The sequence below is a fragment of the Blautia sp. ZXY-1-B12 genome (genome assembly GCF_056339915.1).
The window spans coordinates 1-55016 of record NZ_JBWJVP010000224.1 but is presented as its reverse complement, the minus strand read 5'-3'; the positions used below and the strand labels follow the sequence as shown (position 1 = coordinate 55016).

41 protein-coding genes and 6 pseudogenes are annotated in these 55016 nt (G+C 43.1%); 44 read left to right on the top strand and 3 right to left on the bottom strand.

Annotation, left to right across the window (positions count from 1 at the left end; translation table 11 throughout):
* The 27 genes and pseudogenes from AC075L_RS15005 to fabV form a co-directional block, all read left to right on the top strand.
* Window positions 1-216 (top strand): annotated as a pseudogene (locus AC075L_RS15005) (DUF4179 domain-containing protein); the annotation flags it as partial.
* Entirely contained in the window at window positions 200-826 is a 627-nt protein-coding gene (locus AC075L_RS15000) for a histidine kinase (protein WP_476387864.1), read from the top strand. The pseudogene AC075L_RS15005 and the gene AC075L_RS15000, both read left to right, overlap by 17 nt.
* A gap of 132 nt (window positions 827-958) precedes the next feature.
* Window positions 959-1423: a PrsW family glutamic-type intramembrane protease gene (locus tag AC075L_RS14995; RefSeq protein WP_476387866.1), complete on the top strand. Its 465-nt coding sequence runs from the start codon at window positions 959-961 to the stop codon at window positions 1421-1423.
* Between the two features lie 177 nt (window positions 1424-1600).
* Entirely contained in the window at window positions 1601-1921 is a 321-nt protein-coding gene (locus AC075L_RS14990) for a hypothetical protein (protein WP_020993672.1), read from the top strand.
* A 21-nt stretch (window positions 1922-1942) separates the two neighbouring features.
* Complete coding sequence (locus AC075L_RS14985; RefSeq protein WP_020993673.1) at window positions 1943-5290, top strand: hypothetical protein; 3348 nt, start codon at window positions 1943-1945, stop codon at window positions 5288-5290.
* A gap of 265 nt (window positions 5291-5555) precedes the next feature.
* A complete protein-coding gene (locus tag AC075L_RS14980; protein ID WP_020993674.1) occupies window positions 5556-5879 on the top strand; it encodes a hypothetical protein in 324 nt (107 codons plus the stop codon).
* Window positions 5880-5954: 75 nt separating this feature from the next.
* Window positions 5955-6065 carry a hypothetical protein gene (locus tag AC075L_RS14975; protein WP_243101548.1) on the top strand — a complete coding sequence of 37 codons (111 nt, stop codon included), beginning with the start codon at window positions 5955-5957 and terminating at the stop codon, window positions 6063-6065.
* Window positions 6066-6357: 292 nt separating this feature from the next.
* On the top strand, window positions 6358-7266 hold the full coding sequence (locus tag AC075L_RS14970; RefSeq protein ID WP_008707599.1) for an Abi family protein: 909 nt from the start codon (window positions 6358-6360) through the stop codon (window positions 7264-7266).
* A 590-nt stretch (window positions 7267-7856) separates the two neighbouring features.
* On the top strand, window positions 7857-8036 hold the full coding sequence (locus tag AC075L_RS14965; protein WP_226839776.1) for a hypothetical protein: 180 nt from the start codon (window positions 7857-7859) through the stop codon (window positions 8034-8036).
* Window positions 8037-8055: 19 nt separating this feature from the next.
* Window positions 8056-11646: a hypothetical protein gene (locus AC075L_RS14960; protein ID WP_020993676.1), complete on the top strand. Its 3591-nt coding sequence runs from the start codon at window positions 8056-8058 to the stop codon at window positions 11644-11646.
* Between the two features lie 319 nt (window positions 11647-11965).
* Complete coding sequence (locus AC075L_RS14955; protein ID WP_044952445.1) at window positions 11966-13891, top strand: DNA gyrase/topoisomerase IV subunit B; 1926 nt, start codon at window positions 11966-11968, stop codon at window positions 13889-13891.
* 72 nt (window positions 13892-13963) lie between these two features.
* Window positions 13964-16210: a DNA gyrase/topoisomerase IV subunit A gene (locus AC075L_RS14950; RefSeq protein WP_008707595.1), complete on the top strand. Its 2247-nt coding sequence runs from the start codon at window positions 13964-13966 to the stop codon at window positions 16208-16210.
* Window positions 16211-16361: 151 nt separating this feature from the next.
* A complete protein-coding gene (locus AC075L_RS14945) occupies window positions 16362-16826 on the top strand; it encodes a ribosome maturation factor RimP (protein WP_008707593.1) in 465 nt (154 codons plus the stop codon).
* A 24-nt stretch (window positions 16827-16850) separates the two neighbouring features.
* The gene (gene nusA / locus AC075L_RS14940; protein WP_008707590.1) at window positions 16851-18071 is read left to right on the top strand and encodes a transcription termination factor NusA; all 1221 of its coding nucleotides are present in this window, start codon (window positions 16851-16853) and stop codon (window positions 18069-18071) included.
* The gene (gene rnpM, locus AC075L_RS14935) at window positions 18055-18330 is read left to right on the top strand and encodes an RNase P modulator RnpM (RefSeq protein WP_008707588.1); all 276 of its coding nucleotides are present in this window, start codon (window positions 18055-18057) and stop codon (window positions 18328-18330) included. The genes nusA and rnpM overlap by 17 nt, the downstream gene beginning before the upstream one ends.
* Window positions 18281-18619 carry a L7Ae/L30e/S12e/Gadd45 family ribosomal protein gene (locus AC075L_RS14930; RefSeq protein WP_008707587.1) on the top strand — a complete coding sequence of 113 codons (339 nt, stop codon included), beginning with the start codon at window positions 18281-18283 and terminating at the stop codon, window positions 18617-18619. The genes rnpM and AC075L_RS14930 overlap by 50 nt, the downstream gene beginning before the upstream one ends.
* A gap of 3 nt (window positions 18620-18622) precedes the next feature.
* Window positions 18623-21447: pseudogene (gene infB, locus AC075L_RS14925) on the top strand (translation initiation factor IF-2).
* Window positions 21448-21615: 168 nt separating this feature from the next.
* Window positions 21616-22011: a 30S ribosome-binding factor RbfA gene (rbfA, locus tag AC075L_RS14920; protein ID WP_008707585.1), complete on the top strand. Its 396-nt coding sequence runs from the start codon at window positions 21616-21618 to the stop codon at window positions 22009-22011.
* 14 nt (window positions 22012-22025) lie between these two features.
* Window positions 22026-22988, top strand: coding sequence for a DHH family phosphoesterase (locus tag AC075L_RS14915; RefSeq protein ID WP_008707584.1), 963 nt, complete (start codon window positions 22026-22028; stop codon window positions 22986-22988).
* A complete protein-coding gene (gene truB, locus AC075L_RS14910; RefSeq protein ID WP_008707583.1) occupies window positions 22985-23872 on the top strand; it encodes a tRNA pseudouridine(55) synthase TruB in 888 nt (295 codons plus the stop codon). The genes AC075L_RS14915 and truB overlap by 4 nt, the downstream gene beginning before the upstream one ends.
* Before the next feature lie 5 nt (window positions 23873-23877).
* A complete protein-coding gene (locus AC075L_RS14905) occupies window positions 23878-24237 on the top strand; it encodes a hypothetical protein (protein ID WP_476387863.1) in 360 nt (119 codons plus the stop codon).
* Complete coding sequence (locus tag AC075L_RS14900) at window positions 24203-24778, top strand: riboflavin kinase (RefSeq protein WP_476387862.1); 576 nt, start codon at window positions 24203-24205, stop codon at window positions 24776-24778. The genes AC075L_RS14905 and AC075L_RS14900 overlap by 35 nt, the downstream gene beginning before the upstream one ends.
* Before the next feature lie 141 nt (window positions 24779-24919).
* Window positions 24920-25186, top strand: coding sequence for a 30S ribosomal protein S15 (rpsO, locus tag AC075L_RS14895; RefSeq protein ID WP_008707580.1), 267 nt, complete (start codon window positions 24920-24922; stop codon window positions 25184-25186).
* A 412-nt stretch (window positions 25187-25598) separates the two neighbouring features.
* Window positions 25599-27693, top strand: a pseudogene (locus tag AC075L_RS14890) (polyribonucleotide nucleotidyltransferase).
* Between the two features lie 6 nt (window positions 27694-27699).
* Window positions 27700-28188, top strand: coding sequence for an anaerobic ribonucleoside-triphosphate reductase activating protein (nrdG, locus tag AC075L_RS14885; protein WP_008707576.1), 489 nt, complete (start codon window positions 27700-27702; stop codon window positions 28186-28188).
* Window positions 28189-28452: 264 nt separating this feature from the next.
* Window positions 28453-28965, top strand: coding sequence for a dCTP deaminase/dUTPase family protein (locus AC075L_RS14880; protein ID WP_008707572.1), 513 nt, complete (start codon window positions 28453-28455; stop codon window positions 28963-28965).
* A gap of 292 nt (window positions 28966-29257) precedes the next feature.
* On the top strand, window positions 29258-30442 hold the full coding sequence (fabV, locus tag AC075L_RS14875) for an enoyl-ACP reductase FabV (RefSeq protein WP_008707571.1): 1185 nt from the start codon (window positions 29258-29260) through the stop codon (window positions 30440-30442).
* 70 nt (window positions 30443-30512) lie between these two features.
* On the opposite strand, the gene AC075L_RS14870 is transcribed toward fabV, so the two are convergent.
* Both AC075L_RS14870 and AC075L_RS14865 read right to left on the bottom strand, forming a co-directional pair.
* Window positions 30513-34736 carry a lectin like domain-containing protein gene (locus AC075L_RS14870; protein WP_020993682.1) on the bottom strand — a complete coding sequence of 1408 codons (4224 nt, stop codon included), beginning with the start codon at window positions 34734-34736 and terminating at the stop codon, window positions 30513-30515.
* Between the two features lie 263 nt (window positions 34737-34999).
* Complete coding sequence (locus AC075L_RS14865) at window positions 35000-35377, bottom strand: DUF1292 domain-containing protein (protein WP_008707569.1); 378 nt, start codon at window positions 35375-35377, stop codon at window positions 35000-35002.
* 218 nt (window positions 35378-35595) lie between these two features.
* Here AC075L_RS14865 and AC075L_RS14860 point away from each other — a divergent pair, with 218 nt between their 5' ends.
* The 3 genes from AC075L_RS14860 to AC075L_RS14850 all read left to right on the top strand — a co-directional run bounded on the left by AC075L_RS14860 (window position 35596) and on the right by AC075L_RS14850 (window position 38842).
* Window positions 35596-36351 carry an exodeoxyribonuclease III gene (locus tag AC075L_RS14860; RefSeq protein WP_022380970.1) on the top strand — a complete coding sequence of 252 codons (756 nt, stop codon included), beginning with the start codon at window positions 35596-35598 and terminating at the stop codon, window positions 36349-36351.
* Window positions 36352-36414: 63 nt separating this feature from the next.
* On the top strand, window positions 36415-38310 hold the full coding sequence (locus tag AC075L_RS14855) for a hypothetical protein (RefSeq protein WP_020993683.1): 1896 nt from the start codon (window positions 36415-36417) through the stop codon (window positions 38308-38310).
* On the top strand, window positions 38288-38842 hold the full coding sequence (locus AC075L_RS14850) for a DUF5662 family protein (RefSeq protein ID WP_008707566.1): 555 nt from the start codon (window positions 38288-38290) through the stop codon (window positions 38840-38842). Before AC075L_RS14855 ends, AC075L_RS14850 begins: the two co-directional genes overlap by 23 nt.
* Here AC075L_RS14850 and AC075L_RS14845 read toward each other — a convergent pair.
* Window positions 38806-38922: pseudogene (locus AC075L_RS14845) on the bottom strand (DUF6783 domain-containing protein); the annotation flags it as partial. The gene AC075L_RS14850 and the pseudogene AC075L_RS14845 sit on opposite strands and share 37 nt — an antisense overlap.
* On the opposite strand from AC075L_RS14845, the gene AC075L_RS14840 reads away from it, so the two are divergent.
* The 14 genes and pseudogenes from AC075L_RS14840 to AC075L_RS14775 all read left to right on the top strand — a co-directional run.
* Window positions 38881-38970 (top strand): DUF6783 domain-containing protein, encoded by a 90-nt coding sequence (locus AC075L_RS14840; protein ID WP_329288283.1) that lies wholly within the window; start codon window positions 38881-38883, stop codon window positions 38968-38970. The pseudogene AC075L_RS14845 and the gene AC075L_RS14840 sit on opposite strands and share 42 nt — an antisense overlap.
* 387 nt (window positions 38971-39357) lie before the next feature.
* Window positions 39358-40893 carry a sodium/proline symporter PutP gene (gene putP / locus AC075L_RS14835; protein ID WP_008707564.1) on the top strand — a complete coding sequence of 512 codons (1536 nt, stop codon included), beginning with the start codon at window positions 39358-39360 and terminating at the stop codon, window positions 40891-40893.
* Window positions 40894-41065: 172 nt separating this feature from the next.
* A pseudogene (glf, locus tag AC075L_RS14830) lies at window positions 41066-42180 on the top strand (UDP-galactopyranose mutase).
* 150 nt (window positions 42181-42330) lie between these two features.
* A complete protein-coding gene (locus AC075L_RS14825) occupies window positions 42331-42837 on the top strand; it encodes a DUF6553 family protein (RefSeq protein WP_476387865.1) in 507 nt (168 codons plus the stop codon).
* A 32-nt stretch (window positions 42838-42869) separates the two neighbouring features.
* Window positions 42870-45794, top strand: coding sequence for an insulinase family protein (locus tag AC075L_RS14820; protein ID WP_020993684.1), 2925 nt, complete (start codon window positions 42870-42872; stop codon window positions 45792-45794).
* A 16-nt stretch (window positions 45795-45810) separates the two neighbouring features.
* On the top strand, window positions 45811-46719 hold the full coding sequence (gene era / locus AC075L_RS14815; RefSeq protein ID WP_008707556.1) for a GTPase Era: 909 nt from the start codon (window positions 45811-45813) through the stop codon (window positions 46717-46719).
* A gap of 28 nt (window positions 46720-46747) precedes the next feature.
* Complete coding sequence (recO, locus tag AC075L_RS14810; RefSeq protein ID WP_020993685.1) at window positions 46748-47500, top strand: DNA repair protein RecO; 753 nt, start codon at window positions 46748-46750, stop codon at window positions 47498-47500.
* A gap of 152 nt (window positions 47501-47652) precedes the next feature.
* Window positions 47653-49047 (top strand): glycine--tRNA ligase, encoded by a 1395-nt coding sequence (locus AC075L_RS14805; protein ID WP_022380971.1) that lies wholly within the window; start codon window positions 47653-47655, stop codon window positions 49045-49047.
* A 386-nt stretch (window positions 49048-49433) separates the two neighbouring features.
* Entirely contained in the window at window positions 49434-50636 is a 1203-nt protein-coding gene (locus AC075L_RS14800; protein ID WP_008707553.1) for an NRAMP family divalent metal transporter, read from the top strand.
* Window positions 50637-50789: 153 nt separating this feature from the next.
* Window positions 50790-51515: a 5-oxoprolinase subunit PxpB gene (gene pxpB, locus AC075L_RS14795; RefSeq protein ID WP_020993687.1), complete on the top strand. Its 726-nt coding sequence runs from the start codon at window positions 50790-50792 to the stop codon at window positions 51513-51515.
* 1 nt (window position 51516) lies between these two features.
* Entirely contained in the window at window positions 51517-52524 is a 1008-nt protein-coding gene (locus tag AC075L_RS14790) for a 5-oxoprolinase subunit C family protein (protein ID WP_022380574.1), read from the top strand.
* Between the two features lie 42 nt (window positions 52525-52566).
* Entirely contained in the window at window positions 52567-53004 is a 438-nt protein-coding gene (accB, locus tag AC075L_RS14785; protein WP_022380575.1) for an acetyl-CoA carboxylase biotin carboxyl carrier protein, read from the top strand.
* An 18-nt stretch (window positions 53005-53022) separates the two neighbouring features.
* The gene (gene accC, locus AC075L_RS14780; protein ID WP_008707547.1) at window positions 53023-54372 is read left to right on the top strand and encodes an acetyl-CoA carboxylase biotin carboxylase subunit; all 1350 of its coding nucleotides are present in this window, start codon (window positions 53023-53025) and stop codon (window positions 54370-54372) included.
* A gap of 86 nt (window positions 54373-54458) precedes the next feature.
* Window positions 54459-55016, top strand: a pseudogene (locus AC075L_RS14775) (LamB/YcsF family protein); the annotation flags it as partial.

Here is a 55016-nt window from a genome sequence, read left to right as displayed (position 1 = left end):
TTGTTGGGACAGATCGAACCCGGTACTTCTTCAGGCTTTGAAACTGCGGCAACAATTTTGGGCGGCAGCACCGCATTGGGATATATAGTGATCGGACTGTTGGCTTTTGTTCTCGGCGCGTGCGTGACTATTCTGTGTTTTCGCATCCATCAGCTGAACAAAGAGGAGCAGACGGAGAAACAAAAGGAGGACAATGGGGATGGAGCTGATCAGTAACCTTTTTCAATTCGCTGTTACCCTGTTGGGCTTTTGTATGAGTGGTATTCGGTATCTAAAAGGTCGAAAACAGACATATTTCCTGCTGACCTGCTTTTACGGCTGCTTTGCCCTTGGCTCTCTTTACTGGACGCTGTATCTGCTTTTGTTTTCTGAAACGCCGCAGGTCTTTTATGTGTCAGAGTTCGGCTGGATAGCTAGCGTGATTTTCCTTTATCTTCTGCAATACACCCTTTCCTCTGCAGAGGAAAGAGACTTTTCGACACGGAAATCTCTGATAGCTCCTCTGATCGGCGTTCCGCTTTGTGTATTTTACTGTACTTTTGGGCATGTTCTCTCCAATCTGCTCTGGTGTGGCATGATGATCGTTGTTTCTTATCATTCTATCCGGGGTCTTGCTTATGCGCAGATACAGACGGGAACAGCGTGTAAGATGCGGTATTTCCACATTGGGGTACTGTGCTATGTGGCGGTGGAGTATGTCCTTTGGATCTCCGGCTGCCTGTGGCCGGGCTATTCCATTTCCGCTCCCTATTGCTGGCTTGATCTTCTGCTTACAGGCTGCCTGTTTGCATTGCTGCCAGCCACAGGAAAGGCGGTGCAGGTATGACATATATTGAAAACGTATTTCTTTGCATGGCCTCGCCTCTGCTGATCGCCGCTCTGTGTATGGGAAAGCGGCAGAGAAAATTCTTTCTGTTCTGCTTTGCCGGGATGGGTGTCTGTCTGACTTTCCGCATACATCAACACCTTTTTCGCTGCACTTTATAAAGCGGACACCTTTGCAGCTACCACAGAGATCGCCCCGGTGGTGGAGGAAGTGATGAAACTTCTGCCATTGCTCTTTTATCTGCTGATATTTGAGCCGAAAGCGGAGCAGATCAAAAATGCTGCCGTGATCACAGCCCTTTCCTTTGCCACATTTGAGAACGTCTGCTATCTGATCCAAAACGGAGCCGGTCATTTTTCTTTTATTTTCTTCCGGGGTATTGGGACTGGAGCCATGCATGTGATCTGTGGAGCCATTGTCGGCGGTGGCCTTGCATATGTGTGGCAGAGAACATGGCTGGAGATTGCCGGAACCTGTGGTCTGCTGGGAGCAGCAATCACCTTTCACGCAATTTATAATCTTCTGATCGCCTATGGCGGTGCAGCACAGTATATTGCTTATCTGCTGCCTGTACTGATCTGGCAGCGGGAAAACTGATCTTCCGCAGTTCGATACAATAATATAACCTGATTTTTCGCTTTTGGGAGCTGTTTCGGCAGCTCTCAAATTTTTTTGAAAAAATTTGATTTTCAGGTGAGAGTTTTTCGCTTTTTTTGGTACCTATATAAGTGAAAGGACTTTTAAGACTGTTTTTGTGGAAGGAGGTTGGAAGGCATGTACGATACAGAAAAGCGTATCGAATTGGTAAAAAAGCGAATGCATGAATACCACCGCCGCCAGGAGCGGCGCACAGTCTGTCGGCTGTCTGTTCTGTGTACCCTGTTATTCCTGTCTCTTGTGGGAGCAATGGGGATAATGCAAAACAAGCCAATAAACGTTACGGGAATGTACGGCACAATCCTGCTTCATGAGGACGCAGGCGGTTATGTGTTGGTGGCTGTCATTTCCTTTACGGTGGCAGTCGTGATTACCGCATTATGTATCAAATTCAGAAAAAAAGGACAAAAGAGTCAGGATGCAGAAAATCATGTATAAAGAAAGGAAAAGGTGAAAAGTATGAGGAAAAAATTATTAGCCGGGATGCTGGCACTTGCACTGTGTTCTACAAATATGCCCCTTCAGACCATATTTGCGGAGGAATTTACTTCCGGAAATCCAGATGTAGTGTCTGAGGAAGAAACTCCGGAGATTTTTACCAATGAAGAGCAGGAAGCTGTAGGAGAGACAGATGAGGAACTGTCTGTATTCAGTTCAGAAGAGGTTCCTGAATTTAATGATGCCCCCGATGAGGCAATGGCTGCTGCGGAAAATGAACAAGCTGGAGAAATTGATTTAGCTGATAACGATAAGGTTATGAACGGAGTTTATACTATAAGTTCGGCAGGAGATTACAAATTCACATGTAGCCGGGAAACAGGAAATAGAATTGTGGTTGATGGAAAGAAAATTTCAGCGAAAGACAGCATCAACATTTATCTTAATAAAGTAAATATCAATACATCTGCTGGTCCGGCACTGCGAATAAATCTTAATGTTGAAGCTACAGTCACTATCCATTTAACAGGCACAAATAGTCTTATAACAAAGAATAACTATTATGCCGGTTTACAGAAAGATAACAAAGCTCGGCTTATAATAAAAACCAATAATTCAGATGCTACTGCAGGAATCTTAAATGCTCGTAGTATCGATGGGGATAGCGCCGGAATTGGTGGCGGCTTTTACGGCTCCGTCTCTTGCAGTAATATTATTATTGATAGTTGTTCTGTAATTGCTAGTTCTAAGTATGGTGCTGGAATTGGTGGCAGCAAGCAACGCGCTGGCAGTGTCAGTGATATTATCATTAATAGTAGTTCTGTAACTGCTAGTTCTACGGATGGTGCCGGAATTGGTGGCGGCGGTTACGGCGCTAGCAGTGTCAGTGGTATTACCATTAATAGTAGTTCTGTAACTGCTAGTTCTACGAATGGTGCCGGAATTGGTGGCGGCGGTTACGGCGCTGACAGTGTCAGTGATATTACCATTAATAGTAGTTCTGTAACTGCTAGTTCTACGAATGGTGCCGGAATTGGTTCTGCCGGTGGCACCTGCAGCAACATTGGCATTAGTGGTGGATCCGTAAAGGCATATTCTGATCGTATGCCAGGCATTAATTGTACCCCCCATAATGGCAACTCAACAAATGTTTATTGTTGTATTATTAAAAATGAATATTTTTTACCAGTAACGATAGATAGTGAATCCTGGAAGCCAAGTTATCATATTTTTCCTGATTCTACAAAAGACGGTAATCTGTACGTCTGGTTAACTGAAAAAGAAAATAATGACGCTTATGATGTAACTGTTGGAACCGAAAAAAGGCAGTATTCTTTCGATCAGGCAAAAAACCAATTTGTACGTATCCAAACAACTCCTACCGCTGACCAATTTGATTATACGCAGCCCAATTTTACATATACTAAAGATACCCATGTTGATATTAGTAAATATATTAAATGGAAAGATGATGTCACCGGTCATGGTAAAATTACTAAAGTAACGTATTTTAAAAAAGGAGATAAAACTCCACTCGCAGACAGCCCCACAGATGCAGGTACTTATACTTTTAAGATTGATGTGAATGAAGGTGACTACTACAATTCAGTCGATAGTATATCTGCACCAGAATGGGAATTTGTCATTTCAAAAGCACAAGCACCTTCAAGCAAGCCAACCGATACCGATCCTACAATATATGTTTCATGGTTATGTAAGAAAGTCGAAGATGTTAAAGGCCTTTTTAATGATGAATGGAAATGGAGCGATTCCGATATTTCTAAAAAATTACCTGTAGGAGAAGAAGTTTCCGCTACAGCAGTTTATAATGGTACAGATGCTGACAATTATGTAAATACATCTGTTGTATTTAAAATCACCAGAAAAGCATGTACACACCCACATACCGCAGAACGTTACTACTCCTCTCCATCCTGTACTTCCAGCGGATATAGCGGAGATACCTACTGCACAGACTGTAATGAAACACTTTCCTATGGTTATACCATTTCTGCATACGGCCATGACTATGACAACGGCGTTATCACTACAGAACCAACTACAGAAACTGATGGAATCATAACTTACACCTGTAAACGATGCAAACATCAGGATACAAAAAATCTCGGAAAGCTTGGTGACGGGGAACCTTACATTGAGGGAAGTTTCCAGAAGAAAAGCTGGGATACTGTTAATGATCTGATCAAGACATCCAAAGAAAAAGATACCATCTCCATTATCATGAATGGTGCCAGGACACTTCCTGCTTCCGTTTTATCCGGGATAAAAGGAAAAGATATTTCCCTGAATCTTGATATGGAGAATGGTTTCATCTGGAAGATCAACGGTACTTCCATTACAGCAGAAACACCTGCGGATATAGATCTTTCTGTTACAAACACAGCAGAACATATCCCGGCAGCGTTATACAGCCTGATCTCCACAAACCAGAATGATTTCGGTTTCCATCTTGGAAGAAGCGGAGCTTTCGATTTCCCGGCGGTACTTTCTGTAAAGGCAGATGTTTCCTGTGCAGGACTTATGGCAAATCTGTTCTGGTATGATGTTGAGAATGGGGTTCTGCAGTGCATCCAGTCCGTAACTGTAGGCGGTGCATTTGAGCGCAGTATTCCATATGCTGAATTTATCCTTTCCAAAGGACAGGATTATTTCATAGCATTTGGTACAGAATCTCTCAATGGCAGAGTCATTCACACAGACGGAAGTATCACAGATGAAAACGGTGCATACCTGCGACCTGCTGACGCAAAGATTTCCAGCCATTCCATTGACAGAAACAAGCTTACTGTCAAACTTTCCAAAGGATGTGCAGGTGCTCAGGGTTATGACTTCGTGATCAGCAAGAAATCAAATATGCTCCAGACAGGAAAGTTCAGCAAAAAAGTTTCCTCAACTGGCAAGCCACAGGCATCTTTCAGATATCTGGCAAAGGGTACCTGGTATGTAGCGGCCCGAAGCTGGGTTCTGGATGAACAGGGCAATAAGGTCTATGGTTCCTGGACAAAGATCAAGAAGATCAAGATCACTGTTGTTACACCACAACAGCCAAAGATCAAGAATATCACTGTAAAAGGAAACACTGTGACTGTTACTTACACAAAATGCAAAAATGCCACAGGTTATGAAATCCTGCTCGGAAACAAATACAAAACCTCCGCAGGTGAGAAATATCCGGTTAAGAAATATCTGAAACGTACAGAAGGCAAAAACACCGTAACTGTAACCTTTACAAACGTAAAGAAAGGCACCTGGTATGTGACCATACGGGCATGGAACCAAACCTCCAAAGACAAATCCAGAGCTTACAGTCCATACTCCACAATGAAGAAATTCAAGACAAAGAAATAGCTTCTGTTTCTTACAAATATTTCTACTGTAAAGATTGTTCTGATTCTGTTTTCTGCAAAAGAAATAAGAAATATTGAGATATTAGGAAATCATAGGATTATAATATTTAACATCAAAAACAGGATTGAGTTTATTCTGCTCAATCCTGTTTTTGCCATATTCCCTTTTTCTTTAAAGTTTATTATATGAATCCGCAGGAATAAAAAAGCTGATTTCTATTTGCAGTAATTCACTTGCCTGCTATAACAGGGAGTCTTATTGCCTTGTGATAGACGAGCTGGATTCTGGTATTTATGAGTATTTACTGGGAGAATGCCTGGAAGTTATGCAGGATAAAGCTAAGGGACAATTGATTTTTACATCACATAACTTACGCCCATTGGAGATCCTTGAAAACGATTCTTTGCTTTATACGACTGTGAACCCCGAGAATTGCTATATAAAATCTAGTTATATTAAAAATACGCAAAATACCCGGTTATCTTATTTGCGGACGATCAAGCTTGGCGGGCAAAAAGAAAAACTCTACAATGAAACAAATATATATGAGATGGAGCTTGCTATGAGGCGGGCAAGAAGGCAGTACTGACCAATGGATTTATAAAAAAATCGCAGAAGACACCAAAGGCAGAAAAAGAACTGGCAAAGAAGTATAAAGCAGATTATGAACGGAACAAGAAATCCCAGCCTGAGTATAGTGAAAAAACTTGCACAGGGATTAGGGATGCAATTAAAGCTGGAATTTGTTCTGATGCCAACCAAAAATAAAATGTAAAGAGTATGAGAAAATAGGAACCGCAGGAATTCATATTATATAATAGGTACGTATATCAGTAACTATGAATATTTGACAGGTGTATCATCATTATTATCTGCAGAGACCTGACATTGGGATACCCCATGTCAAAATAGGCATAATCTCAAAAAAACAATGGAAAGTTGCCGATTTTTACAAAAGAAAGCTTGACAGTAACATCGGAAACTGTATAATAATATTAACAGAACCCACCACGCCTCTGATTTTTCATGCGCAACCCGGTGGGACTTTTTCATTTATGGGGTGTTTTATGTATCAATATCCAAAACAAATATTAACAATAGAACAACAAGTGCAATCTTATGTAGATGCAGGAATGGAGATTACATCTTATGAAGATGTAGAGAAGGTATTAAAGACAATTGGGTTTTATCGTTTGAGAGGCTACTCGTTTCATTTATATGATAATACTACAAAGAAGTATGTTGCGGGAACAAAGTTTAAAGATATTATAAAATTGTATCAATTTGATCAGGAATTATCTGCTTTGATTTTTTCAATGATTTCTAAGATTGAGGTTGCTTTGAGAGTGCGATTGGTGGAATCATTACTTGTGCACGGAGAACCACTTGTTTTGCAAGATTCATCAATTTTCAAAGAGAAAAAACGATATTGGCAGAATATGTCTACTGTAGCATCAGAAATTGCTCGATCTAATGATGTGTTTATAAAACATAATTTTGATAATCATGATGGAGAGGTGCCTGTATGGGCAGCTGTTGAAGTTCTTTCATTTGGTACGCTATCGAAGATAATTAAGAATTTGAAAACAGGCACTGGAAGTTCATATTCTATCTTGGCGTTAAACTACCAGTATAAATCAAAAAAAGGAAATTTGGTAAAACCATCACAGAAAATGCTTGCTTCATGGATACAGAGCGTTTCAGTATTGCGCAATATGTGTGCTCATAATTCCAGAATTTATAATCGCACAATACATACGACACCGGAAATTCTGGATGTAGATAAGGTTGTGCCATCGCCAGCACATAATGGTTTGTATCAAATCTTACTGGCGATGAAGTATCTGCGCTCATCCGATGAGGAGTGGGTGACATTTGTAGCTGCTTTCGATAAGCTGATTCAAAATAATATTGATGTAGTCAGTCTTACAGCAATGAATCTTCCGGCGGATTGGAAGGCACACTTAAGTGTATAAATGCAGCAGGAAGGCATAAAATAGTAAAGCAGACCTACCCAAGCTTTTTTGCTCAAACCGGTTAGGCCTTCGGCGGAGTGTTACGATAAGCACTTCGCCATTTTTTATGATTGGAAACAAACCGAATTTTAAGAGGGTATCATTACATTACCTCTCTATATGGTAGCATTTTTCGATATTTAACCGAATCAAGTAAGTCCCCCTGCTTCAATTGCAAAAAGCAACAAGCAGTGGGTAGGCTATTCCATTTCCGCTCCCTATTGCTGGTTTGATCTTCCGCAGTTCGATACAATAATATAACCTGTTTTTTTCTCTTTTGGGAGCTGTTTCGGCAGCTCTCAAATTTTTTTTGAAAAATTTGATTTTCGGGTGAGAGTTTTTCGCTTTTTTTGTACCTATATAAGTGAAAGACTTTTAACACTGTTTTTGGGGAAGGAGGTTGGAGGCATGTACGATACAGAAAAGAGTATCGAATTGGTAAAAAAGCGAATGCATGAATACCACTGCCGCCAGGAGCGGCGCATAGTCTGCCGTCTGTCCGTTCTGTGTGCCCTGTGCTGTTCCTGTCCCTTGTGGGGGCAATGGGGATCATGCAAAGCCGGCCAATAAACGCCACGGGAATGTACGGCACAATTCTGCTGCATGAGGGCGCAGGCGGCTATGTGTTGGTGGCTGTCATTTCCTTTACTGTGGCAGTTGTGATTACCGCATTATGTATCAAATTCAGAAAAAGAGAACAAAAGAGTCAAGACGCAGAAGATCATGTATAAAGAAAGGAGAGGTGAACGTATGAAGAAAAAGTTATTAGCCGGGATTCTGGCGCTTGCACTGTGTTCCACCAATATGCCCCCCCAGACCATATTTGCGGGGGAATTTACTTCAGGAAATCCGGATGTAGTGTCTGAGGAAGATACTCCAGAGATTTTTACCAATGAGGAGCAGGAAGCAGCAGGAGAGACAAATGAGGACTTGTTTGTATTCAGTTCGGAGGAGGCTCCTGAATTTAACGATACCCCCGATGAGGCAATGGCTGCTACGGAAAATGCACAAAATGGAGTAATTGATTTAACTGAGGATGCTAATGTTACGGACGGAGTTTATACCATAAATATAGCAGAAGATTACAAATTCACATGCAAGAAAAGTCCGGAAACGTCAAATAGAATTGTGGTTGATGGAACGAATACTTCAGAGCAAGACAACATCAACATTTATCTTGATAACGTAAATATCAAAACATCTGCTGGTTCGGCACTGCAAATAAATAATAATGTTAAAGCTACAGTTACTATCTATTTAACAGGCATAAATAACCTTACAACAACTAATCAAAGCTCTGCTGGTTTACAGAAAGATAACGAAGCTCAGCTTATAATAACCAATGCTTCAGACACTACTACAGGAATCTTAAAAGCTAGTAGTGATGGGAGTGGGTATGGTGCCGGAATTGGTAGCGGCAATTACGGATCTTGCAAGAATATTACCATTAATAGTGGTTTTGTAGATGCTAAATCTAAGTTTGGTGCTGGAATCGGTAGCGGCCATCAGGGATCTTGCGATAATATTACCATTAAAAGTGGTTCCGTAAATGCTAAATCTATGAATGGTGCCGGAATTGGTGGCGGCCATCACGGATCTTGCAATAATATTACCATTAATAGTGGTTCCGTAAATGCTAAATCTATGCATGGTGCCGGAATTGGTAGCGGCAATTACGGATCTTGCAATAATATTACTATTAAAAGTGGTTCTGTAACTGCTAGTTCCACGAGTGGTGCCGGAATTGGTGGCGGCCTTTACGGATCTTGCAATAATATTACCATTAGTGGCGGTTCTGTAAATGCACAAGTTGGTTGCACTCCTCACCAGAATTTGGATAGCTCTGGTAGCTACGACCCTAAAAGCCCTGAAGTGTATCTCTGCGTTATTCCTAATACAAAAACTAAATCAGTAGCTATAGATAATAAAGTCTGGGAACCATCTAATCATAAAGCGGTTGAATCTACGAATACAAATCTATATGCATGGCTAACCGGAGAAGATCATCTTATAACTGTTGAAAAAGAGACTAAAAGTTATATCTTTAATTCAAATTCAGGGACATTTAGTGAAGGTAAACGTGATGTTACCAGTGATATTTTTGAATTTAACGGTTCTGAGTTTACTTATGATGGAAACACACACTCTCCTAACATCACTACGAAGAACAACATTAAAGGTGTAGGAAACTTCACTGTAAAATATTTCAAGGAAGATAATTTGCAAGCCGAGATAAACGAGCCTAAAGATGTTGGTACTTATATTGTAAAGATTACTGCTGTAGAAGAGGGCGATTTTTACAATGCATATTCTGGTTATTTAACAAACGACAATTGGAAATTTGCTATTAATCTTACCCCTACAATTACTACATATAAAGATGAGTATGATGGAAATCCTCATCCAGTTATCAGTATTGAAGAAAGTACAATTCCACCAAATAGTATTATTGAATACAGTGTTGATAATGGACAAACATGGTATATTTTGAATTCTAACGATAATATTCCTACTGTAAGTACGGTAAGGGAAGCAGAAAATACTAAAATTTTTATACGGATATCCAATTTCAATTCCAATTCCAATGATGATACCTGGACTTCACAAGAATATCAAGCAATCATCAAGCGAGCAACCTCAACACCAAATTTTCCATCAATAGACACAATCTCCGTTCCATGGTCCTGTAAGAAAGTAAAAGATATTGATCCTAATTCTCTTCCTCAAAACTGGAATTGGCAGGCAAACGATGCAAATAATGATTTACAGGTTGGAAATAATTCTGCTACCGCAATTTACAATGGCAGTGATAAGGGAAATTACGAAAAAGAAACTTTCACTTACACAATCATCAGAAAGGAATGTGAACACAAAAATACCGTGGGATGCTACTACTCCTCTCCATCCTGTACTTCCAACGGTTACAGCGGAGATACCTATTGTAACGACTGCGAGAGAACCATCTATTACGGCTCCACGATTTCCGCATACGGCCATGACTATGATAACGGTGTTATCACTACAGAACCAACTGCCGAAACCGACGGAATCATAACTTACACCTGTAAACGATGCAAACATCAGGATACAAAAAACCTCGGAAAACTTGGTGACGGGGAACCTTATATTGAGGGAAGTTTCCAGAAGAAAGGCTGGGATGCTGTCAACGGTCTGATCAAGACTTCCAAAGAAAAAGATACCATTTCCATTACCCTGAATGGTGCCAAGGTACTTCCTGCCACTGTTTTATCCGAAATAAAAGGCAAAGATATTTCCCTGAATCTCGATATGGAGAATGGTTTCATCTGGAAGATCAACGGTACTTCCATTACAGCAGAAACACCTGCGGATATAGATCTTTCTGTTACAAATACAGAAGAATATATTCCGGCAGCATTATACAGCCTGATATCCACAAATCAGAATGATTTCGGTTTCCATCTCGGAAGAAACGGAGCTTTCGATTTCCCGGCTGTGCTTTCTGTAAAGGCAGATGCTTCCTGTGCAGGACTTATGGCAAATCTGTTCTGGTATGATGCTGAGAATGGGGTTCTGCAGTGCATCCAGACTGTAACTGTAGGCGGTGCATTTGAGCGCAGTATTCCATATGCTGACTTTGCCCTTTCCAAAGGACAGGATTATTTCATAGCATTTGGTACAGAATCTCTCAATGGAAGAGTTATTCACACAGACGGAAGTATCACAGATGAAAACGGCGCATACCTGCGACCTGCCAACACAAAGATTTCCAGCCATTCCATTGACAGAAACAAGCTTACTGTCAAACTTTCCAAAGGATGTGCAGGTGCTCAGGGTTATGACTTCGTGATCAGTAAGAAATCAAATATGCTCCAGACCGGGAAATTCAGCCAGACCGTTTCCTCAACCGGCAAGCCACAGGCATCTTTCAGATATCTGGCAAAAGGTACCTGGTATGTGGCAGCCCGAAGCTGGGTTCTGGATGCACAGGGCAATAAGGTCTATGGTTCCTGGACAAAGGTTAAGAAGATCAAGATCACTGTTGTCACACCGCAGCAGCCAAAGATCAGGAATATCACTGTAAAAGGAAACACTGTGACTGTTACTTACACAAAATGCAAAAATGCCACAGGTTATGAAATCCTGCTGGGAAACAAATACAAAACCTCCGCAGGTGAAAAATATCCGGTTAAGAAATATCTGAAACGTACAGAAGGCAAAAATACCGTAACTGTAACCTTTACAAACGTAAAGAAGGGTACCTGGTATGTGACCATACGGGCATGGAACCAAACATCCAAAGACAAATCCAGAGTTTACAGTCCATACTCCACAATGAAGAAATTTAAGACAAAGAAATAGCTTCTGTTTCTTACAGATATTTCTACTGTAAAGATAATGCCAAACAGCCTTGTAGGCAAATGAAACAGTTGACAGCTGAAAAAACCAATGATAAGATAAATGCACTCAAATTATAACAGAACAGGCTTACAGTCAGAAAAGGATCAGAATTTCGGTTCTGATTATTTTTTGTGTTTTATTCCGTTGACAAGGGAAAGTTCGCACTTGAAAAAGAATAAAAACTGGGTTATAATACGAACAAATGTTTGCAATGCAAAAAATCATTCCCGGATTTACAGTAAGCAATCCGGTTGATAGAAAGAAAGGAAATGTAACAGACATGGCAAAGAAAAACACCTATGATGCAGGGAGCATCTCTGTCCTGGAAGGTCTGGAGGCGGTTCGTAAGCGTCCGGGAATGTACATCGGAAGTGTTTCACGAAAAGGATTAAATCATCTCATTTATGAGATCGTAGATAACGCAGTAGATGAACATCTGGCAGGATACTGCAGTCTGATCCATGTGATTCTGGAGAAGGATGGTTCCTGTACGGTTACGGATAATGGAAGAGGGATTCCGGTAGATATGCATGAGAAAGGAGTGTCGGCAGAGAGACTGGTATTTACAACTCTTCATGCAGGCGGTAAATTTGATAATTCTGCCTATAAGACCAGCGGAGGACTTCATGGAGTAGGTTCTTCGGTTGTGAATGCCCTGTCTACATATCTGGACATTAAGATCAGTCGTGACGGATATGTGCATCATGATCACTATGAACGGGGAATTCCGACCATTGAACTTGAGGAAGGGCTGCTGCCGAAGCTGGGTAAGACCAGACAGACCGGAACAAGTATCAATTTCCTCCCTGACCCGGAGATTTTTGAAAAGACAAGATTTTCTGCAACAGAAGTAAAGAGCAGACTTCATGAGACTGCATATCTGAATCCGGAACTGACTATTCGCTTTGAGGATAAAAGAGGTGCAGAGGTCGAGGATATTACCTATCATGAGCCGGATGGTATCATTGGATTTATCAAAGATCTGAACCACAGCGCGGAAGTCCTGCATGATCCGGTTTACCTGAAAGGGGAAGCAGACGGCATTCAGGTAGAGGTGGCATTTCAGTTTACCAATGAATTTCGTGAGAATGTACTGGGCTTCTGTAATAACATTTACAATGCAGAGGGCGGTACTCATCTGACTGGATTTAAGACTACATTTACCACAGTCATGAATACTTATGCGAGAGAGATTGGCGTTCTTAAAGACAAGGATCCGAACTTCACAGGTGCAGATATCCGTAACGGAATGACAGCAGTTGTTTCCATCAAGCATCCGGAACCGCGTTTCGAGGGACAGACCAAGACAAAGCTGGATAATCAGGATGCATCACGCGCAACCGGAAAGGTTGTAGGAGAGCAGATGGTACTCTATTTTGACAGAAATCTGGAGACTCTTAAGACAATCCTTTCCTGCGCGGAGAAAGCTGCCAAAATCCGCAAGACAGAGGAGAGAGCCAAGACCAATCTTCTGACAAAGCAGAAATATTCCTTTGACTCTAACGGAAAACTGGCAAACTGTGAGAAAAAGGATCCGTCCCAGTGTGAGATCTTTATCGTAGAGGGAGATTCTGCGGGAGGTTCTGCAAAGACTGCCCGCAACCGTAATTACCAGGCAATCCTTCCTATCAGAGGTAAGATCCTGAATGTGGAGAAGGCTACTATTGACAAGGTGCTTGCCAATGCGGAAATCAAGACCATGATCAATGCATTCGGATGTGGATTCTCCGAAGGATACGGAAATGACTTTGATATTACGAAGCTTCGTTACGACAAGATTGTGATCATGGCTGATGCCGATGTGGATGGGGCGCATATTTCCACACTGCTCCTGACTTTATTCTACCGTTTTATGCCGGATCTGATCACTGAGGGACATGTGTATATTGCCATGCCGCCATTATATAAAGTCATGCCTAAGAAGGGGCAGGAGGAATACCTGTACGATGATAAGGCACTGGAGAGATACAGACGTGCCCATAAGCCGGGAAGCTTTACTCTTCAGAGATATAAAGGTCTGGGCGAGATGGATGCGGAGCAACTCTGGGAGACGACTCTGAATCCGGAAACTAGAATGATGAAGCGGGTGGAGATTGAAGATGCGAGACTTGCATCAAGCGTGACAGAGATTCTGATGGGAAGCGATGTTCCGCCGAGAAAGAAATTTATCTATGAGCATGCACAGGATGCAGAGCTGGACATCTGATTTCGCCGGAGTGTTATGTGGAAATTAAGACAGATACATGGATATGTGTCTGAGATGGAGGAAAGAAATTAAATGGAAACAAAACAGGAGAATGTGATTCCCACCGACTATGCGGAGGTCATGCAGAAATCCTATATAGATTATGCCATGAGTGTTATTATCTCCAGAGCCCTGCCGGATGTGCGTGACGGATTGAAGCCTGTACAGAGAAGAACCCTGTATGATATGTATGAACTGGGTATCCGTTATGACAGACCATACAGAAAATGTGCCCGTATCGTAGGTGATACCATGGGTAAATATCACCCCCATGGTGACAGTTCGATCTACGAAGCACTTGTGGTAATGGCTCAGGATTTTAAGAAAGGCAAAACACTGGTCGACGGACATGGAAACTTCGGTTCCATCGAGGGCGACGGTGCAGCTGCCATGCGATATACAGAAGCCAGACTGGAGAAACTGACACAGGATGTCTTCCTCGAAGATCTGGATAAGAATGTAGTAGATTTTATGCCGAACTTTGACGAGACAGAGAAGGAACCTGTGGTACTTCCTGTCAGAATCCCGAATCTGCTTGTAAACGGAGCAGACGGCATTGCAGTCGGCATGGCAACCAGTATTCCGCCTCACAATCTGGGAGAGGTTGTAGATGCGGTAAAGGCATATATGAAGAATAACGACATCAGTGTCAAAGGGCTGATGCGCTATCTCAAGGGACCGGACTTTCCGACAGGCGGTCTGGTAGTAAATAAGGATGACCTGCTCAGGATTTATGAGACAGGAACAGGGAAGCTCCGTGTCAGAGGTAAGGTGGAGACAGTGAAGCTCAAAGGCGGCAGACAGCAGCTTGTGATCACGGAGATTCCTTACACAATGATCGGTGCAAATATCGGAAAATTCCTGAATGATATTGCGTCTCTTGTGGAAAACAAGAAGGCAACAGATATCGTGGATATTTCCAACCAGTCTTCCAAAGAGGGAATCCGTATTGTTCTTGACCTGAAGCGTGACGCAGATGTAGAGAATCTTACAAATATGCTCTATAAGAAGACAAAGCTGGAAGATACTTTTGGCGTGAATATGCTGGCAGTTGCGGATGGCAGACCGGAGACTCTGAGTCTGAAGCAGGTGATCGAGCATCACGTAGATTTCGTATTCGATGTCACGACCAGAAAGTACACCACACTTCTGAATAAAGAGCAGGAGAAGAAAGAAATCCAGGAAGGTCTGATCAAGGCATGTGATGTGATCGACCTGATCATCGAGATCCTGCGAGGAAGCAAGAACAGAGAACAGGTAAAGAAATGCCTGGTTGACGGTGTGACAGAAGGAATCAGGTTCAAGGGTAAATCAAGCGAGAAAGCTGCACAGAAACTGCACTTCTCAGAGAAACAGGCAGCTGCGATCCTGGATATGCGTCTGTACAAGCTGATCGGTCTGGAAATCGAGGCACTTCAGGCAGATTATGCAGAAACAATGAAGAACATTGCCATTTATGAAGATATCCTGAATAATTATGATTCCATGGCAGAAGTGATCATGAAAGAACTGGATCAGATCAAGAAAGAATACGGTACGAAACGCCGCACAGTGATCGAGAATGCAGAAGAAGTTGTCTATGAGGAAAAGAAGATGGAAGAAATGGAAGTCACATTCCTTATGGATCGCTTCGGATATATGCGGACCATTGATAAGTCTGCATATGAGAGAAATAAAGAAGCTGCCAATGCAGAGAACAAATATGTGTTTAACTGTATGAATACAGATAAGATCTGTATCTTTACAGATAATGGAAAGATGCACAGTATCAAGGTGGCAGATATTCCGCTGGTTCGTTTCAGGGATAAGGGGACACCGGCAGATAATCTGAGCAATTATGACAGTGCACAGGAACGTATGCTCTATGTAGCACCACTGGCATCTGTAAAAGAAAATACACTTCTGTTTGTCACTGCTGCATCCATGTGCAAGCTGGTGAGTGGTGCAGAGTTTGATGTGGCGAAGAGAACGATCGTGTCTACGAAACTTGCTGAAGAGGATTCTCTGATTTTTGTGGGTTCTGCGGATGAAATGGAACAGGTGGTATTCCAGAGTGAAGGCGGATATTTCTTAAGATTTCAGAAACAGGATATTTCTGCTATGAAGAAAACATCTATCGGGGTGCGTGGAATGAAACTGGCAGAAGGAGATAAGCTGGATCATGCATATCTTCTGGAAAGCCGCCAGGAATATACCATTACTTATCATGATAAACCCTATGTTCTCAACAGGATAAAACTGTCCAAACGGGACAGTAAAGGAACAAAACCACGTATATAAAACCAACAAATCCGCTAAAATCAAGGTTTTTGCAGGAAAAGCCTTGCAATTGCCGGAAATTGGTGTTACAATACATCTAAATTAGAACTTGTTGACAAAGGAGTGGGCGTGAGCCCACTCTTATTTGTTGCATGGAAAGGCAGGTGGGAAAATGAGCAGACGGGAAGAGTATGAAAAGCGCGCAGAGGAACTTCTGGCACCGATCGTAGAACTTAACGGCTTTGAACTGGTTGATGTAGAATATGTAAAGGAAGCAGGAAACTGGTATCTGAGAGGATACATTGACAAACCAGGCGGAATTACAGTAAATGACTGTGAGACAGTCAGCAGAGCTTTCAGTGACAAACTGGATGAGAATGATTTTATTGAAGACAGTTATATCATGGAGATCAGTTCACCGGGACTGGACAGACCGCTGAAGAAAGACAAAGACTTTGAGAGAAACATGGGAAAACTGGTGGAAATCCGTACCTATCGGCCAATCGAGAAGCAAAAAGAGTTCTGCGGGATTTTGACCGCATATGATAGTAACAGTGTGACAATCGATGAGGATGGAACCGAGCGTGTTTTTGATAAGAAAGACACAGCCCTGATACGCCTCGCAATAGAGTTTTAGTTAATTCGGGAGGATAAGAAAAAAATGAGCAGAGAGTTAAGGGAGGCACTGGATATCCTTGAAAAGGAAAAGAGTATCAGCAAAGATACTCTGCTTGAGGCAATTGAGCAGTCTCTGATCCAGGCCTGCAAGAACCATTTTGGAAAAGCTGACAATGTACATGTAACTATTGATCCGGAAACCTGCGATTTTTCAGTGTATGCAGACAGAAGTATCGTAGAATACGTAGAGGATCCTGCAATGGAGATTTCTCTGGCAGATGCTTTGAAGATCACATCAAGAGCTGAGATCGGAGGCATGATACAGGTTCCGATTCAGTCTAAGGAATTCGGACGTATTGCGACACAGAATGCAAAGAACGTTATCCTGCAGAAAATCCGTGAGGAAGAACGTAAAGTGCTGTATGATGAATACTATGGAAAAGAAAAAGAAGTAGTAACCGGTATTGTACAGCGTGTGATGGGCAAGAATGTAAGCATCAATCTTGGTAAGGCAGATGCAGTATTAAGTGAGAATGAACAGGTGAAAGGGGAAACCTTCCAGCCGACAGAGAGAATAAAGGTGTATATTCTTGAAGTCAAGGATACCCCGAAGGGACCTCGTATTCTGGTATCCAGAACTCATCCGGGACTTGTGAAACGTCTCTTTGAGTCAGAAGTTGCAGAAGTAAAAGACGGAACTGTTGAGATCAAGAGCATCGCACGTGAGGCCGGTTCCCGTACAAAGATCGCTGTATGGAGCAACGATCCGGATGTAGATGCAGTTGGTGCATGCGTAGGTATGAACGGCGCACGTGTCAATGCAGTAGTTGAGGAACTTCGCGGTGAGAAGATCGATATCATCAACTGGGATGAGAATCCTGCAATCCTGATCGAGAATGCATTGAGCCCTGCAAAGGTTATCGCAGTTATGGCAGATCCTGATGAGAAGACAGCTCTGGTAGTTGTTCCTGATTATCAGCTGTCCCTTGCAATCGGTAAAGAAGGTCAGAATGCACGTCTTGCTGCAAGACTTACAGGATTTAAGATTGACATCAAGAGTGAGACTCAGGCAAAAGAAGCCGGTGATTTCTATGATTATGATGATGACGAGACTGCAGAAGATGCAGCTGAGGCATCAGCAGAGGAAACTTCAGCAGAAGATTCCCTGACAGAAGAAACCGAAGCAGAAGAAGTTTCAGAGGAAGTTCCTGTAGAAGAAGAGCCACAGGCTCAGGAAGCAGGAGAGAATGAAGACGAAGAATAAGATTCCCATGCGCCAGTGTACCGGCTGCAGGGAAATGAAAAGCAAGAAAGAGATGCTCAGAGTTCTTAAGACTACAGAAGATGAAATCGTGCTTGATACTACTGGTAAGAAAAACGGCAGAGGCGCATATCTGTGTCTTTCCAGAGAATGTCTGGATAAAGCGATTAAAAATCATGGACTTGAGCGTTCACTGAAAACTGCGGTTCCGGATGAGGTATACGAACGACTTAAGAAGGAGCTGGAAGATATTGAAAAATAACAGAGTACTGTCGCTGATAGGGCTGGCTACCAAAGCAGGCAAGACCGTAAGCGGAGAATTTTCCACAGAGAAATCTGTAAAGACCGGAAAAGGACTGCTTGTGATCGTTGCTGAGGATGCCTCCGAGAATACAAAGAAGAAATTCAGGAATATGTGCAGTTTTTATGAAGTTCCGATTTTCTTCTTCTCAGATAAAGAGAGCTTAGGCAGAGCAATGGGAAAGGAGTACCGCGCCTGTCTGGCTGTCCAGGATGAGAACTTTGCGAAAGCAATCATGAAGGAGGTATAGCGATTGTCAAAATTAAGAGTACATGAGCTGGTCAGAGAGCTTGGACGACAGAACAGAGAAGTGATCGAGTTTCTGAAATCAAAAGGCGTTGATGTGAGAAGCCATATGAGTATGGTGGATGAGCCTGCGGTTTCGGAAGTAAAGAATAGATTCAGAAAAGACAATAATAACAGGGGAAAGGAGCATATTGCGAAATTGGAGACTCCCAAGACAGAAGAAAAGGTTGTAACAGCAAAATCAGAAGGAGATAAAACTGAAACACCTAAAAAGAAAAAAAATATTATCCGCGTTTTTCATGCACAGAATGCAAGTGACGGAGGAAAAACAAGAAAGAAACCTGTGAAAGCTGAAGGCGAGAGAACAGGTTCACCAAGAAATGCAGAAGGAAGAAATTCCGACAGTTCAAGAACAGACGGTGACAGACCAAGAAGAAATAATAATGACCGCCCAGGTACAGGCAACAGAAGACCGGACGGACAGAACCGTCAGGGAAGACCTCAGGGTGAAGGAAGATCCCAGGGAGGACGTTTTGGCCAGGGAAGAAACCAGGGCGAAGGAAACCGTCAGGGAAGACCTCAGGGCGAGGGAAGATCCCAGGGAGATAACCGCCAGGGAGGACGTTTCGGACAGGGAAGATCCCAGGGCGATGGTCAGGGCCGTCCGGGCGGAAGATTCCAGGGCGATGGAAATCGTCAGGGAGGACGTTTCGGACAGGGAAGACCACAGGGAGATGGAAACCGTCAGGGAGGAAGACCGCAGGGCAATGGCCAGGGTCGTCCGGACGGAAACAGAAGTGAAGGACGTGACGGACGCTTCGGCGGCAGTCAGGGACGTCAGGGACAGCGCCAGAATACAAGAAAGAATGACGATATGGCATTTGCACCGGAACTGACAAAGACTTCCAAAGACAGCAAGAGAGAAAGAGACAGAGAGAACAAAAACAAGAAAAAAGATTTTGATAAGACACAGAGTGGCGGACGCAGACCAAACCAGGGTGGATTCAATAAGAATTCCAGAATCCCGAAGCTCTGCAGAAACCGGCTCCGCAGCCAAAACAGGAAGAGAAGAAACCTGAGGTTAAGGAAATCACACTTCCGGAGAAGATGACGATCCGCGAACTGGCAGAAGCTATGAAAATGCAGCCGTCAGTAATTGTGAAGAAGCTCTTTATGCAGGGTATGATGGTTACCGTAAACCATGAGATCGATTTTGAGAAAGCTCAGGAGATTGCTCTGGAATATGATATCATCGCAGAACCGGAAGAGAAGGTAGACGTTATCGAAGAACTCCTCAAAGAGGATGAAGAAGACGAAAAAGATATGGTTTCAAGACCACCTGTAGTCTGTGTTATGGGGCACGTTGACCATGGTAAAACATCTCTTCTGGATGCAATCCGTAAGACAAATGTAACACGTGGAGAAGCCGGCGGTATCACACAGCATATCGGTGCTTCTGTAGTAGAGGTTGGCGGACAGAAGATCACATTCCTGGATACACCTGGACATGAAGCTTTCACAGCTATGCGTATGCGTGGTGCAAACTCCACAGATATTGCAGTTCTGGTTGTAGCAGCTGATGATGGTGTGATGCCTCAGACAGTAGAGGCTATCAGCCATGCGAAGGCGGCAGGCGTTGAGATCATAGTTGCAATCAACAAGATTGATAAGCCAAGTGCTAATATTGAGCGTGTAAAACAGGAACTTTCTGAATATGAACTGATTCCGGAAGACTGGGGCGGAAGTACGATTTTTGTTCCTGTATCCGCACATACAGGAGAGGGAATCGATACTCTTCTTGAGATGATCCTTCTTACAGCCGAGGTATGTGAATTAAAGGCAAATCCGAACCGTTCCGCAAGAGGTCTTGTAATCGAGGCTCAGCTTGATAAAGGTAAAGGTCCGGTTGCCACGATCCTTGTCCAGAAAGGTACTCTTCATGTGGGAGACTTTATTGCAGCAGGAGCATGCAATGGTAAGGTTCGTGCCATGATGGATGATAAGGGACGCAGGATTAAAGAAGCAGGTCCTTCTACTCCTGTAGAAATCCTGGGACTTGGTGATGTGCCGAATGCAGGTGAAATTCTTCTTGCATTTGACAGTGATAAGGAAGCCAAGAACTTTGCAGGTGCATTTGTATCTGAGAACAAGAACCGTCTTCTTGAGGAGACTAAGGGCAAATTATCTCTGGATAATCTCTTTGATCAGATTCAGGCAAGCGATCTGAAGGAACTTCCGCTCATTGTCAAAGCAGATGTACAGGGATCTGTGGAAGCTGTAAAACAGAGTCTGACCAAACTTTCCAACGAAGAAGTGGTTGTAAAGGTGATCCATGGCGGTGTTGGTGCGATCAATGAGTCTGACGTAAGTCTTGCGGCTACATCAAATGCGATCATTATCGGCTTTAATGTCCGTCCGGATGCAACCGCAAAACAGCTTGCTGAGCAGGAAGGTGTAGATCTTCGTCTGTATAGAGTTATTTATCAGGCAATCGAAGATGTAGAAGCTGCCATGAAGGGTATGCTTGATCCTATATTTGAGGAGAAAGTTATCGGTCATGCGGAAGTGCGTCAGCTGTTCAAGGCATCCGGTATTGGTACGATTGCAGGAAGCTATATTCTGGATGGTATCTTCCAGAGAAACTGCAAGGTTCGTATTTCCAGAGAAGGCGAGCAGATATTTGAAGGTGAGCTTGCATCCCTGAAGAGATTCAAAGACGATGTTAAGGAAGTTAAGGCAGGATACGAATGTGGCCTTGTATTTGACGGATTTAACGATGTGAAAGAGGAAGATAAAGTAGAAGCTTATATCATGGTAGAAGTACCGAGATAGTAATGGTTTATAAAGGTAGGGTGCGCGATTCATAGTGTCAGGTACAGTGTGGTGCGCACCTTGACTTGATTGTGGTAATTCAGAAAATAATGTGATCAGGATAGTCGATGATCCGGATTGCTCACAGTATTTGACAGAATTGCCGGATATATAGGAGTAAAACTTAAAATGAGAAAAAACAGTATTAAGAATACCCGGATCAATGGGGAAGTCCAGAAGGAACTCAGCACCATTATCCGCAACGAGATCAAGGACCCGCGTATTCATCCGATGACTTCTGTCATGGCTGTAGAAGTGGCTCCTGACCTGAAAACCTGCAGAGCATATATCAGTGTGCTGGGTGAAAAAGAAGCAAAGGAAGCGACGATCAAAGGTCTGAACAGTGCAGAAGGCTACATCAGACGCCAGCTGGCGCGTAATTTAAACCTGAGAAATACACCGGAGATCCGTTTTATTCTGGACGAATCTATTGAGTATGGTGTAAATATGTCAAAGCTTATTGATGATGTTACCAAGAAAGACAGCAACTCCCACAGACAGGATGAGGAGCAGGATGAGAATTAAAAGAGGATGAGAACATGGAAAATATTGCGGAAATACTGGAAGGTGTGAAAACAATGGGAATCGGCGGACATATCCGTCCGGATGGTGACTGCGTTGGTTCCTGTATGGCGTTATATTTATATGTAAAAACCTATTATCCGGAAATTCAGGCAGATGTGTACCTGGATAATCCCAAACCTGTTTTCGGACATATTGACTGTATGGATGAGATTAAAACAGAGCTGGATGGTGACAAAGAGTATGACCTTTTTGTTACCTGTGATGTAAGTGCAAGAGACAGACTTGCCATTGCAGGTCCATACTTTGACACTGCAAAAAGAACAGCATGTATTGATCATCATATCAGTAACTCCGGATTTGCACAGGTGAATCATATCAGGGGAGAGGTAAGCTCTGCCTGTGAGGTTCTCTATGGGCTTTTTGATCCTGAGAAAGTGGTCCGTACCATTGCAGTGCCAATCTATACGGGAATGGTTCATGACACAGGGGTATTTCAGTACTCTTCAACTTCACCGGAGACCATGCGTATTGCCGGGGAACTGATGAAGACAGGATTCAATTTCAGTAAGATCATTGACGAATCTTTCTATCAGAAAACTTATGTGCAGAATCAGGTAATGGGGCGTGTTCTTGCAGAGAGTATCCTGCTTCTGGATGGAAAATGTATTATCGGATATCTTAAAAAAAGAGACATGGAGTTCTATGGTGTGGATGGCAAGGATCTGGACGGTATCGTCAGTCAGCTTCGCCTTACAGCGGGAGTGGAAGTTGCCATGTTTATCTATGAAGTGGAAACTCAGTCTTTCAAAGTTTCCCTGCGTTCCAACGGAAATGTGGATGTAAGCAAGATTGCAGTATATTTTGGCGGCGGCGGTCATATGAGAGCAGCCGGATGTGATCTTCAGGGTTCTGTGTATGATGTGATCAACAATGTGACAGAACAGATCTGCAAACAGTTTCAGGAGCAGGAAGTCTGATGGATGGAGTAATTGTAATCCGTAAGGAAAAAGGATTCACTTCCCATGATGTGGTGGCAAAGCTTCGGGGAATCCTTCATATGAAGAAAATCGGACATACCGGAACTCTTGATCCGGATGCAGAAGGAGTGCTCCCGGTGGCTCTGGGAAAAGCAACCCGTCTGGTGGATATGATCACAGATAAAGAGAAAACTTATGAGGCAGTGATGCGTCTGGGTGTTGTTACGGATACCCAGGATATGAGCGGAACTGTTCTCTCACAGACTACAGAGCTTTCCGTTACAGAAGAAGAGCTTTGCACAGTGGTCAGTTCTTTTGTGGGAGACTATATGCAGGTGCCGCCAATGTATTCAGCACTGAAGGTCAATGGAAAGAAACTCTATGAACTTGCCAGAGAGGGCAAGACTGTGGAGCGTAAACCAAGACCTGTACATTTTTATGAGATAGAAATTCTGGATATCAGTTTTCCGCTGGTGCGTTTTCGTGTGACCTGCAGCAAGGGAACCTATATCCGTACTCTGTGCCATGATATAGGGGAAAAACTGGGCTGTGGAGCTGCCATGGAAAGTCTTTTGCGGACAAAGGTGGGCAGATTTACACTGGATGATGCCATTACCCTGGCGCAGACAGAAGAGGCAGTGCAGGAAGGAACTATAGAGAGTAAAATCCTCGGTATTGAGGAGATTCTTGCAGAGTATCCAAGGGTATGCTGTACAAAAGAAGGGGACAGACTTCTGGCTAATGGAAATCCTCTTGTACAGGCACTGGTCGATGCACAGGAGAAAAACGGATGGATCCGTATGTGCAGCAGTGAAGGCAGTTTTGCCGGAGTTTACCAGTGGGACGAGAAAAGAAACAGGTATTTCCCTGTAAAAATGTTTTAGGAGACATGATGGAATATTTAAGGATTGAGAATGATTTTCCCAGAATTTCACACAGCGCGGTAACACTTGGGAAGTTTGACGGCATACACCGCGGACATCAGAAACTGGTTGAGAAAATTATTGAGCAGAAACAGGAAGGTGCACAGGCGGTTGTACTTGCGCTTGGAACTGCCTCAAGAACAATCCTCACAAAGGAAGAGAGATGTCGTATATTGGAAGAAATGGGAGTGGATATACTGTTGGAATGTCCGCTCACAGAGAAAATACGGCACATGAAAGCAGAGAATTTTATAAAAGAAATACTGATAGGAAGATCTGCAGGTTTCCTATGTGGCAGTTGGAGAGGATTTCCGTTTTGGCTATGAGCGGAAAGGAACTCCTGCCATGCTCAAAGAGTTCGGAAAGAAATATGGATTTCATACGGAAGTCCTGCCAAAAAAAATGGACGGACGCCGTAAGATTAGTAGTACCTTTGTCAGGGAAGAACTGAACAGAGGAAATATGGAAAAATTCCGTTTCCTTATGGGAACAGATTTCTCAGTAGAAGGAATCGTTGAACATGGACGTGGAATGGGACATAAATATCTGCTTCCGACCACCAACCTGATCCCTCCGGTAGAGAAACTGATGCCTCCAAACGGGGTTTATATCACAGTATCCCATTTCAGAGACAGAAGTTATCAGGGGATTACCAATGTAGGTCATAAGCCTACTGTTGGCGGCGAGAAGTTTATTGGTGTGGAAACATATCTGTTTGACTGCAATGAAGATCTGTATGGGGAATACTGCAAGGTAGATTTCAAAAAATTCCTCAGACCTGAACAGAAGTTTTCTTCGCTGGAGGCACTGAAGGCACAGCTGGAGAGGGATGCTGTGAAGGGACAGGAATATTTTGAAACTTTGTAAAAAAGAGGTTTACACGCCAGAATCAATGTGCTATACTAACCAAGGTGAATTTAGCCCATGTTCAGGGACCGGACGCTCCGACCATCTCTTAATGTGTGGCGGTCAATCAATAATAATTATAGAATACAGGAGGAAATCACAATGATTTCAAAAGAAAAGAAAGCAGCGATCATGAAAGAATATGCAAGAACTGAAGGCGATACAGGATCACCGGAAGTACAGGTAGCAGTTCTTACAGCAAGAATCCAGGAACTTACAGAGCATTTACAGAGCAACCATAAAGATCATCACTCCAGACGTGGTCTTCTGAAAATGGTAGGTCAGAGACGTGGACTGTTAGCTTACCTGAAGAAAACAGACATCGAAAGATACCGTGCACTGATTGAAAAATTAGGCTTAAGAAAATAATAGCCTTTTAGTATGCGGAAGGGGGCGGATTTCCATCCGCCTCCCTTTTTATGTATATGGCAGTTCTGTAAAATATGGTGTTTTTCAGGATTGCGGTGGCTTGTTGTTTCGACTGCATCTGCATATTCAGAAGCTGCGAAACATGACAGGAGTTATTTCCGAGACTACTGAAAAGATTATTTTGTATATGAAAGTAACAAAACAGGCAGATATATTTGCCTGAAAAGTAGTTTTTTCAGTTGTTTCGGACTCCTGTTTTAATGTGACAATTTCATAAAAAGTCTGAACGTTGATGGACAAGATTGTCAGCAGACGGAACAGACAAATTTGAAAAGAATAAAGTAGTTACCGGACATGCAGTGAACGGTAACAGAAAATGACAACAGAATTATGAAAAAAGGAGAATGAACATATGTACAAAAGTTATTCCATGGAATTAGCCGGAAGAACCTTGACAGTAGATATCAACCGCGTTGCAAAACAGGCAAACGGTGCAGCATTAATGCACTATGGTGATACTACAGTTTTATCTACAGCAACAGCATCCAAAGAGCCAAGAGAAGGAATTGATTTCTTCCCGTTAAGCGTTGAATATGAAGAGAAAATGTATGCAGTAGGCAAAATCCCAGGAGGATTTAACAAGAGAGAGGGAAAAGCAAGCGAGCATGCAATCCTTACTTCCCCGCGTGATCGACAGACCAATGCGTCCTCTGTTTCCGAAGGACTACAGAAACGACGTAACACTGGTAAACATGGTTATGTCTGTTGATCCTGAGTGTAATCCGGAGATTCCGGCTATGCTTGGTTCCTCTATTGCAACCTGCATTTCCGATATTCCGTTTGATGGTCCGTGTGCTACCACACAGGTTGGTCTGATCAATGGTGAATATATCATCAACCCTACCATGGCACAGAAAGATGTATCTGACCTTCAGCTTACAGTAGCTTCCACAAGAGAGAAAGTAATCATGATCGAAGCCGGCGCAAAAGAAGTTCCGGAAGACAAGATGATCGAAGCTATCTATAAAGCTCATGAAGTAAACCAGGAGATCATTAAATTTATCGATAAGATCGTAGAAGAATGCGGAAAACCGAAACACAGCTACGAATCATGTGCAGTTCCGGAAGAACTTTTCGCAGCGATCAAAGAGGTCGTACCTCCGGCAGAAATGGAAGTTGCCGTATTCTCTGACGATAAACAGACAAGAGAAGAAAATATCCGTCAGGTAACAGAGAAACTGAAAGAAGCTTTTGCCGACAAGGAAGAGTGGCTTGCAGTTCTGGGTGAGGCTGTATATCAGTATCAGAAGAAGACTGTCCGCAAGATGATCTTAAAAGACCACAAACGTCCTGATGGTCGTGCCATTACTCAGATTCGTCCTCTGGCAGCAGAGACAGATATTATCCCGAGAGTACATGGTTCTGCTATGTTCACACGTGGACAGACACAGATCTGTACCATCACAACTCTGGCTCCTCTTGCAGAAGCACAGAAGCTTGACGGACTTGACGAATTTGAAACTTCAAAGAGATATATGCATCACTACAATTTCCCGTCCTATTCTGTAGGTGAGACAAAACCATCCAGAGGACCGGGACGTCGTGAGATCGGACATGGTGCACTTGCTGAGAGAGCATTAGTTCCTGTACTTCCAAGCGAAGAGGAATTCCCATATGCGATCCGTACTGTATCTGAGACATTTGAATCCAATGGTTCTACTTCTCAGGCAAGTATCTGTGCATCCACAATGTCTCTGATGGCAGCCGGTGTACCGATCAAAAAACCGGTAGCAGGTATTTCCTGTGGTCTGGTAACAGGCGATACAGATGATGATTACATCGTTCTGACAGATATCCAGGGACTTGAAGACTTCTTCGGAGATATGGACTTCAAGGTAGCCGGAACTCATGACGGTATCACAGCAATCCAGATGGATATCAAGATCCATGGACTGACAAGACCGATCGTAGAAGAAGCAATCAGACGTACAAAAGAAGCTAGAGAATATATCCTGACAGAAGTTATGGAGAAATGCATCGCAGCTCCCCGTACAACTGTAGGCGAATATGCTCCGAAGATCATCCAGATCCAGATCAATCCTCAGAAGATCGGTGATGTTGTAGGTCAGAGAGGAAAGACTATCAATACGATCATCGAGCGTACAGGTGTTAAGATCGATATCACAGACGAAGGTGCGGTATCTATTTGTGGAGTTGATCAGAAGAGCATGGATGAGGCAGCTAACATGGTTAAGATCATTGCAACTGATTTTGAAGCAGGACAGATCTTTACAGGTAAAGTTGTCAGCATCAAAGAGTTTGGTGCATTCGTTGAATTTGCACCGGGTAAAGAGGGAATGGTACACATTTCCAAGATCTGTAAAGAAAGAATCAATCGTGTTGAGGATGTTCTCACACTTGGTGATAAAGTTAAGGTTATCTGCCTTGGCAAAGACAAGATGGGAAGAATCAGTTTCAGCATGAAGGATGTACCGGAAGAAGCGTAAAAAATTATGAGATATCACAATATTACCAAGGACGATATGCTTAATGGCGACGGACTTCGTGTAGTGCTCTGGGTGGCAGGATGCAATCACTGCTGTCCGGAGTGCCAGAATCCTGTCACCTGGGATCCAAATGGCGGACTGCCTTTCGGTGAGGCAGAACGCAAGGAGATTTTTGCGGAACTGGATAAGGATTATGTGAGCGGAATTACCTTTTCAGGTGGAGATCCACTGCACCCGGCAAATATCACTGAGGTAACAGCCTTTGCGAAGGAGATCAGAAAGAGATATCCTGGTAAAACAATCTGGCTTTATACAGGTTTCCTCTGGGAGGAGATCTGCAAAGAAGAGATTGTGCGTTATCTGGATGTCTGCGTAGACGGTGAATTTGAGGTGGACAAGAAAGAACTTTCCCTGAAATGGAAAGGTTCCAGCAATCAGAGAGTGATCGATGTTCCCAAAACTCTTCATGAAGGAAAAGTCGTATTGCATAAATAAGAAATATACAGGCAGTTCAAGTATGCGTCAGGTGTACCTGAACTGCTTTTTTACTGAATCAGTCAGTGATGATCACAAAATATTGTTACTGTTCACTCCGTTCACAGTAACGTAGCCAAAATTCATTCCAGATTGCCTGCGGCAATGGAATTTTGGCTCGTATGTCTCGGGATAGTGGTGTGTGAACAGTAACCAAATATTCAGCTATGAGTGTACTGCGAAGCAGGTGTGTTAGCTTTGCATGACCAGACAGGAGGAAAACAGATGAAACGAATCGCGAAATTTCATAAAGTAAGCAAAGAACGCTTCACAGCAGACTGGATCGATACCTTCGCACAGTCTCAGGAAGAAGCAGAGAAAGTATACGAGGCTATCCGTCTGCCGAAGAGAGCGACAGCAGGAAGTGCCGGCTATGACTTTTTCGCACCGGCAGAATTTACTCTGAAACCAGGCGAAACAGTAAAGATCCCGACAGGAATCCGGGTGGAAATGCAGCCGGAATGGGTGCTGAAATGTTATCCGAGAAGCGGACTGGGATTTAAATACCGTCTTCAGCTTAACAACACAGTTGGTATTATTGACAGTGATTATTTCTATTCAGATAACGAAGGCCACATTTTTTCAAAGATCACAAATGATTCCAATGAAAACAAAACTCTTACAATCCCGGCAGATACAGGATTCATGCAGGGAATCTTTGTAGAGTACGGAATCACGGTAGATGATGATGCTACAGAAATCCGCAATGGTGGATTTGGAAGTACTACTGCGAAATAGTGGGTAAAAGTAATGTAATGTTCTGGCGGATGCATATTTCACAAAGTTTATAGATGAAATCAGAGCCAGAATGTAAAAAAAGTAGAACATAGGGAAGAATCTGAGATTTTTACTTTACGTTCTGCTTTTTCTTTGCTATAATATTTTGAGATTCAAAATATTTGCAATACATACAATTCAAGCGTATATACTGCGGAGCAGTTATTCGATTATGAACAAGTAACGAAGCGGATGATTTTATCCGCTTGACTAAAAAATATCAGGCAAAGAAATAAATTTAGGGAGAAAAGTTATGATCATCGAGCCAAAAGTAAGAGAATATATCTGTACAACCGCACATCCGCAGGGATGTGCAGAGAGTGTGCGCAACCAGGCAGATTACGCCTGTAAACAGGGAATGGTAAACGGAACAAAAAAAGCACTGATCATCGGATGTTCTACAGGCTACGGCCTCGCATCCCGTATCTGTGCACTGGAAAACTGTGGTGCTGATACTCTTGGAATCATGTTTGAACGTCAGGCAAATGGCAGAAGGACAGCTACACCCGGATGGTATAATACAGCAGAGTTTCACAGACTGGCTTCCGGGAAAGGTGTTTATGCAAAGACCATTAACGGAGATGCTTTTTCAAAGGAAATCAAGGAGAAGGCGATTGAACTGATCAAACAGGATCTTGGAAAAGTGGACCTGGTAGTCTACAGCCTGGCAGCACCGAGACGTACAGATGCAGAAGGAAAGACCTGGTCTTCCTGTCTGAAAACTACAGATGAGCCATTTACAGAGAAGAGTCTGGATCTGAGAAATAATGAGATCACAGAGAAAACAGTAGAACCTGCTACAGAGGAAGAAGTTTTAAGTACTGTAAAGGTTATGGGCGGTGAAGACTGGGCAGACTGGATTGATGCGCTGAAAGCAGCAGATGTACTGACTGAGAATGCAGTAACCGTAGCATATTCCTACATCGGACCGGAACTGACTTATCCAATCTACTATCATGGAACCATTGGAACTGCCAAACAGCACTTACAGAAAACAATGTCAGAGATTAATCAGGCACATCCGGATGTCCGCGCAGTAATTTCTGTAAACAAAGGTCTGGTAACTCAGGCAAGTGCAGCTATTCCGGTTGTACCGCTGTATTTTGCTATTCTTTATAAAGTTATGAAAAGGGCCGGAAATCATGAAAACTGTATTCAGCAGATTGCAAGGCTTTTTACACAGAAACTCTATACCCCGGAAGGTTTCCGGACAGATGAAAACGGATTTATCCGTATGGATGATTACGAACTGCTCCCTGAGATTCAGGAAGAAGTAAAGAAATGCTGGAAAGCAGTCACTACAGATACAGTAAATCAGTATTGCGACATTGACGGCTACTGGGAAGATTTCTATCATATGTTCGGATTCCATTACAGTGATATTGACTATACACAGGACGTAGATGCGAATGTGGAGATCAACGGGATTGTAATGTAAAATGACTATAAAAAATCCTCTCCCGGAAATATTTATGAATGTTCATAGATATTCCGGGAGAGGATTTTTTTCAGGAAAAAAGAAGAAAGCTCTCAAGCGAAGCGTAAGTGGAGAATGTCCAGCATAATCCCTGTTCCCCCTGATTTTTCACAGGGGATACACGACCACTCTGACGCAGGTCATAGGCGGCAGGAAGTACAGGGGCAGAGGCTGAAGATGCGTTTCCGGTGCTTACAGAAGAGACCATATCTGAACTTCCGTCTTCATAAGCCGGATTGAGGAGAAATCCTCGTTCTTTCAGTTCCTCAGCGGAGTAGCTTTCACAGGAAATATCTTTACCGTCTGAACCGGCAGCAGGGACATTTTCTGTGATTTTACCATTGGTAAATGCTTTGATGCACACATTTGTGTTTGGCAGATAGGTGTTAAAATCCGTCCATATATCCCCATGATGGCTGATATAACTTTCTCCGTCAGAAGCAGTGGCTCTGGAACTGGTGCCGTTCAGAGGAGCCTCGAAATACGTTTTTGCACCTGTGCTGCTCCATAACTTTATGACTACAGCAAAACGTGTGCCTGCTTTTAAAGTCACAGGTCTGGAAAAATCTACCGTATGATATCCGGCATACCGGCAGTTTCCCCGGGCAGCAGGAGAAGGAAGCTTTTGAAAGGAGTTTTGATTCTTAAAGGAAGAAACAATATAAACTTCATAGTTATAATCATTATCATAGGTATAGAAGGAGACAGAACCAAGCTGCTCTTTCCTGGCTAATTTCTGTCCGTTTTCAGGGAATACATTGGCACAGTACAGTTCATCATTATAACCGAAAGCAGTGGTGGCACCTAAAGGATCATACTGATAAATGCGGTTACAGGTGTTATCAGAGGAAATCTTTCCGAATGCCATGGAGAACTCCTGCATACCCAGAAAGCCGTCGTAATAGGAAATATAAAAATATCCATTGTCCCCGAAATCTTTTCCCCAGCTGTTTTTACAAAGAAAGGCACCGTTGCCGGCCGGCCGGACCGGAAAGTTTTCTTTTGCGTAATCATCATCCCATCCTACAATAGCAATAGCATGTTGTGTGGATATGACAGGTGCAGAACCGGCAGGAGCCCTTCCTGCATCGTAATCGTCGGGAAGGCAGAAGGAAATCTGATCATTGGAGTAGTATTCGTCAACGGAGAGATAGGATGCAGATACTGCACCGTAATTCATAATTGCCTGTTTGATTGCCTGATTATCTAATGCATTCTTTCGCTGGGGAATAAACATAATCTCATTTACTCTAAGCGCAGGTGTGAATGAGTCATAGGATGCTGATGAGATATTTTCGTAAGGAGCCTGCCATTCGTATACAGGACCGGATCCGCGTGTAAGATAGGCGGCAGCCATGGAAAAACTGCCACCGTCATTATAGTTACGGTCAAAACCTGTGGAGGAAGAACTGTTGCTTAACTGGTAACCCATGTGGAATTCCGAAAAATCGTGAGCATTGAGATTATCGGAGTACGGATTTAGAGCCAGTGCTCTGGAATATGGTCCATAGTAATATTTCTTACCGATAAGGACGTATGCCCGAACTTTATATAATGGATTTACGGAGCCGAATGGCACTGGTTCATAATATGCATAGTATTCCTCTGAATCAGGACCGTTTGGTGTATCTGAAATTTTACAGTATTTACTGTTCTGATCGTCTGCACGATAAATAAAGTAGCCGGTGACATAAGTCTGGTGTTTCCATTTTACTGTGACGCCGCCATCCTGCTCAGTGACAGAAGTCAGGCTGACCTTTGGAATTGCAGTCTGGCAGACGTATCCGGTGGAGCTGTAATCACCCAGAGAAATTTTGCTGCCAAGCTTACGGTATGGGCGGACTGCATAATCATAGACTGTTTTGGGAACAGCAGTTTCGTCTGTGTAATACAACCCGGAAAATTCAATATCTCCCAGTTTTGTCCATTTGGAGATACCTTTCCTGCGGCGGTAGATGCGATAGCCATCGGCACCCGGAACTTCGTCCCACATAAGATTTATGACAACATCTTTTTGGGGCTTTTTAACCGCAGGGCGTTTGAGTTTTGCTGTACCGGTCAGGCCTTTGGTGTTATATTTACTGTAGATTTTCTTACCGTTCCGGAAAGTGTAGGACTGCACTGTATACAGGTAGGATTTCTTGATCAGTCCGGTACTGTCTGTATAGGAGGTACGGGAAGAGGAAACTGTTGCGATTGCTTTCCATGAAGCCTCTGATTTATTCTTTTCTCTGCGGAGAATCCGGTATCCACTGACATTCTTTGCTTTTTTCCAGGTGATGGTAACCTCATGAGTGGATTTGATTTTTTTTAATGACGGTTTTTCAGGAGTGACAGGAGTTCCTGATTCAATGTTTATGGTCATCCGGCAGGTTCCGAGAATCTGCCATGTATTGGTATCCATAATGGAAAAAGATGCTTCCGTCATGGTTACGGCAGGACTTAAAAGAGTAAAGAAGTCATCTCCGGGTGTGTACAGAAGTTCATCGCCTGCGAGGATTGCTGCCGGTGTATCCAGCTGTTGATGGAAATTTCCCAGTTGGTCGAACGAAATTTTTCCTGCCTGATCAGCATTGACGGTGCATGTATGCTGCGGAAAGAACAGGTTATCCTTCAAAGCAGTGCAGCCTGTGGTATCAACGCTGACCAGAGAATTAAAGCGGCAGTCAAGGCTGGAAAGTGACGTAAGTCCGGTTATATTTAATGAGGAAAGGCTGTTGTTACACAGCTGAACAGATTCCAGGCTTTTGTTGGAGGTAAGGTTCAGAGAACGGATACCTGTTCCAATACAGATCAGTTCGGTAAGTTCCGGATTTCTGCTGAGATCCAGTTCGGTGATTTGAGGAAGATCCGTACATCTCAGACTTTTCAGTCCTGTAAAATAGGCCAGATCTGAAGAAAATAACGGAAAATCTTCGTCAAAGGAAAGGGAAGAAACTTCCTTCAGATATTCGCGGGAAAGCATATGATCGTCTGTCAGTGGATAGTTCTGCTGCATTTGCTGAAACAATGCAGGTGATCGGAAATCATTTTCAAGCAGATATCCAATGTAAATGATCTGTGTGCCATATTGTTCTGTGCCGGCACTGGTAAATCTGCGGCGGATTTTTACAGGGTTTAATTTATTAATAGCAGTCAGCCGGTAAGAGGTGTCGATCATGCCATTTTCCATTATGGTGATATCTTCAGGTGAAGCGAACTGAGACAGATCATAAAATTCCATAGGAGTGCGGATCACGTTATCATTACAGATCAGTTCCTCGGGAAAGCAGCCGCGAAGATCAGGCTCCAACAGCTTATTGTCGGAACAGTTCAGTTTCTTCAGTGATAAAAAACCGGAGAGGTTCAGTTTAGTGAGAAGATTATTCTGGCAGTAAAGGGTATTCAGTGATCTGGTGTCCGGCAGTTTCAGAGTCTGTATACTGTTGGAAGAACAGTCCAGATATTTCAAACCGGAAAGACGGCTTAAGTTCAGGGTATCCAGGAGATTGCCGGAACAGATAAGCTTTTCCAGTGATGGCATAGATGCAGGTTTAAGAGCGCGCAGATTACAGTTGCTGCAATCCAGTTCTTTCAGTCTGGAAAAACGGGAGAAATCAAAATCATCAAGAACAACAGAAGAGATGTTTAATTTCTCCACAGAAAAACTTTTGGGAAGACTGATGGAACTGTTGCTCCCACAGTTGTTAAAGGAGATGTCAAGATCTTTCAGTTTTTTGCATGAGGAGAGATCCAGACTGAGCAGATTGTTGTGCGAGCAGTTCAGAGATTTCAGAACTGTGTTGGCTGATACATCGAGAAACAGCAGTTCATTGTCAGAACAGTCCAGGGTTTTCAGATTATAAAAATATTCGATGCCTTCCAGGGAATCGACTGACATGGAAGGAATACTGATTTCTGTGCACATGGAGATTTCCTCGTCAGAGAGAAGCCCGTTGCGATCTGTATCAATGTTTTCGGAAATCCATTTTTGGAAAACAGGGTCTGCAAATCCACTGTCAGCAGTGATCGGAATGGAATTTCCGGAAGCAGATATATCTGCAGTGTCTTTGGCGTATGTTGCTTCATCAGGAGTGATTTCGTCAGAAAATGCCGGATCGTCGGGCAGTTCAACCGGAAATACCGGATCATCGACCGATTCATCCGAAAATACCGGATCATCGGGTGCTTCATCCGAAAATGCCCATGGTGTCTGAATATTGGTAAGGGTTAGAAGTGAGCATAGAATAAAAACCGGAAATTTTTTCTTTTTCATTATGTAAGCCCTCCTTGTTTTGAATATTTGGGTGTATATGGATTTTCTGATACAGTGATCCGGGACAGAATAGATTCTGGCCACAAATATAATCTTTATATCCAGTATACAGTTGGAACAAGGAGATGTCTATTAACTATTGGTTAGAAGTTATCCTGAGAGGTGTTTTGGTGTTACTGTGAACGGAGTGAACAGTAACATTTTGGTAAAATAATTATAGCAATTCCATAAAATACCGGAATTGCTATAATTGTTCTTTGATCTTAATCAATTTTTTCCATTGAATCTTTTGCATTCTGAAGCACTGTGTCAAAAGCAACTGCGGCTTTTGCATATTCTTCGTCGCTTTCGATGTTGGAAAGCATCGGATCACCGCTCTCAGTACGGGCAAATGCGTAGAGGTAAACCTCGCCGCTTTCATTCTGACCGTTCTCATCAAGTGGGAGAAGTGCGATATATTCCTTCGCATCTACCGGGAAAACGGTGAGGATCGCACATTCTACCTCTGTATCGTCTTCCATGGTAAGGGTGATTGTCTTGTGGTTTTCAACAGGATCGCATCCGCCGGCTGAACTGCATCCACCACCGCAGGAAGCGCAGTCACTCGGGTTACATCCGCCAGCTGTAAATTCGTCACTCATTTTATATTCCTCATTCTTTCTTATTTATCAGGGACTATGTTTATCTGATGTCAGTTCATTGTAGCAGAAACCGGAAAAAAATGCAATGAGCAGAAACCGGAGAAAAAGAGGTTTTTTACAGTCATGAAACGTGCTATAATAGACCAGAAGTGTTCAGGGGAGAATCGTTAGCAAATGCTGAACAGGGCTAATAAGAAAACAAAGGGGATCAGTTGATTATGAAATTAATCTCATGGAATGTAAATGGTATACGTGCATGCATTGGCAAAGGGTTTGAAGAGAGCTTTGCAGCACTTGATGCGGATATTTTCTGCCTGCAGGAAACGAAATGCCAGCAGGGGCAGGTGAAGCTGGAACTTCCGGGATATTATCAGTACTGGAATTATGCCAACAGACGGGGATATTCCGGAACTGCTGTTTTTACAAAGAAAGAGCCACTGTCTGTGGTGTATGGAATTGGAATTGAGGAACATGACAAAGAAGGGCGTGTGATCACCCTGGAATATGAAAAATTTTATCTGGTGACTGTATATACACCAAATTCCCAGAGTGAACTGCGCAGACTGGAATACCGTATGCACTGGGAAGAGGATTTTCTGGCATACTTGTTGAAATTGCAGGAAAGTAAGCCTGTGATCTGCTGCGGGGATTTCAATGTGGCACATCAGGAGATCGACCTGAAGAATCCTAAGACCAACCGGAAAAATGCCGGATTTACAGATGAAGAGAGAGCATGCTTTGGTAAGGTGCTGGAGAGTGGATTTATCGATACATTCCGTTATTTTTATCCGGATGTAGAGGGCAGATATTCCTGGTGGTCTTACAGATTTAAAGCAAGAGAGAAGAATGCAGGGTGGAGAATTGACTATTTTATCACGTCTCCACAGTTGAAGGATAAGCTTAAAGGCGCAGAAATCCATTCTGAAATTATGGGCTCCGATCATTGTCCGGTAGAACTTCAGATTACATTATAGCGTTGTATAGTGTTTCTGAAAAGTGTAATGAGCAACAAGAAAAAATATGAAGGAGAGAAAGAGATGGCTGAGAGCAGAAAGATGAAAACAGAAAAGGGGCTGGCTCTTGTGCCTGGTGCAAATCCGTTGGCAGATGGCTGTAATTTTGCAGTTGAGGTACCGGAAGACAGCAGAGCATCTCTGATTCTCTACAAAAAGAGATCAGCAAAACCTTATGTGGAGATTCCTTTTACAGAAGAAAACAGAACCGGAAATGTATATGCAATGTATATTCCGGATTTTAATCTGAAAGAGTACGAGTACAATTTTCTGATAAATGGAAAGGTGTATACTGATCCCTATGCGTACAGGATTCTGGGACGGGAACGCTTTGGTGCAGAGGTGGGTACGAATCCGCACAAAGTCAGGGGAGGATTTCTTAAAAAAGAAGTTTTTGACTGGGAGAACGACAAAAATCCGGCTATTCCATATCACGAAATGATCCTTTATAAACTGCATGTGCGCGGATATACAAAAGCGAATCGGACGATAACCGGTACAAAGGGAACTTTTCAGGCACTGGAGGAAATGATCCCGTACTGGAAAGAGCTTGGTATCAATACAATTGAACTGATGCCTGCATATGAATTTATGGAAAGCGGTACCTGTAAGAATTCTGAATCTGAGAAAATGGTATCTGAGAAGCATACACAGGGACGTGTTAATTTCTGGGGATATATGTATGGCTATTATTTTGCACCCAAGAGATCTTACTGTGCAACAGATGATCCGGAGAAAGAGTTTAAAACATTCATTAAAAAACTGCATCAGGCCGGAATTGCCTGTATCATGGAAATGTATTTTCCACGAGAATGTAATCCTGTGACAGCACTCAGGGCATTGCAGTTCTGGAAGCTTTACTATCGTGTAGACGGATTTCATGTATTGGGTGAGGGAGTTTCTGCCAAATTGCTGATGCATGACGGGGTTTTAAGTGATACCCGGCTGATGTTTCACGATTTTGATGAGAGCCAGATCCGGAAAAAGAAGAAACCGGAAGACAAATGTATTGCACAGTATAATCCGGGATTTTTGCAGGATATGCGCCGTTTTCTGAAAAGTGACGAGGATATGGTCTCAGTGGCTGCTTACCATATCAGAAGGAATCCAAATATCTATGCAGTCATTAATTATATGGCCTGTCAGGATGGCTTTACCATGAATGATATGGTGACCTATAATTACAGACATAATGAAGCAAATCAGGAGAATAATCACGATGGCAGCAGTTATAATTATTCCTGGAACTGTGGCGTGGAAGGGCCAAGCAGAAGGCTGCAGATCAGACAGATGAGAGAACGTCAGATCAGAAATGCTTTTCTTATGGTGCTGCTCAGTCAGGGTGTTCCTATGATCTATGGCGGGGATGAGTTTGGAAATTCACAGAACGGAAATAATAATGCCTATTGTCAGGATAATCAGGTTGGATGGATTGACTGGAAAGCACTGAAGAAAAATGAATCCCTGTTTCAGTTTGTAAAGAATGCCATTGCTTTCCGGAAAGAACATCCGATTCTTCATGTTCCGGGAGAAATGTACGGAGTGGATTATCAGACCAGGGGACTGCCGGATGTTTCACTTCATGGAGAACGCGCATGGTATATGAATTCTGAGAACACATCCAGACTGCTTGGAATTATGTATTGTGGCGCCTATGCGCACCGGGCAGACGGCAGCGAGGATGCTTCCATATACGTTGCATATAACTTTCACTGGGAAGATCGTATTTTTGCGCTTCCTAATCTGGCAGGATACAGAAAATGGAAGAAAGTGATTGATACCAGTGCTGTGAAAGAGAATGGTTTCCTGGAGCAGGAACAGGAAACTTATAGTAAAAAGCTGAAGGTCACACCGCGTACGATCGTGGTGCTGATGGCTGTAGAGGAGGAGAAGAAAGATGCATCCGTGGCTGCACTTTAAAACAATAACCAAACATAAGCTGTTGGTTATGCATTACTGTTTCCGGGCTGGTATGTATAAACAGGGACTGCTTCATGACCTGTCCAAATATGCACCTGTGGAATTTCTGGTTGGATGTAAATACTATCAGGGAGACAGAAGTCCCAACAATGCAGAAAGAGAAGATACAGGAATATCAAAATCCTGGCTTCATCATAAAGGGCGCAACAAACATCATTTTGAGTACTGGGTAGATTATGCACCGGGAGATGAGCATATCATCAATGGTGTGCCCATGCCCCGTAAATATATTGCGGAAATGGTGATGGACAGGATCAGTGCTTCCAGAAATTATCTGGGGGATAAGTATGATCAGCATCAGCCACTGGACTATTATCTGAAAGGTAAGGAAAAGCTGTGGTTTATCCATCCGAAGACAAAGAGAGATCTCGAGGGACTGCTGCGGATACTTAATGATCATGGGGAAGAGGTACTGATTTCCTATATTAAGAATGTTTATCTGAAAAAAGATAAAGCCCTGGAGCGTGTCTGAAAAATCATTCTCGCAATCTGCACGCCCCACTTTGCGGTATATTTTGTCCGAATTCGGTTGTCGTAGCCCACTACGACGCCCTCATCCGAACAAAATCTCCCACAAATTGTGACGCACATCTTGCGTAAAGCATTTTTCAGACACGCTCTGGCAGGCAGAAAACATACAGCAAAAAGAGAATGTAAACAGGCTGGCAGACAGAAACAGATAAATTTCTGATTGACAGAGTACCTGTTTGGGTGTAAAAATATAAAACAGTTACTGTGAAGGTCTTTGCCGGACGGTAACAGTAATAATTCCATAAAATGGCGGAAAAATGTCGAAAAACAAGAAATACACTTGCGTGATGCTAAGGTAATGTGGTAAAGTAGCCGGGTACAGAAGTGGTACCCGGTTACTTTTTGCAGTATATAAAATGACTGTATTCTGTTTTTGGATAAATATGTGAAGGAAACAGAACATACTTTGACAAATCCAGAGTGTATGAAAAAAAGAAGAAAAAAGGAGGAGTAAATTTGAGTGGTACAACAATGGTCATATTGTCCGCATTTGTTGCCTATCTGTTACTTATGATAGTCATTGGTGTGGTTTATATGAAAAAAACAAGCAGCTCGGAAGATTATTTTCTGGGAGGACGTGGACTGAATGCATGGGTAGCTGCTCTTTCAGCACAGGCATCAGATATGAGCGGATGGCTCTTAATGGGACTTCCGGGAGCAATTTATTCACTGGGAACAGGACAGATCTGGATTGCTGTAGGTCTGTTCATCGGAACTGTATTAAACTGGGTGTGTATTTCACACAGACTTCGTAAATATACGATCGCAGCAAACAATTCCCTTACAATCCCGGCATTTCTTGAGAACAGATTTCAGGATAAGAAGAGAATCCTGTTATTGCTTTCATCCATCGTGATCGTAATCTTTTTCCTGGTTTATACAGCTTCTGCACTGGCAGCAGGCGGTAAACTTTTTAACACAGTATTTGGAATTGATTATCATATAGCTCTGGCAATTGGTGCAGCAGTCATTCTCTGCTATACATTTATGGGGGGATTTATGGCTGTATGCGTAACTGACTTTGTACAGGGAACACTGATGCTGATCGGTCTTCTGATCGTTCCGCTGGTTGCATATCTGACACTGAGCGGAAGTCTGAGTGATCTTCTGACACAGAGCGGAGCACCGGGTGGAGCAGCAGCTTTCCTGAATCCTTTTGAGAACGGAGAGCGCCCATATACATTTGTTGAAATCTTTTCCCAGCTTGCATGGGGACTTGGATACTGCGGTATGCCTCATATCCTTACCCGCTTCATGGCTGTAAAGAGTGAGAAAGAATTAAAAAAATCCAGTGCGATCGCAATCGTGTGGGATATCCTTTCTCTGACAGCAGCGTGCTTTATCGGTATTATAGGTCGTGCATATCTGCTTCCGACTGTACTTGGTGAAAATGGTGCATCTTCCTCAGAGAGTGTATTTATCGAGATGATCAATAAACTGTTTTCCAGTCATCTGGGACTTCCGTTTATCGGAGGAATCTTCCTCTGCGGTATTCTTGCGGCAATTATGTCCACAGCGGATTCACAGCTTCTGGTAACAGCGTCCGCAGCATCTGAGGATTTATATCATCAGTTCATTAAGAAGGATGCAGACTCAAAGGAAATCCTTGCAGTTGCAAGACTTACGGTTATCGTGGTGTCTGTTCTGGCATTTGTGATTGCGTGGAATCCGAACAGCAGTATCATGGGACTGGTATCCAATGCATGGGCCGGTCTTGGTGCAGCATTTGGTCCGACTGTGGTAATGTCACTGTTCTGGAGAAGAACAAACCTTGCAGGTGCAGTTGCAGGTATTGTTTCCGGTGGTCTGACAGTTATCGTCTGGGATTATATACCGTTTGCAGCAGGACAGACTCTTGGTTCTTATACAGGACTTTATTCTCTGGCTGTAGGTTTTGCTGTCAGCCTTGTGATGATCATTATCTTCAGTCTGGCTACGAAAGCACCATCCAAAGAAATCACAGATGTGTTTGATAAAGTGACAGGAAAATAATAGAATAGAAAGACTATCCATTTTCGGATGAATTTGTTATAATGGCAGTAGCGCAAAAAAAGCGTTACTGCTTTTTTAACCTGATAAACTGCGGAGCAGTTATTCGGTTATGAGCAAGTAGCGAAGCGGATGATTTTATCCGCTTGATTATTACAAGAAGAAGGTGTCGCACATGAAGAAATATGATTATCTGATAGTAGGAGCCGGCCTTTTTGGTGCAGTATTTGCACATGAGGCCACAAGACGGGGGAAAACATGCCTTGTGATCGATAAGAGAGGTCATATCGGCGGTAATATTTACACAGAAGAAGTAGAGGGGATCCAGGTACACAGATACGGTGCACATATTTTCCATACTTCCAGAAAACAGGTGTGGGATTATATCAATCAGTTTGCAGAATTTAATCATTTTGTAAATTCACCGATCGCAGTCTATAAGGATGAGTTATATAATCTGCCGTTTAATATGAATACCTTCCATCAGCTCTGGGGAGTACGTACTCCTGCAGAGGCAAAAGCGAAGATACAGGAACAGATCGCAAGAATGCACATTACCCATCCGAAGAACCTGGAGGAACAGGCGCTTGCACTGGTTGGACAGGACGTATATGAGAAACTGGTAGAGGGATATACAAGGAAGCAGTGGGGCAGGGAGTGTAAAGATCTGCCAGCATTATCATAAAAAGACTGCCTTTGCGTTATACTTATGATAATAACTATTTCAAAGATCCTTATCAGGGAATCCCCAAAGGTGGATATACACGTATTGTGAAGAAACTTCTGGAGGGTGTACAGGTATGTCTGAATACAGATTTCTTTGCAAACAGAGAAGAACTGACTGCACAGGCAGACAAAGTACTCTTTACAGGTATGATCGATGAATTTTATGACTATTGTTACGGAGAACTGGAATACAGATCACTGAAATTTGAGACAGAAGTGCTGGATATGGGAAATTATCAGGGCAATGCGGTTGTCAATTATACAGATTATGAAGTTCCGTATACAAGGATCATCGAGCATAAACATTTTGAATTTGGTACACAGCCAAAGACTGTGATCACCAGAGAATATCCGGCAGCATGGGAGAAAGGCAAAGAGCCGTACTATCCGGTCAATGACCCGAAGAACAGTGAACTGTTTGACAAATATGAACGTCGCGCACTGGAAGAGAAGAATGTGATCTTTGGCGGAAGACTCGGCATGTATCGCTACATGGATATGGATCAGGTTATTGAAGAGGCGCTGTCTCTGGCAGAAACAGAGCTTACCTATGAAGAGCCATGAAAGTAAATTTTGGGATTGTAAGATAAAGGTAGCAAACAGTTACAGATAAAGTAACCGGAAAGGATAAATATATGACAGACACACCAATAATTGCTCTTTATTACAGAGAGCATGATCCGATGAAAAGAAAGATGTTTCTTTGACCAGTCTATTGCTGCAGGCGAAGATGAGGAGGCAAATGCTGTCCGTAAGGAACTGTGGGAACTGCGTTATGGAGAACCTTCAGAGGCAGGTTCCGGTACACGTGCTGATGGGTATCTGGCGCTTTGGATGGCAATGGAATACAGCAAGGATACAGCGGGAAAGCTGTTTGGTTTAAAGAGAGCCAGAAAAGAAATCGAGAAAAACCTTGCCAGACTGAAATTCAGGGAAATGCAGGAAAAGAGCGAACTTCACAGGGAACTGCTTTACAGAGAATGCTGCCATATGGTTAAGACTTATATGGAACTTTGTGAGAAGGACAAGACGTATAATACTACCCTGTGCGGAATTGTTCCTATCAGTGAGAAAAGTGCGAAGAGTAAGCTTCAGAAAGATGTCTATACCACTGCCATTGTGTTTCCGGAAGAAATCAATATGCAGGAAGAACTGGAAATGATAACAAAGGCAGCAAGGGAAGCTTACGAAGCTCATTTTCCGGGAGAAGGCGGATTATAAAGAAAAGCCAAAAAAAATTACTGGAGGCATACATGAACAAAGCAAATTTGACAGCTTATGAAGTTGTAACAGAAGAAAACCTGACAGATATCCATTCCACAGGCTGGCTTCTGCGCCATAAGAAAACAGGTGCAAGAGTTATGCTGATCGAGAATGATGATGAGAATAAAGTATTTAATATCGCATTCCGCACACCGCCTAAGGACAGCACAGGTGTGGCACATATCCTGGAGCACAGTGTACTCTGCGGTTCAAGGGAATTTCCATTAAAGGATCCTTTCGTAGAACTGGTAAAGGGTTCTCTGAATACGTTCCTGAATGCTATGACTTATCCGGATAAAACCTGCTATCCTGTAGCCAGCTGCAATGATAAGGATTTTCAGAATCTGATGCATGTTTATCTGGATGCGGTATTTTATCCGAATATCTATAAAAGAGAAGAGATTTTCCGTCAGGAAGGCTGGAACTATCATCTGGAACAGAAGGAAGGACCGCTGAAATATAACGGTGTTGTATATAATGAGATGAAAGGTGCTTTCTCCTCACCGGATGAAGTTCTGGAACGGGAGATTATGAATCACCTTTTCCCTGATACCACTTATGGATGTGAATCAGGCGGTGATCCGAAAAATATTCCGGATCTTACCTATGAGAATTTCCTGAATTTCCACAGAACTTATTACCATCCATCCAACAGCTATATTTATCTGTATGGAAATATGGATATGGAAGAGAAACTGGCATTCCTGGATGAGCATTATCTGTCGCATTTTGATTATCTGGATGTGGATTCTGTTATTCAGGAACAGAAAGCATTCGGAGCATGCCGGGATGTGACTCTTGAGTATCCGGTTGCTGAGAATGAGGGAGAAGAGGACAATACCTATCTTTCTTATAACATGGTTGTGGGAAATGCTGCGGACAGTCAGATGGCGATGGCATTTGAGGTATTGGATTACGCACTGTTAAGCGCACCGGGAGCACCGTTAAAGCAGGCACTTCTGGATGTAAAAGCGGGCAAGGATGTCTATGGATCTTATGATGATGGTATTCTCCAGCCATATTTTACAGTAATTGCAAAAGGTTCCAATCCGGACAGAAAAGAAGAATTCGTATCTGTGATCAGACAGGTACTGGGAGATATTGTTAAGAATGGAATTGACAGGAAAGCTGTAGAGGCAGGAATCAATTACTTTGAATTCCGCTATCGTGAAGCTGATTTTTCCTCTTATCCGAAAGGACTGATGTACAGTCTGGATATTCTGGGAGACTGGCTGTATGAAAAAGGAAATCCCTTTGCACAGGTACAGCAGCTTACAGTTTTTGAAAAACTGAAAAAGGCAGTAAACGAAGGATATTTTGAAGAACTGATCCGTAAATATCTTCTTGAGAATCCACATGGATGCATCATGACTCTTGTGCCGAAGAAAGGTCTGGCAGCCCAGCGTGAGAAAGAGCTGGAGGAGAAGCTGGAAGCATACAGAAGCAGTCTTTCTGAAGAACAGCTGGATGCAATGGTTGAGAAGACGAAAGCACTGGAAGCATATCAGGAAGCCGGCGAAGATCCAAAAGCACTGGAGTGCATTCCGATGTTAAAGAGAAGTGATATTAAAAGAGAAGCTGCAAAGATCATAAATGAAGAATTAACGGTAGATGACAGTCTGTTCCTTTACCATGACGTATGCACAAATGGCATCGGTTACGTAGACCTGATGTTTAAGACTGACAGTATTGCGCCTGAGCAGATTCCTTATCTGGGACTTTTGAAATCCGTACTGGGTTATGTGGATACAGAGAATTACACATACGGAGAACTGTTCAATGAAATCAATGCCAATACAGGCGGTATCAACTGTGGGGTAGAGGTTTTTGACAGAGCTGATTCTACAGAAGAGTTTCAGGCTATGTTCTCTGTAAGAGGTAAGGCACTTTATACGAAAATGGATTTCCTTTTCAAAATGATCGGGGAGATCCTGAACAGCTCGAAACTGGAGGATACCAAGCGTCTCTATGAGATTGTTGCATCTGTGAAGTCCAGGGCACAGGTAAACCTGACAGGTGCCGGACATTCCACTGCTGTACTCAGAGCAGCTGCATATTCTTCTCCGATGGCTGCATTTCAGGATGAGATGGCGGGAATCGGATATTATCAGTTTATCGAGAAACTGGAAAAAGATTTTGAACAGCGAAAAGAGGAAACTGTAGAAGAGCTTTGCAAACTGATGAAAAAAATTCTCCGTCCGGAGAACTTTATGATCAGTTATACAGGTGAGAGAGAGTCCCTGGAGACAGTTCAGAAACTGGCGGGAGCTGTAAAGGCAGGACTTGGCACAGAGCCGGTGGAGAAATCGGAAGAGAAGCTGACCTGCACAAAGAAGAATGAGGGATTTAAGACTTCCGGACAGGTCCAGTATGTGGCTCAGACCGGTAACTTTAAGAAAAAAGGCCTGGAATATACAGGTGCACTGGAAATTCTGAAGGTTATCTTAAGTTATGATTATCTGTGGATGAATCTGCGCGTAAAGGGCGGTGCATATGGATGTATGAGCGGATTTAAGAGGAATGGTGAGAGCTATCTGGTATCTTATCGCGATCCTCATCTGAAACGTACACTGGATGTATATAAGGGGATTCCGGATTATATCCGCAATTTTCAGGCAGATGAGCGCGAGATGACAAAATATATCATTGGTACCATCAGCGGAAAGGATGTTCCCAGGACACCTCAGATGAAAGGTTCTGTTTCCAAGACAGCATATTTCTGCGGTGTGACAGAGGAGATGCTCCAGAAAGAACGTGATCAGATTCTGAATGCGTCTGCAGAAGATATCCATGCACTGGCCGAGATCATAGAGGCAGTTCTGGCAGCAGATCAGATATGTGTGGTGGGAAGCGAGAGCAAGGTGGCTGAGGCCTCTGATGTACTGATGGAAGTGAAACCACTGATCAATTGTTAAAAAAGGAAAGAACAGAATGAACGAAAATTTTAAATCCGGATTTGTAGCGATTATTGGACGTCCAAACGTAGGTAAATCCACTCTGATGAATCATCTCATCGGACAGAAGATCGCTATCACATCCAAGAAACCACAGACAACCAGAAACCGTATCCAGACCGTTTATACCTGTGACGAAGGTCAGATCGTATTTCTCGATACTCCCGGTATCCACAAGGCAAAGAATAAGCTGGGAGAATATATGGTCCAGGTGGCAGAGCGAACTTTAAAAGAGGTAGATGCCATTATGTGGCTGGTAGAGCCAAGTACCTTTATCGGGGCAGGAGAGCGTCATATTGCAGAACAGCTTCAGGGAATCGGAGTGCCGGTAATCCTGATCATCAACAAAATTGATACTGTATCAAAGGAAGAAATCCTTCCTGCCATTGACACCTACCGAAAAGTATGCGATTTCGCAGAGATTATCCCATGCTCCGCACTGCGTGGACAGAATACACAGGATATTATCGGTTGTATCCTGAAATATCTGCCTTACGGTCCTATGTTTTATGACGAAGATACAGTTACTGATCAGCCTCAGCGTCAGATCGTGGCTGAGATCATCCGCGAGAAAGCACTTCATGCACTGGATGCGGAAATTCCGCATGGAATCGCAGTTGCCATTGACCGGATGAAAACACGTCCGGGAAAAAATCCAATCGTGGATATTGATGCGACAATTATCTGTGAAAGAGAGTCTCACAAAGGAATTATCATCGGCAAACAGGGTGCGATGTTAAAGAAAATCGGAAGTAATGCAAGATATGAGATTGAGCGTATGCTGGAATCAAAAGTGAATCTGAAGCTTTGGGTAAAAGTAAAGAAAGACTGGAGAGACAGTGATTTCCTTATCAAGAACTTTGGTTACGATAAGAAGGAAATCTAAATAAAAAGACAGTCAGGAAACAGAGAGAATGAGTGATTTGATAACTGTGCAGGGAGTAGTGCTCTCTGCCATGCCTGTGGGAGAATATGACAAGCGGATCGTCCTTCTCACCAGAGAAAGAGGCAAGATTTCCGCGTTTGCAAAAGGAGCCCGCCGCCCAAACAGCCAGTTTCTGGCGGCTGCCAATCCTTTTGTGTTTGGAACCTTTGCCCTTTATGAGGGGCGTTCCAGTTATAATCTGAATCAGGTATCCATCAGTCATCATTTTGTGGAACTGGCAGGCGAACAGCCTGGAATCTACTATGGATATTATTTTCTGGAACTGGCAGATTATTTCGGACAGGAGGGGATTGACGAGAAAGAATCTATGAACCTTCTGTATGTGACAGTGAAGGCACTTCTGAACCCGAATATTGATAACAGGCTGGTGAGGTGTATTTTTGAACTTCGTATGATGGCTGCACAGGGATTGTGTCCTTCACTGTTTCATTGTGTGTGCTGCGAAAGACAGCCTGTGGAGGGAGAAGAGCTTTTCTTTTCTCAGCAGAATCATGGTATTCTGGATAAAGCCTGTCTGGGACATGTAAATGATGCAAAGAGAATCTCAGCACCTGCATTATATGCCATGCAGTACATAGTAACTGCTTCTCTTGGGAAGCTTTATACATTTACTGTTACAGAAGAAGTACTCCATGAACTGGAACGTCATATCCATACCTATATTGCTGCGAACACTGAAAAACGGTTCAAAAGTCTGGAAATTCTGGAAATAATGAGCTGAGATACCTTGAAAAAGAAATCAGATACAGTTATAATAACGTTAATTGTAGCTGTTTATTACGTTAATCAAATAGCGGAATGGATTGTGAACCAAATTGCCTGACGGATATGAACAGTTACACGCATTTTATAAAAAGAACGAGGAGAATAGTCATGGAAAAAACAATGGACAAAATCATTGCGCTGGCAAAGGCAAGAGGATTTGTTTACCCGGGTTCCGAAATCTATGGTGGTCTTGCAAACACATGGGATTACGGTAATCTTGGTGTAGAATTAAAGAATAACGTAAAACGTGCATGGTGGCAGAAATTTATTCAGGAATCCCCATACAATGTAGGTGTTGACTGTGCAATTCTGATGAACCCGCAGACATGGGTTGCATCCGGACATCTGGGAAGCTTCTCTGACCCGCTGATGGACTGTAAGGAATGTCATGAGCGTTTCCGCGCAGACAAGATCATTGAGGATTTCAGCCAGGAGAACGGAATTGAACTGGAGAGCTCTGTAGATGGATGGTCTCAGGAAGAAATGATGAACTTCATTAAAGATCACAATGTACCATGCCCTACATGCGGCAAACATAACTTTACAGATATCCGTCAGTTCAACCTGATGTTCAAAACATTCCAGGGTGTTACAGAGGATGCCAAGAATACTGTATATTTAAGACCTGAGACAGCTCAGGGTATTTTCGTAAACTTTAAGAATGTTCAGAGAACATCCCGTAAGAAGATTCCGTTTGGTATCGGTCAGATTGGTAAATCTTTCCGTAACGAGATCACACCGGGTAACTTCACATTCCGTACACGTGAGTTCGAGCAGATGGAACTTGAATTCTTTTGTGAGCCGGATACAGACCTTGAGTGGTTTGCATACTGGAAGAACTTCTGCCTGAACTGGTTACATTCTCTTGGATTGAAGGATGAAGAAGTTCGTTATCGTGACCATGATGCAGAAGAGTTAAGCTTCTACAGCAAAGCTACTACTGACGTAGAGTTCCTGTTCCCATTCGGATGGGGCGAGCTTTGGGGAATCGCTGACAGAACAGACTATGACCTGACACAGCATCAGAACGTATCAGGACAGGATCTGACATACTTTGACGATGAGAAGAAACAGAAATACATTCCGTATGTAATCGAGCCGTCACTTGGAGCTGACCGTGTGGTACTTGCATTCCTGTGCAGCGCATATGATGAGGAAGTTCTGGATGCAGAGAAGAATGACGTTCGTACTGTCCTTCATTTCCATCCGGCACTTGCACCTGTTAAGATCGGTGTGCTTCCTCTTTCCAAGAAGCTTAATGAGGGTGCAGAGAAGATTTATCAGCAGTTAAGCAAGAAATATAACTGTGAATATGATGATCGTGGAAACATTGGTAAACGTTACAGAAGACAGGATGAGATCGGTACTCCGTTCTGTGTAACTTATGACTTTGAGTCCGAAAACGACGGAGCAGTTACAATCCGCGACCGTGATACTATGGAGCAGGTTCGTGTGAAGATTGATGAACTGGATGCATATTTTGCGGATAAATTTACATTTTAACTGAAAAAACAGCAAAGGAGCTGTATCGGATGGGAATCCGGGTACTCCTTTGCTGTTTTTTATTACAAAATACAGATTATAAAAATTCGTTACTGTTCACTCCGTTCTCAGCAACACGCTTCGCGATGCAGGAAATATGAACCTCCTTGTGCAATGCCCAAGGAGTATCGTTTGCTTCGCAAACTTAATTTATGCTAATCGCATAAATTCGCGCAGTATGTCTCGGGTTTTCTGTGACCTTCGCTCACAAAAAACACCTCGCGGGATATTACCAGTGAACAGTAACAAAAATTCGACATCAAAAGTTATCAAAATAATTTTTGCTTGTGTAAATATTCATTTTTTAGTATAATGTGCGATAATAACATGAAAAGGAGGCAATAAAAATGAGCGAAAAGAAAAAGAGTGGCGGAGCCTTACTTGGCGCAGCGTTTCTGATGGCCACATCTGCAATCGGACCAGGATTCCTGACACAGACAGCAACGTTTACCGGACAGTATCAGGAAAGTTTTGGATTTGTTATCCTGGTTTCCGTAATCCTTGCAGCCATTGCACAGCTGAATATCTGGCGTGTGCTTTGTGTGACCGGACTTCGTGGTCAGGATGTTTCCAATAAGGTACTTCCGGGACTGGGATATCTGGTATCGATACTGATCGTATTCGGTGGTCTGGTATTTAATATCGGAAACGTAGGTGGCGGAGCACTTGGTTTTAACACATTGCTTGGAATACCTACCAAAGTTGGTTACATACTGGCAGGTCTTTTGGCAATCCTGGTATTTGTGCTGAAAAATGCCAAAAGTGCCATGGATACTATTACCAAGGTACTGGGTGCCATTATGATTATCGTAATCTTTGTTGTGATCATTGTGGTAAAACCACCGGTAGGAAGTGCATTGAAGAATACATTTGTACCGGAAGCCGGTGCCACAAATCTGATTCCTGCAATCCTTACACTTTTGGGAGGTACTGTTGGAGGATATATCACTTTCTCCGGCGCACATCGTCTGATTGATGCAGGAATTACAGGCGAGAAGAACCTGAAAGAGATCAACAAGAGTTCTGTTATGGGTATGATCATTGCTACGATTGTTCGTATTTTCCTGTTTCTGGCTGTTCTGGGCGTTGTTGTCAAGGGCGTAACACTGGATGCTGCAAATCCTGCAGCAGACGCTTTCAAGCAGGGGGCTGGTGAAATCGGATACCGTTTTGCAGGTCTGGTTCTTCTGTGCGCAGCAATCACATCCATTATCGGTGCAGCTTATACTTCAGTTTCCTTCCTGAAGACTTTCAGCAAGTCTATCGAGGAAAATGAAAATAAAGTGATCATCGGATTTATCATTATTTCTACAGCTATTATGTTTATCCTTGGAAATCCGGCAGTACTTCTTGTACTTGCAGGTGCTGTGAATGGTCTGATCCTTCCGATCACCCTGGCAATCTGTCTGATCGCTGCACATAAGAAATCTATTATGGGAGAGAATTATCATCATCCGGTAGTACTTACCATTCTTGGAGTGATCGTGGTAATTCTTACAGCATACCTCGGTGTGACTACATTTGTATCTAAGATCGGTACATTGTTATAATTGAGGAAAATGTATCCGGTTTTCAGACTGGAGAGTATGTCAAAAAGGTGTGATCGTCCAGGTTACACCTTTTTGGTTCATTAACAGCCATGTGATGCAGAAAGAAGCAGATAAAAAGACATGGCGAAAAGATTAAGAAAAGAGGAGCAGATTATGCCGGACATTAGAATTTTAACAGAAGGTGATTCTTCTGTTCTGGTTGAATTTGGCAAAGAGATCAGTCCGGAGATCAACCGGAAGATCACTGCCACTGTACAGCTTATGAAAGAACAGCATATAGAGGGAGTTGTAGATATGATCCCTGCGTTCTGTTCTTTGCTGGTTAATTATGACCCGCGTGTGATTTCCTACGATGACCTGAAAAAAAGACTGGAAATTCTGTTAAAGATGGAAGTTACAGCAGGTGAAGGATGCAGAAAAGTTTATGAGATTCCTGTATGCTATGGAGGAGAATATGGTCCGGATATTGAGAATATTGCAGAACATGCCGGACTTTCCGTAGAGGAAGTAATAAAGATTCATTCTTCCAGAGATTACCTGATCTATATGCTTGGTTTTCTTCCGGGCTTTTGTTATCTGGGCGGGCTGGATGAAAGGATCCATACACCCCGTCTTGCAAATCCCAGAATCAAGATCAATGCAGGAAGTGTGGGAATCGGTGGTTCCCAGACAGGGATTTATCCTCTGGATTCTCCGGGAGGATGGCAGCTGATGGGAATGACACCTGTAAAAACCTATGATCCGGACCGTGAAATCCCGATTCTGGTAGAGGCAGGAGATTATATCCGTTTTGTACCGATCGATGAAGATGAGTACAAACGGATCAGAGAATTAGTAGAACGTGGCGAATACCAGTGCACCGTTCATGAGGAGGCATAAAATGGGAATTCGTATATTAAAAGGCGGAATGATGACAACGGTTCAGGATCTGGGGCGTTATGGATATCAGAGTCAGGGATTCAGTGTGGCAGGAGTCATGGATGTCCGTTCATTCAAAATAGCCAATCTTCTTCTGGATAATCCGGAGAATGAGGCAGTATTGGAGATAACGCTGATAGGCCCAACCCTTGAATTTACATCAGCTACTATCATTGCAATCACAGGCGGAGATTTTCAGCCAACCATTAATGGAGAGCCGGCTCCCATGTATACAGCCCTGTATATGAATAAGGGAGATGTACTGAAATTTGGAAGCGCCAGAACGGGAAGCAGAGGTTATATTGCTTTTTCCAGTTATCTGGATATTCCGGTAGTGATGGGAAGCCGATGCACCAATTTAAAGAGTGGTCTGGGCGGATTTAAGGGAAGAAAACTGGAAGCGGACGATTATATCGGATTTCGTATTAAGAGACGTTATCTGCCGTTTTTCCTTTCCCGAAAGCTTGATATGGATGAGTTTGATCAGACAGAAGCAACACTGCGGGTAGTAATGGGACCGCAGGATGGTATGTTCAGCAAACAGGGCATCCAGACTTTCCTGGGCAGTGAGTATACAGTGACAAATGAATTTGACCGTATGGGCTGCAGGCTGGAGGGACCGTTTATTGCTCCTAAGAAGACTTCGGATATTATTTCCGACGGAATCGCATTTGGGGCTATACAGGTACCTTCCCATGGTAAACCTATCATTCTGCTGGCTGACCGTCAGACAACGGGCGGTTATGGGAAAATTGCCACAGTGGCATCTGTGGATATTCCCAAGCTGGTACAGAGAAAAACAGATGATAAGATACATTTCAAGGCAATTACCGTACAGGAGGCTCAGGCTCTTTATGTTGAGGAAATGAAAGAACTTGACGGACTGAGAAAGATCATTCATCAGCCATGTAAAGAGGTTCTGGATTGCCGTCTGGTGGCAAAGAGACTGCGCAAGCTGTTTGAAGAATAACCGTAAAAAATAATATAAAATAGACAGAAAGGATAATGTTCGATGGATTTAGAGAAGATTGAAGGACTGGTAAAGATTATTGAGGATTCATCCCTTAATGAATTCACATATAAGGACAAGGATGTAAAGATTACAATGAGCAAGCTGGATCATCCTCCTGTAGTTGCAGCGGGAGTTCCTGTGGCTGCATCTGCACCTGTGAATACAATTGTGGAAAAAGCAGAGGAAGAAGAGGAGGAAAGTCTGTTTATCACTTCTCCTATCGTAGGAACCTTCTATTCTGCAGCTGCTCCGGATGTACCTGCTTTTGTAAAGGTGGGAGATCAGGTAAAAGCAGGACAGACAGTGTGTATTCTGGAAGCCATGAAGCTTATGAATGAGATTCAGAGTGACTATGACTGTGAGATTGAAGCAGTTCTGGTAAGTAATGAACAGAAAGTAGAATATGGACAGCCTCTGTTCCGTGTTAAGAGACTGTAGGATAAGGAGGCTTTCATATTGTTTAATAAAATTTTGATCGCCAACCGTGGGGAGATTGCAGTTCGGATCATACGTGCCTGCAGGAATCTGGGGATCCGAAGTGTAGCTGTTTATTCAAAAGAAGATGCTAAGAGCCTTCATGTACAGCTGGCAGACCAGCGTATCTGTATCGGAGAAGGTCCTGCCAGAAACAGCTACCTGAACATGGACCGGATCATTGCTGCAGCAGAAAATATGGGAGCAGATGCTATCCATCCCGGTTTTGGCTTTCTTTCAGAAAACAGTGAGTTTGTCCGCAAATGCAAAGAAAACGGAATTACCTTTATCGGACCGGATGCGGATGTGATCGATAAGATGGGAAATAAATCCCATGCCCGTAAAACCATGATGGATGCCGGTGTACCGGTTGTACCGGGAACAAAGGAACCTGTATACGATGCAGAAACAGGTAAAAAACTGGCTGAAGAGATTGGATATCCGGTTATGATCAAGGCTTCCTCAGGCGGTGGTGGCAAGGGAATGCGTGTGGCTGCCAATGAGGATGAATTTGAATTTCAGTTTAATATGGCACAGAGAGAATCAGCCAATGCTTTTGGGGATGATACCATGTACATTGAACGTTTTGTAGAAAATCCCCGCCACGTGGAGATCCAGATTATGGCAGACAGTCATGGAAATGTGGTGGCACTGGGAGAACGTGACTGTTCGGTACAGAGAAATCATCAGAAGCTGATCGAGGAATCCCCTTCCCCTGCCATTGATGAAGAAACCCGCAGGAAAATGAATGAATATGCAGTTCTTGCTGCGAAAACAGTAGGTTATACCAATGCAGGAACGATTGAATTTATCGTAGACCCCAAAGGCAACTTCTATTTCATGGAAATGAATACCAGAATCCAGGTGGAGCATGGAGTAACAGAGATGGTTACAGGCACAGATCTGATCATTGAGCAGATTCGTGTGGCTATGGGAGAGGAGTTAAGCTTTAAACAGGAAGATATCCGGATTAAAGGACATGCTATTGAATGCCGTATCAACGCAGAGATTCCTGAGAAAAATTTCATGCCAAGTCCCGGAGTAGTACAGCATATGCATCTTCCGGCAGGCAACGGAGTCCGGGTGGATACTGCCCTTTATACAGGCTACAAGATTCCGTCAGAGTATGATTCCATGATTGCGAAGGTAATCGTTCATGCACCTGACAGAGAGGCTGCCCTGCAGAAAATGCGCTCTGCGCTGGATGAGATGGTGGTCATGGGTGTGGAGACAAACCTTGATTTCCAGTATCAGATTATGAAGAATCAGGTATTCTGCGACGGAAAGGCAGATACGGGATTTATTGAGAATGTACTGAAAATTAAGGGATAAGATTGTAGGTAAGGATCCTGTATACGGATTGAGGGAGTGATTTTTCAAACACGCTCTGGGAAATAAATAGAAAAGAGGTAAGGTAAATGTATACAGTAGATTTAAACAGTGATCTGGGAGAAAGTTTTGGAAACTATAAAATCGGTAATGATGATAAGTGTCATTCCGCTAATCTCCTCTGCAAATGTAGCCTGCGGTTATCATGCTTCAGATCCGATAGTTATGGGAAATACGCTGGCAATGGCAAAGGAAGCGGGAATTCGTATAGGAGCACATCCGGGTTTTCCTGATCTGATGGGCTTCGGAAGAAGAAATTTGAGTGTTTCCCCTGCAGAGGCAAAAGCATATGTGCTTTATCAGCTGGGTGCACTGGATGCATTCTGCAGAGTAACCGGTGTAAAAATGCAGCATGTAAAGCCTCATGGAGCCTTATATAATATGGCTGCAGAGGACTATGCCCTTTCTACTGCGATCTGTGAGGCAATCAAAGAATTTGACAGCAGTCTGATCGTACTTGCTCTTTCCGGCGGACAGCTGGCAAAGGCTGCTCAGGATATGGGCCTGCGTACAGCTATGGAGGTTTTTGCAGACCGCGCCTATGAAGAAGATGGTACTCTGGTAAACAGACGTAAAGAAGGTGCTGT

What these genes read in the sequence shown, in the direction of transcription:
- AC075L_RS15000 (WP_476387864.1), top strand. Translation starts at nt 200, where the DNA reads ATGGAGCTGATCAGTAACCTTTTTCAATTCGCTGTTACCCTGTTGGGC.
- AC075L_RS14990 (WP_020993672.1), top strand. Translation starts at nt 1,601, where the DNA reads ATGTACGATACAGAAAAGCGTATCGAATTGGTAAAAAAGCGAATGCAT.
- AC075L_RS14985 (WP_020993673.1), top strand. Translation starts at nt 1,943, where the DNA reads ATGAGGAAAAAATTATTAGCCGGGATGCTGGCACTTGCACTGTGTTCT.
- AC075L_RS14975 (WP_243101548.1), top strand. Translation starts at nt 5,955, where the DNA reads ATGAACGGAACAAGAAATCCCAGCCTGAGTATAGTGAAAAAACTTGCA.
- AC075L_RS14970 (WP_008707599.1), top strand. Translation starts at nt 6,358, where the DNA reads ATGTATCAATATCCAAAACAAATATTAACAATAGAACAACAAGTGCAA.
- AC075L_RS14965 (WP_226839776.1), top strand. Translation starts at nt 7,857, where the DNA reads ATGCAAAGCCGGCCAATAAACGCCACGGGAATGTACGGCACAATTCTG.
- AC075L_RS14960 (WP_020993676.1), top strand. Translation starts at nt 8,056, where the DNA reads ATGAAGAAAAAGTTATTAGCCGGGATTCTGGCGCTTGCACTGTGTTCC.
- AC075L_RS14955 (WP_044952445.1), top strand. Translation starts at nt 11,966, where the DNA reads ATGGCAAAGAAAAACACCTATGATGCAGGGAGCATCTCTGTCCTGGAA.
- AC075L_RS14950 (WP_008707595.1), top strand. Translation starts at nt 13,964, where the DNA reads ATGGAAACAAAACAGGAGAATGTGATTCCCACCGACTATGCGGAGGTC.
- AC075L_RS14945 (WP_008707593.1), top strand. Translation starts at nt 16,362, where the DNA reads ATGAGCAGACGGGAAGAGTATGAAAAGCGCGCAGAGGAACTTCTGGCA.
- nusA (WP_008707590.1), top strand. Translation starts at nt 16,851, where the DNA reads ATGAGCAGAGAGTTAAGGGAGGCACTGGATATCCTTGAAAAGGAAAAG.
- rnpM (WP_008707588.1), top strand. Translation starts at nt 18,055, where the DNA reads ATGAAGACGAAGAATAAGATTCCCATGCGCCAGTGTACCGGCTGCAGG.
- AC075L_RS14930 (WP_008707587.1), top strand. Translation starts at nt 18,281, where the DNA reads ATGAGGTATACGAACGACTTAAGAAGGAGCTGGAAGATATTGAAAAAT.
- rbfA (WP_008707585.1), top strand. Translation starts at nt 21,616, where the DNA reads ATGAGAAAAAACAGTATTAAGAATACCCGGATCAATGGGGAAGTCCAG.
- AC075L_RS14915 (WP_008707584.1), top strand. Translation starts at nt 22,026, where the DNA reads ATGGAAAATATTGCGGAAATACTGGAAGGTGTGAAAACAATGGGAATC.
- AC075L_RS14905 (WP_476387863.1), top strand. Translation starts at nt 23,878, where the DNA reads ATGATGGAATATTTAAGGATTGAGAATGATTTTCCCAGAATTTCACAC.
- rpsO (WP_008707580.1), top strand. Translation starts at nt 24,920, where the DNA reads ATGATTTCAAAAGAAAAGAAAGCAGCGATCATGAAAGAATATGCAAGA.
- nrdG (WP_008707576.1), top strand. Translation starts at nt 27,700, where the DNA reads ATGAGATATCACAATATTACCAAGGACGATATGCTTAATGGCGACGGA.
- AC075L_RS14880 (WP_008707572.1), top strand. Translation starts at nt 28,453, where the DNA reads ATGAAACGAATCGCGAAATTTCATAAAGTAAGCAAAGAACGCTTCACA.
- fabV (WP_008707571.1), top strand. Translation starts at nt 29,258, where the DNA reads ATGATCATCGAGCCAAAAGTAAGAGAATATATCTGTACAACCGCACAT.
- AC075L_RS14870 (WP_020993682.1), bottom strand. Translation starts at nt 34,736, where the DNA reads ATGAAAAAGAAAAAATTTCCGGTTTTTATTCTATGCTCACTTCTAACC.
- AC075L_RS14865 (WP_008707569.1), bottom strand. Translation starts at nt 35,377, where the DNA reads ATGAGTGACGAATTTACAGCTGGCGGATGTAACCCGAGTGACTGCGCT.
- AC075L_RS14860 (WP_022380970.1), top strand. Translation starts at nt 35,596, where the DNA reads ATGAAATTAATCTCATGGAATGTAAATGGTATACGTGCATGCATTGGC.
- AC075L_RS14855 (WP_020993683.1), top strand. Translation starts at nt 36,415, where the DNA reads ATGGCTGAGAGCAGAAAGATGAAAACAGAAAAGGGGCTGGCTCTTGTG.
- AC075L_RS14850 (WP_008707566.1), top strand. Translation starts at nt 38,288, where the DNA reads ATGCATCCGTGGCTGCACTTTAAAACAATAACCAAACATAAGCTGTTG.
- AC075L_RS14820 (WP_020993684.1), top strand. Translation starts at nt 42,870, where the DNA reads ATGAACAAAGCAAATTTGACAGCTTATGAAGTTGTAACAGAAGAAAAC.
- era (WP_008707556.1), top strand. Translation starts at nt 45,811, where the DNA reads ATGAACGAAAATTTTAAATCCGGATTTGTAGCGATTATTGGACGTCCA.
- recO (WP_020993685.1), top strand. Translation starts at nt 46,748, where the DNA reads ATGAGTGATTTGATAACTGTGCAGGGAGTAGTGCTCTCTGCCATGCCT.
- AC075L_RS14805 (WP_022380971.1), top strand. Translation starts at nt 47,653, where the DNA reads ATGGAAAAAACAATGGACAAAATCATTGCGCTGGCAAAGGCAAGAGGA.
- AC075L_RS14800 (WP_008707553.1), top strand. Translation starts at nt 49,434, where the DNA reads ATGAGCGAAAAGAAAAAGAGTGGCGGAGCCTTACTTGGCGCAGCGTTT.
- pxpB (WP_020993687.1), top strand. Translation starts at nt 50,790, where the DNA reads ATGCCGGACATTAGAATTTTAACAGAAGGTGATTCTTCTGTTCTGGTT.
- AC075L_RS14790 (WP_022380574.1), top strand. Translation starts at nt 51,517, where the DNA reads ATGGGAATTCGTATATTAAAAGGCGGAATGATGACAACGGTTCAGGAT.
- accB (WP_022380575.1), top strand. Translation starts at nt 52,567, where the DNA reads ATGGATTTAGAGAAGATTGAAGGACTGGTAAAGATTATTGAGGATTCA.